Annotated in this window: 60 protein-coding genes and 2 pseudogenes (1 of these 62 only partly in view); 26 read left to right on the top strand and 36 right to left on the bottom strand. The window is 70.4% G+C overall.

The window, feature by feature from the left end:
* Both ABD143_RS18660 and ABD143_RS18655 read left to right on the top strand, forming a co-directional pair.
* On the top strand, positions 1 to 149 hold the end of the coding sequence (locus tag ABD143_RS18660; protein WP_343979627.1) for a hypothetical protein. 367 nt of this gene lie to the left of the window's left edge; the window shows 149 of its 516 coding nt (coding positions 368–516); its start codon lies beyond the left edge, outside the window; its stop codon occupies positions 147 to 149.
* Positions 150 to 800: 651 nt separating this feature from the next.
* A pseudogene (locus ABD143_RS18655) lies at positions 801 to 1436 on the top strand (alpha/beta fold hydrolase); the annotation flags it as partial.
* Between the two features lie 471 nt (positions 1437 to 1907).
* Here the strand turns inward: ABD143_RS18655 and ABD143_RS18650 are convergent.
* The 4 genes from ABD143_RS18650 to ABD143_RS18635 form a co-directional block, all read right to left on the bottom strand.
* Positions 1908 to 2108, bottom strand: a complete 201-nt coding sequence (locus ABD143_RS18650) for a transposase (protein ID WP_343979624.1) — start codon at positions 2106 to 2108, stop codon at positions 1908 to 1910.
* Positions 2109 to 2124: 16 nt separating this feature from the next.
* On the bottom strand, positions 2125 to 2736 hold the full coding sequence (locus ABD143_RS18645) for an IS110 family transposase (protein WP_343979622.1): 612 nt from the start codon (positions 2734 to 2736) through the stop codon (positions 2125 to 2127).
* A 577-nt stretch (positions 2737 to 3313) separates the two neighbouring features.
* Entirely contained in the window at positions 3314 to 3475 is a 162-nt protein-coding gene (locus ABD143_RS18640; RefSeq protein WP_343979620.1) for a hypothetical protein, read from the bottom strand.
* 165 nt (positions 3476 to 3640) lie between these two features.
* Positions 3641 to 4585, bottom strand: a complete 945-nt coding sequence (locus tag ABD143_RS18635; RefSeq protein ID WP_343979618.1) for a hypothetical protein — start codon at positions 4583 to 4585, stop codon at positions 3641 to 3643.
* Positions 4586 to 4738: 153 nt separating this feature from the next.
* On the opposite strand from ABD143_RS18635, the gene ABD143_RS18630 reads away from it, so the two are divergent.
* Positions 4739 to 4915 (top strand): hypothetical protein, encoded by a 177-nt coding sequence (locus ABD143_RS18630; protein ID WP_343979615.1) that lies wholly within the window; start codon positions 4739 to 4741, stop codon positions 4913 to 4915.
* A gap of 834 nt (positions 4916 to 5749) precedes the next feature.
* On the top strand, positions 5750 to 6250 hold the full coding sequence (locus tag ABD143_RS18625; RefSeq protein WP_343979612.1) for a DUF4185 domain-containing protein: 501 nt from the start codon (positions 5750 to 5752) through the stop codon (positions 6248 to 6250).
* A 259-nt stretch (positions 6251 to 6509) separates the two neighbouring features.
* Here the strand turns inward: ABD143_RS18625 and ABD143_RS18620 are convergent.
* A pseudogene (locus tag ABD143_RS18620) lies at positions 6510 to 6716 on the bottom strand (transposase); the annotation flags it as partial.
* A gap of 772 nt (positions 6717 to 7488) precedes the next feature.
* On the opposite strand from ABD143_RS18620, the gene ABD143_RS18615 reads away from it, so the two are divergent.
* Both ABD143_RS18615 and ABD143_RS18610 read left to right on the top strand, forming a co-directional pair.
* Positions 7489 to 9381, top strand: coding sequence for an ABC transporter ATP-binding protein (locus ABD143_RS18615; RefSeq protein ID WP_343979609.1), 1893 nt, complete (start codon positions 7489 to 7491; stop codon positions 9379 to 9381).
* Between the two features lie 506 nt (positions 9382 to 9887).
* On the top strand, positions 9888 to 10130 hold the full coding sequence (locus ABD143_RS18610) for a hypothetical protein (protein WP_343979606.1): 243 nt from the start codon (positions 9888 to 9890) through the stop codon (positions 10128 to 10130).
* A gap of 430 nt (positions 10131 to 10560) precedes the next feature.
* Here the strand turns inward: ABD143_RS18610 and ABD143_RS18605 are convergent, their stop codons facing one another.
* The 8 genes from ABD143_RS18605 to ABD143_RS18570 form a co-directional block, all read right to left on the bottom strand.
* Positions 10561 to 10755 carry a hypothetical protein gene (locus ABD143_RS18605; RefSeq protein WP_343979604.1) on the bottom strand — a complete coding sequence of 65 codons (195 nt, stop codon included), beginning with the start codon at positions 10753 to 10755 and terminating at the stop codon, positions 10561 to 10563.
* Between the two features lie 170 nt (positions 10756 to 10925).
* Positions 10926 to 11402 (bottom strand): Hsp20/alpha crystallin family protein, encoded by a 477-nt coding sequence (locus tag ABD143_RS18600; protein ID WP_343979601.1) that lies wholly within the window; start codon positions 11400 to 11402, stop codon positions 10926 to 10928.
* A 1082-nt stretch (positions 11403 to 12484) separates the two neighbouring features.
* Positions 12485 to 13351, bottom strand: coding sequence for a hypothetical protein (locus ABD143_RS18595; RefSeq protein ID WP_343979599.1), 867 nt, complete (start codon positions 13349 to 13351; stop codon positions 12485 to 12487).
* Between the two features lie 270 nt (positions 13352 to 13621).
* Positions 13622 to 14620, bottom strand: coding sequence for a hypothetical protein (locus ABD143_RS18590; protein ID WP_343979597.1), 999 nt, complete (start codon positions 14618 to 14620; stop codon positions 13622 to 13624).
* Positions 14621 to 14985: 365 nt separating this feature from the next.
* Entirely contained in the window at positions 14986 to 15840 is an 855-nt protein-coding gene (locus tag ABD143_RS18585; protein ID WP_343979595.1) for an SDR family oxidoreductase, read from the bottom strand.
* 100 nt (positions 15841 to 15940) lie between these two features.
* Complete coding sequence (locus ABD143_RS18580; protein ID WP_379659873.1) at positions 15941 to 16429, bottom strand: L-histidine N(alpha)-methyltransferase; 489 nt, start codon at positions 16427 to 16429, stop codon at positions 15941 to 15943.
* Positions 16430 to 16655: 226 nt separating this feature from the next.
* On the bottom strand, positions 16656 to 16925 hold the full coding sequence (locus ABD143_RS18575; RefSeq protein WP_343979593.1) for a hypothetical protein: 270 nt from the start codon (positions 16923 to 16925) through the stop codon (positions 16656 to 16658).
* 39 nt (positions 16926 to 16964) lie between these two features.
* Positions 16965 to 17090, bottom strand: coding sequence for a hypothetical protein (locus ABD143_RS18570; RefSeq protein ID WP_343979591.1), 126 nt, complete (start codon positions 17088 to 17090; stop codon positions 16965 to 16967).
* Positions 17091 to 17416: 326 nt separating this feature from the next.
* On the opposite strand from ABD143_RS18570, the gene ABD143_RS18565 reads away from it, so the two are divergent.
* The 3 genes from ABD143_RS18565 to ABD143_RS18555 all read left to right on the top strand — a co-directional run bounded on the left by ABD143_RS18565 (position 17417) and on the right by ABD143_RS18555 (position 18782).
* Positions 17417 to 18025: a hypothetical protein gene (locus ABD143_RS18565; RefSeq protein WP_343979589.1), complete on the top strand. Its 609-nt coding sequence runs from the start codon at positions 17417 to 17419 to the stop codon at positions 18023 to 18025.
* The gene (locus tag ABD143_RS18560; RefSeq protein WP_343979586.1) at positions 18022 to 18456 is read left to right on the top strand and encodes a hypothetical protein; all 435 of its coding nucleotides are present in this window, start codon (positions 18022 to 18024) and stop codon (positions 18454 to 18456) included. Before ABD143_RS18565 ends, ABD143_RS18560 begins: the two co-directional genes overlap by 4 nt.
* 170 nt (positions 18457 to 18626) lie before the next feature.
* Positions 18627 to 18782, top strand: coding sequence for a hypothetical protein (locus ABD143_RS18555; RefSeq protein WP_343979584.1), 156 nt, complete (start codon positions 18627 to 18629; stop codon positions 18780 to 18782).
* Positions 18783 to 18824: 42 nt separating this feature from the next.
* On the opposite strand, the gene ABD143_RS18550 is transcribed toward ABD143_RS18555, so the two are convergent.
* Genes ABD143_RS18550 through ABD143_RS18495 form a run of 12 tightly spaced genes read right to left on the bottom strand, consistent with a single transcriptional unit; the run spans position 18825 to position 31906 of the window.
* Positions 18825 to 19037: an enoyl-CoA hydratase-related protein gene (locus ABD143_RS18550; RefSeq protein ID WP_343979582.1), complete on the bottom strand. Its 213-nt coding sequence runs from the start codon at positions 19035 to 19037 to the stop codon at positions 18825 to 18827.
* A 33-nt stretch (positions 19038 to 19070) separates the two neighbouring features.
* The gene (locus tag ABD143_RS18545) at positions 19071 to 20870 is read right to left on the bottom strand and encodes an acetyl/propionyl/methylcrotonyl-CoA carboxylase subunit alpha (RefSeq protein ID WP_343979579.1); all 1800 of its coding nucleotides are present in this window, start codon (positions 20868 to 20870) and stop codon (positions 19071 to 19073) included.
* On the bottom strand, positions 20867 to 21787 hold the full coding sequence (locus ABD143_RS18540) for an LLM class flavin-dependent oxidoreductase (RefSeq protein WP_343979576.1): 921 nt from the start codon (positions 21785 to 21787) through the stop codon (positions 20867 to 20869). The genes ABD143_RS18545 and ABD143_RS18540 overlap by 4 nt, the downstream gene beginning before the upstream one ends.
* On the bottom strand, positions 21778 to 22623 hold the full coding sequence (locus tag ABD143_RS18535) for an HpcH/HpaI aldolase/citrate lyase family protein (protein ID WP_343979573.1): 846 nt from the start codon (positions 22621 to 22623) through the stop codon (positions 21778 to 21780). The genes ABD143_RS18540 and ABD143_RS18535 overlap by 10 nt, the downstream gene beginning before the upstream one ends.
* The gene (locus ABD143_RS18530) at positions 22620 to 23063 is read right to left on the bottom strand and encodes a MaoC/PaaZ C-terminal domain-containing protein (protein WP_343979570.1); all 444 of its coding nucleotides are present in this window, start codon (positions 23061 to 23063) and stop codon (positions 22620 to 22622) included. The genes ABD143_RS18535 and ABD143_RS18530 overlap by 4 nt, the downstream gene beginning before the upstream one ends.
* Positions 23060 to 24388, bottom strand: a complete 1329-nt coding sequence (locus ABD143_RS18525) for an MFS transporter (RefSeq protein ID WP_343979567.1) — start codon at positions 24386 to 24388, stop codon at positions 23060 to 23062. Before ABD143_RS18525 ends, ABD143_RS18530 begins: the two co-directional genes overlap by 4 nt.
* A complete protein-coding gene (locus ABD143_RS18520; RefSeq protein ID WP_343979564.1) occupies positions 24385 to 24888 on the bottom strand; it encodes a MaoC family dehydratase in 504 nt (167 codons plus the stop codon). The genes ABD143_RS18525 and ABD143_RS18520 overlap by 4 nt, the downstream gene beginning before the upstream one ends.
* Positions 24885 to 25697, bottom strand: a complete 813-nt coding sequence (locus ABD143_RS18515) for an enoyl-CoA hydratase/isomerase family protein (RefSeq protein ID WP_343979561.1) — start codon at positions 25695 to 25697, stop codon at positions 24885 to 24887. Before ABD143_RS18515 ends, ABD143_RS18520 begins: the two co-directional genes overlap by 4 nt.
* Positions 25694 to 27268 carry an AMP-binding protein gene (locus ABD143_RS18510; RefSeq protein ID WP_343979558.1) on the bottom strand — a complete coding sequence of 525 codons (1575 nt, stop codon included), beginning with the start codon at positions 27266 to 27268 and terminating at the stop codon, positions 25694 to 25696. The genes ABD143_RS18515 and ABD143_RS18510 overlap by 4 nt, the downstream gene beginning before the upstream one ends.
* A 9-nt stretch (positions 27269 to 27277) precedes the next feature.
* A complete protein-coding gene (locus ABD143_RS18505) occupies positions 27278 to 29203 on the bottom strand; it encodes an AMP-binding protein (RefSeq protein WP_343979556.1) in 1926 nt (641 codons plus the stop codon).
* 25 nt (positions 29204 to 29228) lie between these two features.
* The gene (locus ABD143_RS18500) at positions 29229 to 30770 is read right to left on the bottom strand and encodes an acyl-CoA carboxylase subunit beta (protein ID WP_343979554.1); all 1542 of its coding nucleotides are present in this window, start codon (positions 30768 to 30770) and stop codon (positions 29229 to 29231) included.
* A complete protein-coding gene (locus ABD143_RS18495) occupies positions 30767 to 31906 on the bottom strand; it encodes an acyl-CoA dehydrogenase family protein (protein ID WP_343979551.1) in 1140 nt (379 codons plus the stop codon). The genes ABD143_RS18500 and ABD143_RS18495 overlap by 4 nt, the downstream gene beginning before the upstream one ends.
* Before the next feature lie 134 nt (positions 31907 to 32040).
* Between ABD143_RS18495 and ABD143_RS18490 the strand changes: the two genes are divergently transcribed.
* A complete protein-coding gene (locus ABD143_RS18490) occupies positions 32041 to 32640 on the top strand; it encodes a TetR/AcrR family transcriptional regulator (protein WP_343979549.1) in 600 nt (199 codons plus the stop codon).
* A gap of 531 nt (positions 32641 to 33171) precedes the next feature.
* Here the strand turns inward: ABD143_RS18490 and ABD143_RS18485 are convergent.
* Positions 33172 to 33339: a hypothetical protein gene (locus tag ABD143_RS18485; RefSeq protein WP_343979546.1), complete on the bottom strand. Its 168-nt coding sequence runs from the start codon at positions 33337 to 33339 to the stop codon at positions 33172 to 33174.
* A gap of 214 nt (positions 33340 to 33553) precedes the next feature.
* On the opposite strand from ABD143_RS18485, the gene ABD143_RS18480 reads away from it, so the two are divergent.
* On the top strand, positions 33554 to 33820 hold the full coding sequence (locus tag ABD143_RS18480) for an SbtR family transcriptional regulator (protein WP_343979543.1): 267 nt from the start codon (positions 33554 to 33556) through the stop codon (positions 33818 to 33820).
* Positions 33821 to 34354: 534 nt separating this feature from the next.
* On the top strand, positions 34355 to 34807 hold the full coding sequence (locus ABD143_RS18475; RefSeq protein ID WP_343979540.1) for an Hsp20/alpha crystallin family protein: 453 nt from the start codon (positions 34355 to 34357) through the stop codon (positions 34805 to 34807).
* A 487-nt stretch (positions 34808 to 35294) separates the two neighbouring features.
* On the opposite strand, the gene ABD143_RS18470 is transcribed toward ABD143_RS18475, so the two are convergent.
* The 4 genes from ABD143_RS18470 to ABD143_RS38240 all read right to left on the bottom strand — a co-directional run bounded on the left by ABD143_RS18470 (position 35295) and on the right by ABD143_RS38240 (position 36900).
* Positions 35295 to 35582 carry an NAD(P)-binding domain-containing protein gene (locus ABD143_RS18470; RefSeq protein ID WP_343979537.1) on the bottom strand — a complete coding sequence of 96 codons (288 nt, stop codon included), beginning with the start codon at positions 35580 to 35582 and terminating at the stop codon, positions 35295 to 35297.
* Positions 35467 to 35868 (bottom strand): NAD(P)-binding domain-containing protein, encoded by a 402-nt coding sequence (locus tag ABD143_RS38245; RefSeq protein ID WP_379659872.1) that lies wholly within the window; start codon positions 35866 to 35868, stop codon positions 35467 to 35469. Before ABD143_RS38245 ends, ABD143_RS18470 begins: the two co-directional genes overlap by 116 nt.
* A gap of 98 nt (positions 35869 to 35966) precedes the next feature.
* Entirely contained in the window at positions 35967 to 36545 is a 579-nt protein-coding gene (locus tag ABD143_RS18460) for a DsbA family protein (RefSeq protein WP_343979531.1), read from the bottom strand.
* 151 nt (positions 36546 to 36696) lie between these two features.
* Complete coding sequence (locus ABD143_RS38240; protein ID WP_379659871.1) at positions 36697 to 36900, bottom strand: helix-turn-helix domain-containing protein; 204 nt, start codon at positions 36898 to 36900, stop codon at positions 36697 to 36699.
* Between the two features lie 187 nt (positions 36901 to 37087).
* Here ABD143_RS38240 and ABD143_RS18455 point away from each other — a divergent pair, with 187 nt between their 5' ends.
* Positions 37088 to 37429 carry an STAS domain-containing protein gene (locus ABD143_RS18455; RefSeq protein WP_343979527.1) on the top strand — a complete coding sequence of 114 codons (342 nt, stop codon included), beginning with the start codon at positions 37088 to 37090 and terminating at the stop codon, positions 37427 to 37429.
* A 10-nt stretch (positions 37430 to 37439) separates the two neighbouring features.
* On the opposite strand, the gene ABD143_RS18450 is transcribed toward ABD143_RS18455, so the two are convergent.
* Positions 37440 to 38324 carry an NmrA family NAD(P)-binding protein gene (locus ABD143_RS18450; protein ID WP_343979524.1) on the bottom strand — a complete coding sequence of 295 codons (885 nt, stop codon included), beginning with the start codon at positions 38322 to 38324 and terminating at the stop codon, positions 37440 to 37442.
* A 401-nt stretch (positions 38325 to 38725) separates the two neighbouring features.
* Between ABD143_RS18450 and ABD143_RS18445 the strand changes: the two genes are divergently transcribed.
* Genes ABD143_RS18445 through ABD143_RS18390 form a run of 12 tightly spaced genes read left to right on the top strand, consistent with a single transcriptional unit; the run spans position 38726 to position 49385 of the window.
* A complete protein-coding gene (locus ABD143_RS18445) occupies positions 38726 to 39211 on the top strand; it encodes an Hsp20/alpha crystallin family protein (RefSeq protein ID WP_343979521.1) in 486 nt (161 codons plus the stop codon).
* Positions 39212 to 39224: 13 nt separating this feature from the next.
* Positions 39225 to 39773: a general stress protein gene (locus ABD143_RS18440; RefSeq protein ID WP_343979518.1), complete on the top strand. Its 549-nt coding sequence runs from the start codon at positions 39225 to 39227 to the stop codon at positions 39771 to 39773.
* A 1-nt stretch (position 39774) separates the two neighbouring features.
* Positions 39775 to 41667, top strand: a complete 1893-nt coding sequence (gene dnaK / locus ABD143_RS18435; protein WP_343979515.1) for a molecular chaperone DnaK — start codon at positions 39775 to 39777, stop codon at positions 41665 to 41667.
* Positions 41668 to 41676: 9 nt separating this feature from the next.
* Positions 41677 to 42291: a nucleotide exchange factor GrpE gene (locus tag ABD143_RS18430; protein WP_343979512.1), complete on the top strand. Its 615-nt coding sequence runs from the start codon at positions 41677 to 41679 to the stop codon at positions 42289 to 42291.
* Between the two features lie 3 nt (positions 42292 to 42294).
* A complete protein-coding gene (locus ABD143_RS18425) occupies positions 42295 to 43293 on the top strand; it encodes a DnaJ C-terminal domain-containing protein (protein WP_343979510.1) in 999 nt (332 codons plus the stop codon).
* Complete coding sequence (locus ABD143_RS18420) at positions 43290 to 43679, top strand: chaperone modulator CbpM (protein WP_343979508.1); 390 nt, start codon at positions 43290 to 43292, stop codon at positions 43677 to 43679. Before ABD143_RS18425 ends, ABD143_RS18420 begins: the two co-directional genes overlap by 4 nt.
* Entirely contained in the window at positions 43670 to 46294 is a 2625-nt protein-coding gene (gene clpB / locus ABD143_RS18415) for an ATP-dependent chaperone ClpB (RefSeq protein ID WP_343979506.1), read from the top strand. The genes ABD143_RS18420 and clpB overlap by 10 nt, the downstream gene beginning before the upstream one ends.
* Positions 46291 to 46755 carry a thioredoxin gene (gene trxA, locus ABD143_RS18410; RefSeq protein ID WP_343979503.1) on the top strand — a complete coding sequence of 155 codons (465 nt, stop codon included), beginning with the start codon at positions 46291 to 46293 and terminating at the stop codon, positions 46753 to 46755. The genes clpB and trxA overlap by 4 nt, the downstream gene beginning before the upstream one ends.
* Positions 46752 to 46910 (top strand): hypothetical protein, encoded by a 159-nt coding sequence (locus ABD143_RS18405; RefSeq protein ID WP_343979500.1) that lies wholly within the window; start codon positions 46752 to 46754, stop codon positions 46908 to 46910. The genes trxA and ABD143_RS18405 overlap by 4 nt, the downstream gene beginning before the upstream one ends.
* Entirely contained in the window at positions 46907 to 47188 is a 282-nt protein-coding gene (locus ABD143_RS18400) for a UBP-type zinc finger domain-containing protein (protein WP_379659861.1), read from the top strand. The genes ABD143_RS18405 and ABD143_RS18400 overlap by 4 nt, the downstream gene beginning before the upstream one ends.
* Positions 47185 to 48900, top strand: coding sequence for an FAD-dependent oxidoreductase (locus ABD143_RS18395; protein ID WP_343979497.1), 1716 nt, complete (start codon positions 47185 to 47187; stop codon positions 48898 to 48900). The genes ABD143_RS18400 and ABD143_RS18395 overlap by 4 nt, the downstream gene beginning before the upstream one ends.
* Before the next feature lie 23 nt (positions 48901 to 48923).
* On the top strand, positions 48924 to 49385 hold the full coding sequence (locus tag ABD143_RS18390) for a DUF1931 family protein (RefSeq protein ID WP_343979494.1): 462 nt from the start codon (positions 48924 to 48926) through the stop codon (positions 49383 to 49385).
* On the opposite strand, the gene ABD143_RS18385 is transcribed toward ABD143_RS18390, so the two are convergent.
* From ABD143_RS18385 to ABD143_RS18370, 4 genes are all read right to left on the bottom strand, one after another.
* On the bottom strand, positions 49299 to 50342 hold the full coding sequence (locus ABD143_RS18385) for an MFS transporter (protein WP_343979491.1): 1044 nt from the start codon (positions 50340 to 50342) through the stop codon (positions 49299 to 49301). The genes ABD143_RS18390 and ABD143_RS18385 overlap by 87 nt on opposite strands.
* Positions 50267 to 51010, bottom strand: a complete 744-nt coding sequence (locus ABD143_RS18380; protein WP_343979488.1) for an MFS transporter — start codon at positions 51008 to 51010, stop codon at positions 50267 to 50269. The genes ABD143_RS18385 and ABD143_RS18380 overlap by 76 nt, the downstream gene beginning before the upstream one ends.
* Before the next feature lie 9 nt (positions 51011 to 51019).
* On the bottom strand, positions 51020 to 51916 hold the full coding sequence (locus ABD143_RS18375) for a SigB/SigF/SigG family RNA polymerase sigma factor (RefSeq protein ID WP_343979484.1): 897 nt from the start codon (positions 51914 to 51916) through the stop codon (positions 51020 to 51022).
* A 155-nt stretch (positions 51917 to 52071) separates the two neighbouring features.
* Positions 52072 to 52449 (bottom strand): DUF2267 domain-containing protein, encoded by a 378-nt coding sequence (locus ABD143_RS18370; protein ID WP_343979481.1) that lies wholly within the window; start codon positions 52447 to 52449, stop codon positions 52072 to 52074.
* A 1262-nt stretch (positions 52450 to 53711) separates the two neighbouring features.
* On the opposite strand from ABD143_RS18370, the gene ABD143_RS18365 reads away from it, so the two are divergent.
* Entirely contained in the window at positions 53712 to 54863 is a 1152-nt protein-coding gene (locus ABD143_RS18365; protein WP_343979478.1) for a glutathione-independent formaldehyde dehydrogenase, read from the top strand.
* A gap of 78 nt (positions 54864 to 54941) precedes the next feature.
* On the opposite strand, the gene ppk2 is transcribed toward ABD143_RS18365, so the two are convergent.
* A complete protein-coding gene (gene ppk2 / locus ABD143_RS18360; protein ID WP_343980287.1) occupies positions 54942 to 55835 on the bottom strand; it encodes a polyphosphate kinase 2 in 894 nt (297 codons plus the stop codon).
* Positions 55836 to 56169: the final 334 nt, after the last annotated feature.

The raw sequence follows: 56169 nt of genomic DNA, 5'->3' as shown, positions 1-56169 counted from the left end.
GTCTCAATACCGGCGGATCCGGTGACGTCACCGTCATCCTGACGCACCTCCGCAGACAGCTGGGTGCTCAGTGCCTGACCTACGGGGCGAGGGTCGCAGGGTCTCTCAACATAGCGCTACCGGGCCCCGATGGACCGGGTTCACCATGATGCGCTCGGCTGCCCATCACCCCAATGCCCAGTTCGTCACCTGGCAGAATCTGCGAACGGATCAAGATTCCCACCAAGCAGACACCGTCGGCTGACTGTGCGGCTGACAGCGGCCAGTCCAAACTGGTTCTGGCGCAGTTTGCGTGATCGCCGCGCGGCGCGCCACCGGGTCGTGGAGTGATATACCGGCGCCCGCAGCATCACCGCCTGCCCGGACCTGTGGGCGCCTCCTTGCGGGTGGCGCGGGTGGCGCCTCCGCGCGGAGCGCGCCGCTGGGCCCGGCGGCTACGACGATCCATGGACGGTGCTGCGCCGGCACACGGCGGCCCGCATCGGGCTGGGCCGGGCCAGCGACAGCGTGCCCACCACACGCCTTCTCGACGGCTTCCCACGATCGCGGTCCGCACTGCGGCCCCTGACCCGCACGACCTATCTGCAGCGACCGGATCTGGGTCGCTTCAACGTGCCCGCCCGGCGGGCTCGGCTACCGCGCAGCAGCCGCGAAGCTCGTCGCCCTGATGGCCGAGGCGCGCCTGCTGGGCAGTCGCCAGCACTGGGAGGACGCGGATGCTGGGAACTTCTCGCGGGATGTGTGCGTGCCGTGCTGGCGCAGTCGGACTTGAGGAGGGCTGAGGGAGCCGGGGGGCGGGCCGGACAGCCATGCCGAGCGGACCGGTCTCGGCGGAGACGATGGCGGACGACGCGGCAACAGTTCTCCGAGCTCTCGACATTCCCGCCGCCCACGTCGCAGGCTTCTCCGGGGGCAGCATCATCGCCCAGAAGCTTGCGCTGCGGCATCCCCAGCTCGTCCGCAGCCTCGTCCTGCAAAGTACGTGGTCGGTGATGGACCCCTACCTTCGCTCGTGGCTCCTTTTCGTCCGCTGGCTGGTCGAGGTCGCTCCGAGCGAGCGCGCGTTCCTCGAGGGGTTCTTCCTGGACATCTACACGGCGCGGGCGCACAACGACGGAACGGTCGGCCAGATCATCGAGGAGGTGCTGGACTTCCCGCACAAGCAGAGCACCGAGGACCTGCAGCGCTTCCTCGACGCCTTCGTTGATCACGACACGACCGACCGCCTCGCGGAGATGACCGTCCCAACCCTCGTCCTGGCCGGCGGCCGAGACGTGACCAGCCGCCCGGAGCTCGGCCGCGCCGTCGCGAAGCGGATCCCCGGCGCCCGGTTCGAGGTGATGGAAGAGGAGGCCCATCAGCCCTTCCAGGAGGTCCCGGACCAGTGGAACGCCGGGGTCGACGCCTTCTGGCAGGAAGTCGAGGCACTGGCCTGAAACCTTCGTCGGTGGAATCGGAGCACGGGTAAACCTCGCAGCCTTCCCTCGACATCGAGATCGCCGAGCAGGTCACCGGCCGGTCGTCACCTCCGAGATCGCGTCGCCATCTCGACGAACGGCCGCAGAGACTCGGCGTCCTGCAGCGCATCGAGGCTCACGGTGTGGGCGATTCTGGGATCGAACCAGTGACCTCTTCGGCGCCTCTCTGTGTCAACACCGGCTACTTCCCTTCGGTCGTCGGGGTTGGGCCGGCCGCGCTGGATTCTGTAGTCGCCCCCGGGTGTCCTCCCGAGCCCGCTGCCTGCGCATCGCGCAGCAGCGTTCGATAGACCACGACGGACAGCCGCCGCTTCAGACACCGCAACGCCTCCTTGTGGTTCTTCCCTGCTGCCCGTTTCCGCTGGTAGTAGGCGCGGCCAGCCGTGTCGTGACGGATTTGGGTGATTGCCATGACGTGCAGCGCGTAGTTCAGCTGCCGATCCCCCGCCGCGAGAGCCGATGCCGGACGACATCGCCCGAGGAGACGGCGATCGGCGCGGTGCCCGAGTACGACGCGAACGCCGCCGCCGAGCCGAACCGGTGAATCGACCCGACCCGGGCGAGGATCTTCCCGGCGAGCATCCCGCCAATGCCGAACAGCCGGGTCAGCGTCGTCCCGGACTTACGCACTGCGGCGGTGATCTGCTCACCCGTCGCGGCGGTCCGCTGATCGAGCCGGCGAACCTCCGCGATCAGGTCGGCCGCCAGCTGCCGCCGGGTGGCGCCTAGAACATCCCGCCCGGCGCAGCAGACCGGCGGCCTGGTCCGCGGTCAAGCCGGTCTGCGCGCCACCCGGGACCAGGTGCGCGAGCAGCGCATGCAACCGATTGAGCGTCTGGGTGCGTGTCTTGACCAGGTCGTCGCGGTGCTCGGTCAGCGCCCGCAGCGCGAGCGCAACCTCGTCGAACTGCACCGACACCAGCGCGGGAGCGGTCCAGGCGACCACCGCGACCGACAGCGCGTCGGCCTCGTCGGTCTTGCGGCCATGCCCGGTCGACAGCGTCCGCACCCGCGCGGCCAGCTTCGCCGGCACGTCCGCCACCGCCAGCCCATCGGCCAGCAGCCGCGTCGTCAGCGGCGCCCCCGATCCACTCGCGCCCTCGATCGCCCAGCTCGTCTCCTGCCAGTCCCGGGCGAACCGCCGCAGCTCGCGATAGCCCTCCCGGTTCGCCTCGACCCGGATCGAGCGCTGCAACCGCAACGACCCGTCCACCACGACCGCGGTCCACGACCGCTTGTGCGGATCAATCGCGATCACGACCGGACCGGCGCAACCAGCTCGACGCGACACCCAACCTCCTCGACGACGACCAACAAGGGGTTCGAGGAGACGGCACACCGACTTCGGGCGAAGCAGGCCTCTCTTCAGCCACTCACCTCGACGGCCATGGCCGGGACGCAGGCCGAAGAACAGTCAACCCGGGATGGGGCAACAGGTGCGAACCGAGCGACCCCGACCACCGCCTCGGCGATCATGGCTGCAGACCCGATCTCCTGCCAGCATTGAACAGGTCGGTGTGAACGCGGATTATCCGTCCGACGAAGTCTCGCCGCGGGCCGCCTGCGCTGGTCGCCGTGCTGCCTCGTGTCGTCCTGTGTGACGGCGTGTCGGGCGTCGTGATGCCTCCCTGCTGTTGCCTGCTGCCGTCACGGTCGCAGGTCTGCACCCGCTGCGGCGAACGCTCCGAACCACGAACCCTGCGAGACAAGATCCACAATTGGAAAGCAGCGACGATCAATCCTCCAGTTCCTTCTGGCTACCTGCCCAGAGGGGCCGCAGCGTCCCTCGTTGACCGGCGTTAACAGCGCATCCACTCCGGGTCTACTCCGCCACATCAGGGCAGCACGTAGCGGGTGCCACGGCGCTGTCCGGTGGTCACGAGCAGCCCCTCCTTGACCAGGTGCGTGGCCACGCCCCGCGCGCCGGTGGCGTCGAGCCCGGTGAGCTCGCGGATCTGCTCGTTGGACAACGGCCCGCTGACAGCCGCGGTCAGCACCGCATCTAGATGCGCAGGATCCTGCGTAGAGCTGGCACGCCGCTCACGGGGAGCCTGCGGACCGGCCGCACCCCGGCCGGCCGCGCGCGGCAGCGGAGCGACATCGACCCTGCCGGTCGGGCGCCAAGACGCGGGACTGGGGTTGCTGGGAATCTCGCCTCGATCTCAGTCGCATGGTCGGGGTTCGGTCGCATCCCGTTCCGGGTCGGGGCGGGGTCGGGACAGGATGATCTGAGCGACCCCGACGATGAGGACGGCGATGGTCAGCACCCGTTCGGCGGCGGGCAGTGGCCGGAAGTAGCCGTAGACCTGGGTGGCCACGGCGAACAGCTGGGCGCCGAGTGGCAGCACGATCGCGGGCCAACCGGTGATCTCCCGCGACGGACGGGGCGGCGACGGCAGCCGGGTGGCGCCGACCGCGAACGCGAGCGCGCCCGCGCTCCAGAGGAAGTCGTAGGGTCCGTCGTGGGCCACGACGTCGGCCGCGGTGAGGCTGTAGGCGGCGTCGGCGACGGTCAGGCAGACCAGCCCCACGCCCACCCACGGCCAGCTGCCCCCCAGACGCCAGGACAGCAGCGGGAGGCTGCCGAGGAGCGCGCCGAGCAACAGCACGTCGCCGAGGGGGTAGGCGACGGTGACGATCTGTCCCAGCAGATCGATCGGAGCGTTCGCCAGCACCGGCTCGATGAGCAGCAGCACGCCTGGGGCCGCCACGACGAGGACCAGGACAAAGCCGTCGAGCCACCGGTGCCACGGGACGTCGAGCACCCGGGCCCGGACCATGAGCACGAGGCCCGCCATGAACAGCGGATACGTGCTCAAGTAGAGCGCGTCGGTGGGGTTCGGGGAGGGCACGGCGCCACCGCCGGAGTACAGCGCACTCCAGGTGATCTCGGCGAGGGCGAACAGCAGCAGCGCCGCGGCGAAGCACCACCACGCCGCCCGGGACGGACCCGCACGCCGGCGACGCGCACCCCACGCGCAGATCGCACTCGAGGCCAGGATGAGCCCTGCGTGGAGCCAGTCGTCGACGACCGGCAGATCCAAGGGGTGGTCGCCGGCGGAGAGCTGGTGGACGGCCTCCACGACCAGCCCGATCAGCAGCACCACGGCAAGGACCCACCGCGGACCCGTCCCGCCGCTTCGCTCGCGGGGCCGCACGAGCCAGCGTGTGTGCGACACAGGTCCGCCTCCGATACCTGAGGGGTCTGGCTCTCCCCCGACCCAGGACCTTCCACGCGAGGTGCATTTACGGTGGCAGTCGTGTCGATCGCTGTGGATGAGCTGGCCAAGCAACTCTACGTCGACCCGGGCGACGTCGGCGTCATTCTCGCCACACTCGCGGACGAACCGATCGCGGACGCCGTCTCCAACGAGCTCTCTGGTGAGGTTCGGATGATCCGCGACGGATTCGGCTTCCGGACCAGGCCGCAGCTCTGAACCAAGCAGACTTGGACACGTGGCGCGAAGAGACCGGTCTGCAGAAGCCGGACGGCGATCGGCACGTCCCCGGCGTGCACGGCGGCAGGCCACAGGATGACACCGAGACTCCTTGACCCCCAGGCATATAACTCTGCCGCCCAGCCTGGCGTCCGAACTCAAAACGCCTGGTGGGACGTCCGCTGGAGTCCACGCCCGTCCGGCTTGTGCCCCCTCGGATGTCACTCAGTTTGTCGCTCAGCGGCGACCTCCCCCTCATTTGCACGAGGCTCTCGTCAGGGCTTGCCGAGGTTCGACGTCATGCCCCTCGGCTTTTCCGCTGGCCGTGCAGTTTCGCAGGCGGCATCGGCACCCGGCGTTCCAGAAGCGAGTCGGCGGGCCGCTGAGTAGCAGGGTCGGCCCTCCCCCTCCCCTTCGAACCACCATTGACGAACGGCTCTTCCGCGAACAAGCCACGCTCCAGCCACAGAATGACCACAAAAAGCGGCCTGCAGGCGACGGTGCACACACTCACAACGGTGTGCGCCCGTAGACGACGTGGAAGCTGCGAAAACTGGGCTCCTCGCCCGAAAGGCGCAGCTCGAGGATTCGGTCCTTCACGCCGACCACGGCCATCACTCGATGCAACCACAACCAGCAGCGCCGCTGCCCAGAACGGCCAGACACACGTCGCAATACCGCCGGGCGTGACCAGTCGACCCGCCACACCGCACAGCGCCAGCCAAGGACGGACGACGGCGTGGTCGATCGGATCGAGTTCCAGCTGCGACGTTCCACCACGGCCGGGCAGGATGGCGTGATGACGTTCCGGATGGACTCCCCCCGCGGGCCGACGTGACGGAGCGGCTCGCCACCAAGGTCGCCGATCTCACTGGACCCGGCACCACCGACCGCTTCGGCATCGGCGGCACAGACTTGGGCACGACCACGACGGCCCAGCACGGGCACCTGGTCTCGGTGTTCGGAGACACGTTCCGGCGGGCCGGCGGCGGCGGGCCGGGCTGGCGCGCGCCGGTCGTGCTGTTCGCCGCCCCGGCGAGCGTCCCGACCGGACTGTGCTGGACCGGCTCGGCCGGACGCGGCACGTACGCCCGCCAGGTGGTGCGGTACGTGCACCACGGCTGGCGCCGCTGGGGCAGGCGGCTGCGGCGGGTGGCAACCATCCTCCCCACTGACGTCCTCACCGTCGGCGACGACATGTACCTGCACGTCATGGTGTGCCGCGAGTTGGGCAACGTGCATTGGACGGGGGACGGCGGCCGCACCTGGCAGCCCACCGGCACGCGCTGGCGGGCGGACCTGCACAGCGGCCCACGCTCAGACACACCGCCGTGATGACCCCTCCTCCACGCCTGCGTCGACACCTCCACGATCGCGCTGTGGCTTGGCCACGGCGGAACGAAGGCGACCCAGATCTACCTGCACGCTAACCTCGCACTCAAGCAAGCAGCCCTCGCCCGGACCACACCGCCGGCAGTCGGACCAGCTCGATACCGCCCCGCCGACGACCTGCTCGCGCTCGGGTTTGCGGCCTTCCTGCAGCGCAACTGCTCGCGGACGACCGGGAGGATCTTCTCGGTGATCCTGGCCTGTTCCCACCGCACGAAGTACCAGTACACCGTCTGCCAGGGCGGGAAGTCCGCCCGGGAGATGCCGCCACGAGCACCCGGTCGGCACCACGTACAAGATCGCGTCCAGCACGGCGCGGCGCGCGGATGCTTCTCCGGCCGGCCACGGTCTTCACCTCCGGCAACAGCGGCTCGATCAGAGCCCACTGCTCGTCGCTGGTGTCCGAGGGGTACCGCCGCGTATGTCGAGCCACCCCCGCCACGGTTGATCATCGAGCCGGTCAGGTCACGCAGACACGCCGAATCTTCTCAAACGCGCTCTTACCTAGTCCAAATTTCGGACTGTGCCGCGCCCTATCTGTCCTATGTCCTATCTCGTCCTATGTCCCGCAGTGGATCTAGTACTCCAACGGCGGCTGCGGCGTGTCGTGTGATGCTGACGCCTTATCTGGGCGCGCATTCGGGCGACCCTTTTTTCCGGGGCCGGTGACTTGTGGACCATCCTTCGACCAAGTGGCGGCCAGGCGACGACCATAGCGACGCTAAGGATTTCGCGGACGACCGAAGAGTTCTACCACTACTCCACGAGCCACGCACCCTGATGGCCGACAGCGGTCCGCCGGTGAACCCTCGGGCCGGACGACTCCGCCCCGCTCTCCAGCATTGTTTGGGCTGTTTCTCTGTTTCGCCCGGGTCAAGTTGAGTCGACCCAGGGGAGCTGCGCTATCCGGGGCAACCCCCTCATGGCCCAGCGTTCGGAGAGACGGATGGATTCCGGATTAGGGGGCTAACACCGCATTGCTCTCCTGGGAGAAACTCGGGGACCCGCGATGACGCTGGAGTCGTCGGGGGCAACGAGAAAGAGGGAAGGTCCGACATATGAATCTGTTCGACTGGCTGGGGCGCAGCAACTCCCACGACCACGACCACCGCCACGGCGACCGCGACCGCGACCGTCATGACCGCCGTGACCGCGACCACCGGGGCCACAGGTACTAGCCAGCGGTGACTGATCCCGCGATGGAGCGCCCGGCCCGGCCTCCGGGCCGGGCGCGTCGCGGCGCCCAGGGCAAGTCGCCGGGTGCTGTATCCGGCGCGGTGCCGGCCCGGGGCGATGCTGGCGCGGAGGGCGTGGCCGAGGCGCCGATCGTGCGGCTGCGGCAGATCGTGCGCCGGTTCTGGCCCATGGCCCGCCGGTACCGGTGGTGGCTCGCGCTCACACTGGTCCTGGTCGCTATCTCCCCGGCGCTGACGACCGCGGAGATCTGGCTGTTCAAGATCGTCGTGGACGACGTGTTGACGCCCCACGACTACCGCCTGTTCCCGATGGTCGCGGCCGCGTTCGTCGGCTTCACCCTCGTCGGGGGCGCGCTCGACTTCGCCGATCGATATCTGTCCACCTGGATCGGCGAGCGCTTTGTGGTCGACCTGCGCACCCGCACCTTCGCGCACCTGCAGAATCTCTCGCTGAGCTTCTTCGAGCGACGCCAGCTCGGCGACATCCTGTCCCGGCTCACGGGCGACGTGTCGGCGGTGGAGAGGCTGATCCTCGCCGGCCCCGCGGACGTCGTCTCCTACGTGTTCCGGATCCTGCTGTTCGGCACGGCGCTGTTCGTCCTGGACTGGCGCCTCGCGGTGGCCTCGCTGGTGGGCGCACCCGTGTTCCTCGGCCTTGCCCGGTACTTCGCCGGGCGGCTCAAGCAGGCCGCGCGCGAGACACGGCGGCGGGACGGGGCGATCAGCTCCGTGGCCGAGGAGAGCCTCGCCAACACCGCGCTCGTGCAGGCCTACAACCAGCAGGACGCACAGTTCGAGCGGTTCCACCGGCAGAACCTGGGCAGCTTCGCCGCCCAGATGACCACCGCCCGGCTCCAAGGGATCTTCGCCCCGCTCGTCGACCTGGTCGAGGTCCTCGGCATCCTGGTGGTGGTGGCCCTCGGGGTGTGGGAGCTCGCCCAGAGCCGCATCACGCTCGGCGGGCTGCTGGTCTTCATGGCCTACCTGGCCCAGCTCAACAGCCCGATCCGCGGCCTGGGCAGGCTGACGAACTCCCTGTTCGCCGCCACCGCCGGCGCCGAGCGGATCCTCGAGCTCCTCGACCAGCGACCCACCGTTCCCGAGCCCGACGCGCCGATGCCTCTTCGGCGCAGCCGGGGCGATCTGCGGCTCGACGGCGTCACGTTCCGCTACCCCGGCGCGGAGGAGCCGGCGCTGGTCGAGGTCACCCTGGAGGTGGCTTCGGGAGAGGTCGTTGCGCTGGTCGGGGACAGCGGGGCCGGCAAGTCCACGCTCGGCAAGCTCGTCCTGCGCTTCTACGACCCCACCAGCGGGGCCGTACTGCTCGACGGACACGACCTGCGCGAGTACAGCCTCCCCGACCTGCGCCGCAACATCGCTGTCGTCCTGCAGGAGACCCTGGTGCTCGACGGCACGGTGCGAGACAACATCGCGTGGGGGCGGCCGGACGCGACCGACAGCGACATCCGGTGCGCGGTGCTCGCCGCGGACGCGGCGGAGTTCATCCAGGCCCTGCCCGACGGGTACGACACCCGGGTCGGCCAGCGTGGGCGGCTGCTGTCCGGCGGGCAGCGCCAGCGGCTGGCGATCGCCCGCGCGATGCTGCGCGACGCCCCGCTGCTCCTGCTCGACGAGCCCACCACCGGCCTCGACGCCGAGTCGGCCGAGCGGCTCCTGGGGCCCGTGCGGCGGCTCATCGGCGGCCGGAGCACGCTGATCATCTCGCATGATCTGTTGACCGCGGCGCGGGCGGACCGGATCGTCGTGCTCGCCGACGGCCGGGTCGCCGAAGTCGGCACCCACGCGCAGCTGCTGGCACTCAAGGGCCGCTATGCGCGGCTGCACCGCGGCGGCACGGCCCCCGTCAGGGAGCCGGCATGACCGTGGCCTCGCGTGCCGGCAGAGGGTTCCGGTCAGCTCCGCCATCTCGCCGCCCGTCCGCGGGCGACCCTTCATCAAGGCGGTGATTTGGCCTACCGCCCCCCAGTACCGCCTGGCCGCTCGCCGCGAGTTCGCGGGGTGTTCCGCCGACCCCTCGAAATGTCCCCGCCCTACTCACCCATCGGACCTGTGGGTGCCCTAAACGCGGCCACGACCGCGACCTGCAGGTTCGCCGCCCGATACTGTCGGCATGATCGCCTGGTGCCGCTCCGACTGACGTACCTGATCCTCTCCCGGCTCGTGGGCTGGATGGTGCTACTCGCCCGCTCCGCCGCGACCAAGGACATCGAGATCCTCGTACTGCGCCACCAACTCGCCGTACTGAACCGCCGCACCCCCCGACCCCAGATGTCCTGGGCCGACCGGGCACTGATCGCTGCCCTCAGCCGATGGCTACCCACCCATCGCCGAGTAGGCATGCTCGTCACACCAGCGACGATCCTGCGATGGCACCGACGACTCGTCATCCGCTGCTGGTCAACCACCCACCGCAGGCCCGGCCGGCCATCCGGACACACCTGCAGGTCTCGTGGTGCGAGCACCCGGCGCCACGCGACGTCGAAGAACCGATCATCCGCAAACTGCGCCCACCGCTCAACGTCGACCACGCATCAGGACCGACACTCGACCTCATCAAGGCAGCTAGGCAGCGCTACTACGCCAGCGCTGGTGCCCGCCCCACCGTCTGAGACGGCGCCATACCTACGCATTACGAGTATTTCCTTCATCGGGTGCACACCCAGTACATCCGTGCACGTCATCCGGTTCACAGTGCACAGGCCGGAACACGGTGCTCCTTCATTTGAGGCCACGTTGGAGGCCACGGGGGCGGCCGCGGCTACCCCGCGGCAGCGGCGGACCGGCCCCGCCAGCGGCGGATCCCTGATCAGGGTGTGCCCGTTCACGGGGAACGAGGCCGCACCTCGACCTCACCGCCGGGAGCGTGCTGGTCGAGGAGGACCAACTGCTGGCCGTGTCGGCCCGGCGCCCGTTCGCCCGTGGACCGTCCGTGTCATTCGCCGACCTCGCCCGCACCAAGGTCCTTCGCACGCCGCCGGCGATCTCCGACTACTGGGACCGCCAGGCGTGGCACCGGCCTTCCCCAGGGCCGGCTCGGCATCACCGCCACTCGAGAATCTTGCTCACGGCAACCCGGGCGTCCCAGTAACCGGTGTGTACGGTCACGGTGCGCGTGTTGACCCGCACCACCTCGCGCCACCCGTAGCGATCCCGAACGAAACGAACACCACGCAGCGACTCCGCGCTCGCCACCCGGGCCGGTGCCTGCCCGAGCCGGGCACGGATCGCGGCCACCTCGCGCTCCAGCGCCGCAACCCGATCACCTGGACCTGAGATTCCCCGGCGTCTCTTTCCGGCCACGACGTCTCGGGCGCGTCGGGTCCGCGGATCACGGCGGTAGCCGGCTCGGTCGAGCACAACGAGTGCCTGGAGAACGTCGTAGTGCGAATAGGACGGATCTCTGCTCAGCCCTTCCTAACGGTGACCTTCGTGGGCTCGCTCTCCGTGCGTTCCGGCAGCGGCACGCGGATCTCGAGGATGCCGTCCTTGTAAGTGGCCGTGATCTCGGACTCGGACACGCCCTCGGGTAGCGGGAGCGTGCGGCTCATGCTGCCGTAGCGCAGCTCGTGCCGCAGGTAACCCTTGTCCTCGATCTTCTCCTCGCTGCGCCGTTCGGCGTTGATCCGCAGGATCCCGTCGGAAACCGTGATGTCGACGTCCTTCTCCGGGTCGATGCCTGGTAGTTCGGCCCGGATTACCGCCATGCCGCCCTCGCGGAACTCGTCGACGCGGATCACGTCCTCTCCCGGCCAGCCGACACCGAGACCGAACGGAGCGCGCGGGGGAAGCATCCGCATCCACTCGTCAAAGAGGCGGTCCATCCGGTTGAACCGAGCTGGGCTCTCGACGGTGCCGCGCTTGCGTCGGATCAGCCTGTTCATCTCACATCACTCTCCGTCATGGGCGTCCTCGCCTTGCGTCGGACCGGCCACTCTGCTCGTGCCGTGGCGGTACGGGCAAGGCCCTGGGCCCGATCGGACCGACCCGCTCGTACTGCGGCACGGCTCCTGCCTCCCGGCGCCTCAGCCGCAGTCCCCCCGGGGCCGTCTCGCGCCGAAGGATCGTGCAGGTCGGCCCGTTTGGAGTGGCGTCGGCCAGCCTGACTCGCGCTACGCTGAACGGCCAATAACCAGGCGATGGTGCTGGCCGCTCTGCGCGGGGATCGCACCCACCGACGCGGCCTCGACGACTCCCCCCGCCAGCACGACGTCGATCGCCCGCACGCCACAGACGGTGACACCGCGTGACCGGTGGTCGGCGGATGCGAGGAGCCATCCCCATCAATTGCTCAAACCAGGACGGCAGCGGGAAGCATTAAGAGTCTGGCCAGGTTGCGGAAGCGGGGGGAGCTGACGGCGCAGATGGCGGTTCTTCGTGCGCAGGGAGAGTCCGATCGGCGGGATTTCTACCCGGGGGGCTGCGTGTGGGGGAGGTACTGCGCGTACTCGAAATGATGCTGGCTGGGGTTGTGGTCGCAGCGCACATGGTTGTGTTCTGGGCCGCGTACGAGTTCGTTCGCGAGGTCGTGTTGGAGAACGGCAGGCCGCCCCCCGTCTCTGAGGTGCACGTAATCCGGGCCGTTCCCCCTACGTCGTATTGGCGATCGATGCCGACGGCCGACGGTGGCGTCGCACCGGTCACCCGAGGCGGCAGTGGTGGCTCGTTCGCTGGCGGCGCCGGCAGTAACCACATCGAGCCTTGATCGCAGGGCGCCCCCTGTGATGCGGCTTGTGATGCGAAGCCGGGTCAGCAATGCGCCAGAGCACGTCGCCGTGGCCTCCTTCGCGGCCCCAAATGAGGTGACATGCTGTCTCGCGTTGTGCATGGTGACCGGCTGACGTGCACTGATGGGCCGTGTGTGCATGGCGTAGGCGACGACCATAATTCTCGTTGTTCGTGCCCGGTCGGAAGGGTCTCGTTCTCGAGGTCGCGGGCGAGGATGTCGTTGCTGGCCGGCCGGTGCTCAGGCCCTCAGCTCACCTGCGAGGACGTGCGAGGTCACCCGCGGGTCCTCGTGGTGGCGCAGCTCCGCGTAGGCGACGATCGCGACACCGACCGTGGCCAGCGTGAGCGGCACCGTCAGGATGTTGACGACCAGCTCGAAGGCGACGCTGTTCTGAGCCACGAACGCTCCGACGATCGCCTCGACCACAACGTTGTAGACGATGCCGACGAGCAGGAAGCTCACCACCCGCCCCGCCATCGGCCAGAACTTCTTGTTCGCCAGTTGGATCGACCGCCCGATCCCGCGGTGCTCGAACATGATCACACCGGTGAGCGCGGAGCCGAACACCACGAGCAGGTAGAGCCCCGGCACGATGAGCAGGATGAACCCGATCACCGTGAGGATGCCCGCGAGGAAGCCCCAGCCGAGCAGCGGCAGCGCCCTGCCCGCCCCGAACGACAGCGCCTCCCCTGCCCGCACCGGGCTGCCGACGGCCTCGCGCACGACGACGTGGACCGATGCACCCTGCGCCAGCAGGGACACCGCGACGATCACGAGCGCGGACACGAAGAGCCAGGCCAGCGCCCCGGGTTCGACGGCCTGCGGGGTTACGGCGCCCGTCCCGACGATCAGGCCGACGAGCGCCACGAGGACGAGGACCGGCGCGACGACAGCGAGCTGGATGATCAGCAGCGACTGCCAGCTCCGGGCGAGCACACCAGCGACCTTCGACCACCAGTCGCCGAACGATACCGCCACGAGCGGGTCGTCCAATGGCCCGTACCCGGCCGGACCGGGGTCGCCACCCGGTGGCGGGTAGCCCCCGGGCGGCTGCTGGCCGTACTCGCGCGGATCCTGCTCACCCGGCGGGGGGTAGCTCGACATGGCCCGGACCCTACGAGCTTGCGATGGAGATCATCCAGCCGTACCTGCTGGTCTTGTCCGATCCGAGACACGACGGCGATCCGGTGGCGGCGGTCAGCGCCTTTCCATCCTGCCGTGGGTCGCGTGACTCTCTACCCGGGTACCAGATGCAACCGACGTTCTACCGGTGCAGGGCGGGGATCTCCCGCAGTCCCGGGTCGTTGGTACGCAGCAGCCATGGCTGGGGCTCGTCCGGAGGCTTGTCGCGGTCCGCCTGCAGCACGCCGAACGTCAGCATGGGCAGCCCTGGCACACGCCGACGGCGACCACCTCGGACGCGTTGCCCCAGATCCAGATCGTGCCGGTGTCGGCGATGTTTGCGATCACGTCGAGGTGCGGCAGCGGGAACTGGATGAGGGCCGTGCCGCCGGGTAGCTGGAGCAGGCCCGCGACGACGTTGGTCGGCTCCCACGGGAACAACGTGATCGGCAGCGACGTCCACCCGGTCGCCGCTTTCGCGGCGGCTGCGGCCTTGGCGTAGTAGCGGCTGATCACCACGGCGAGCGGGATCGTCACCGCGGCGACGATCAGCAGCACACCGCCGACGACCAGCGCGAGCGGCGACAGCTGCCGTAGGCCGAGCATCAACACCACCGCGCCTACCACTCCCACCGCGGCCGGGTACACCCAGCAGTGGGCGCCCCGGCGGAGGCGCCGGAACGCACCCGCATCCGGCGAGTGGCCAGGCAGGTGCGGCTCGCGTTCCCGCGGTCGCGCCTCGCCCGTGTCAACCTTCACCGCGAACATCTGGCACAGCCCGGCGACCCGGATCAGGGCATGCCCCTTGTCGTCCGGACCGACGAGGAACAGCTCCTGGCGGTCCAGCAGCACGCTCGGAGCATCGGGCAGCGACCCGCGCAGCACCAGCGAGCGACCCTCCTCGAACACGATCACGCGGTCGAGGATCGTGGGCTTCTCGGCCGCCGCGACGGTCGCCGGGCAGCGGCGCCATGGCTGGCCGAGCAGCCGGCGCCGGTGCGGTCGACGCCCGGCCAGCAGAATGAACGGCCCGATAGAACCGAGCAGCCCCAGCAGTCCGAGCACTCCGACGGAGCTGACGTTCCCTGGCGTGACGGGCAGGACCACCGCGAGGCACACCGCGAGTGGCAGCAACACCGCGACAAAGGTCATCACCCGGGCCGTCGAGCGCGTCTCGGCCAGGATCAGCCCGGTCGACCAGTCCTGCTCCGCCGGGCCTTCGGTGCGCGGCTCCAGGTACAGACGTGACACCGCGGTCCGCTCCTCGCGCCGGTGACTCCTCGGCGAGAGGCTACCGCGAGCTGCCCTGCCGTCCGAGCGCCGTGACCAGAACGATTGCGCTTGTCCGGAGATCGCCCTGCTTTGCCATACCGACAGAAGGATAGGAGAACAGCACCGCACGGGCCGCGTCCGTCGTGCGTCCTGCGGACGACGGGGCCGTCGATCGCCCACCGCGGATCGATCTCGTCCGGGTCCGTGATCGGCGCGCCCGCGCAATCGTAGAAGCTCAGCCGCGGCCACGGCGCCGCCGGGAGCAGCCGGGCAATGCCGGATCGACCCGGACCAACCCTCGGGAATCTCGCCCATGTCCCCACCTACCCACGTGGAGCCGCACCTCAGCCGGGCATCGTCTCCCCGCCGATCGGGGCGAGCACCTCGCCCGTGTAGTAGCTCGAGAGCTGCCCCGCCGCGAAGAAGACGAAGGAGGGTGCAATCTCGTCGGGATCAGCTGCGCGGCCCATGGGCACCTGCTTCCCGAACGACTCGACCTTCCCCTCGGGCATGGTCGCCGGGATCAGCGGCGTCCACACCGGCCCGGGGGCGACGCAGTTGACGCGGATACCGCGCTCGACCAGCGCCTGAGCCAGCGAGTAGGTCAGCGCGTTGATCGCGCCCTTCGTTGCCGAATAGTCGATCAGGCTCGCGTTGCCGCGCAGGCCGTTCACCGAGCTGGTATTGATGATCGCGCTGCCCTCGCCCAGGTGGGGCAGAGCGGCCTTCGTCACCCGGAAGTAGCTGTGGATGTTGATGTCGAACGTGTGGATCCACTGCTCGTCGCTGATCTCCTCGGGAGATCCGACGGGCGTCTGCGTGGCCACGTTGTTGACCAGCACGTCGAGGCGGCCCAGCTCGCCAACCGTGCGCTCGACGATCTTGGCGCAGTGAGCGGCGTCGGCGAGGTCACCGCGCAGCAGCAGGGACCGCCTGCCCTCGGCCTCGACGAGCTTCGCAGTGTGCGCGGCGTCGGCATCCTCGTCCAGGTAGGCCAGGGCGACGTCGGCGCCCTCCTTGGCGAAGGCCGTGCAGACGGCGCGTCCGATGCCCGAGTCGCCGCCGGTCACGAGCGCGACCTTGCCCGCAAGCAGGTCGCGGCCGGTCCAGCCGCGCATCTCGTCGCGGGGTTCGGGCGCCATCGCGCCGGTCTCGCCGGGTGGGGTCTGCTGCTGCGGGGGCGGGGTCTCCTCGGGCATCTCACTCCTTGGTGGGTCGGGCACGAACCGCAACAAGTGACGGCGTGCCCGCAGCCGAGCGTCGCAAACACCGATGGCGTGCAACGGCGCCGCCAGCGACCTAATGCTGCGCCGCCAACTCGCCGTTTTGCGCCGCCACAACCCCCGGGCGCGAATGTCGTCGGCAGACCGCGCACTGATCACCGCCCTCGTGGGTCGACCGCCTGGCGGCCAGGTGGTGTCGGCCCGAGAACCGTCGCGCAGCGGTTACCGACGCGAATGCGGGACGGGGAGCGCCAGATCCGTAGGCGACCACGACGGGCTCGGCGCTCGCGTGCAGCCAGGCCAGCCCTGCCTCGTAGCGGCCCCGGATTCCCGTGACGCCCAGGCTCGGCAGCATGGCCGTCAACGCGGCCCCGCTGGTCTCCAGCATCGTGCGGCAGACGTCGATCGGGAGGTATGTCGTGCCCCGTCGCGCCGCGCAGGCCGCGAGCAGCAGACGGGTCTTCTTCGCACTGCCGCTGCCGAGCTCCGCGATCCGGCCGCAGTCGACGAGCTCGGACATCTCCGGGGCATGGCGTTCGGTCAGCCCACGCTCGACACCGGTCAGGTAGTAGGTGGGCAGCTCGGTGATCGCCTCGAACAGCTCGGATCACCGCTCGTCGTAGCCGAACCATGGCGGGATCCGCGGGATCGGCTCCCCTGACCAGCGCCGCCGCCAACGGCGCGAGCTGCTCCGGTCGCACCGCGGCGGCCAGCTCGTCCGCGTCGGCGGGTAGGTCCAGCCGGCGGGCGCCGTCGAGCGCCTTGCCGTCGACTGCAGGACGCAGCTCGGGCTACACCGCCTGGGCCTCCCGGCAGAAGATCTCCGCGCCGACCGGGCCCAGTCGCGGGAACCGCGTCAGCAGTGCGCGGACCTGGGCCGGGTCGCCGCCGGCGCGGTCCCGCAGCCGGCGCAGGTCGTCGCCGTACTCGCGCCCGACCAGCTCGGCACCGTCGCCCAACGCGGTGGCCGTGCTCTCGTCGTACCGCTTGTAGCGCGCCCGGCCGAGGGCGTCGACCCGCTCCTGCCAGGACGCCTCCCGCATCCGCCGCGGCGTCCCCATCCCGCTGCGCAAAGCTCGGCCGCGGCGACGACGGCGACGTCAGCCGAGATCCGGGTCCAGAGCAGGACCGGACAGCACGAGCGGCCGGTACAGGGGCGCCGGGGGGTCGGCGAGCCGAATGCCCGCGTCCTCGGCGTCCGTGCGTCCCGCGCGGTCGAGCAGCACCTCGATGGTGCGCCGGGCCGTCGCGCTCAGCTTGCCGTCCTCATGTGGCGTCGACTACCCGTGCCGGACAGCCGTCAATCGGCCTCGGACCGCTGCCGCTCGGACCTCGCCTCGGCGCCGCGCTCGTCGTCGACCCCAGTGTCGTTGCGTAGGCCGCGCCCACTCCAATCCCTGGTAACGGCCCCGGCTGCGGCAAAGCGTCGATCTTTCGAAGTTTGCCACCCACGGGGACCGGGAACACGTCCCATGTGGATTAACCGAGTGATCCATCTGTGAGGAGTACTACTGTGGACACCACCGTTCTCGTCCTGATCATTGTCGTCGTAGTGCTGCTCGCCGCAGTTGTCGCGTCCGGCGTCGCTCTGACCCGGCGCAAGCGCTCGGAGCGTCTGAAGGAGCAGTTCGGGCCGGAGTACGAACGCAGCGTCGCCGAGGCGGGCGACCGCAAATCCGCCGAGACCGACCTGCGGGAACGTCAGCATCGGCACAACAAGCTGGAGATCCGCGATCTGCGCCCACAGGAGCATGAGCGGTTCCAGGAATCCTGGAACTCGGTCCAAAGTGGCTTCGTCGACGACCCGAAGCGGGCGCTGCGCGACGCTGACGGGCTCGTCATCGAGGTGATGCGCGTTCGTGGTTACCCGGTCGAGGACTTCGACCGACGCGCCGAGGACATCTCCGTCGACCATTCCGATGTCGTGCGCCACTATCGCGAGGCGCGGACCGTTCACGACGCCACGGCCGACGGTTCGGTGGACACCGAACGACAGCGTCACGCCCTCACGTCATACCGCGCGTTGATCGACGCGCTGCTCGGCCCGAAGCCGACGCACCGGCCCGAGGGGACCTCGACGAACGGCCCGGACCGGGCATCCCGCAACGACACCGACCAGCGAGCCGGCAACAGCCGGCCCACCGAGGAGCACACGACATGACGACACCCGGCCACCACACCGACACCGACCTCGACCCGGCATCCACCTCCACTCGCGCCGGCTACGACGAGCCGGACCGCACCGACACCGGCCAGCAGAGCAGCCGCGCGACCGAGGCCCACCCCAATCCCGAACCGACCGCCGGCGACACCGGAACCGACACCCGCAAGCCCCTCGTCCCCCAGCAGCGGTCCGCTGCGTACACCGCGCGCTGGAACGATGTGAAGGGCGGCTTCGTCGATGAGCCACGGCAGGCCGTCGCCGCAGCCGACCAACTCGTGAGCGAACTGCTCGACGAGTTGCAGGAGCTGTTCCGAAGCCAGCGCCACGACATAGAGCAGGGTCTGGATGCCGATCAGACATCTACCGAGGACCTTCGGCTCGCTCTGGGCCGCTACCGCAGCTTCTTCGACCGACTGCTCTCGGTCTGACCGAAGCCGTTGACATCCGACACCAGATTTCAGGAAGAAAAGTCCGCGCGTCACATCGGAGACGCCTTCGCCGCTAGCACTTACTGCGGCCAGCGAGAACTCCGATCGATTGAATCATCGGCAGCCCGCCAGTCCGCGGGAAACCACCGTCGCACCTAGGAGTCATCAACGTGATTGTTCTCGGTCTGATCCTCCTCATCATCGGCTATCTGACCGGCTTGAGCTTGCTCTACACAGTGGGCGGGATCGTGCTGATCGTCGGCGTCGTCTTCCTCATCCTCGGCCAGGTCGGCCGCCCGGTCGGTGGTCGAAAAGCGTGGTTCTGACCACGCCTCCTGAACATCGATCCGCGGTCTCCCCGCCGATCGTCAATGAAAGGGACATCGTCGGACACCTGCGAACTGGCATATGGTTGTCGAGCCGACGTTGACGTGTGTGTCGGCGAACGCGGCGTCCTCGGCGATCACGACCTCGCTGAACAGCGCGATCGTGGCGCCGAGTCCGAGCGCGTAGCCGTGCACCGCCGCGACGATCGGCTGCTGTACGGCGACCATCGTGTCGAGCAGTGCCCGATCGCCCACCCGACCACCTGATGTCAGCCGCGACCGGCTCCGTCAGCTCGCGTCGACCACCTCGCAGAGAACGGTGCGATAGCCGACGGAGTCGCCCGGCGCGACGGCGAGCCCGGTCACGACGCCAGCGTGGTGGGCGATCACCCGGTTCTCCATCTTCATCGCCTCGAGCACGGCGATCAGGTCGCCCTCCTCGACGTACGCCCCGTCCTCGACGGCGACCTGCACGATCGTCCCCTGCATCGGCGCGGTGACGGCGTCGCCCGCAATCGTGGGCCCCGCGTCGCTGCGCAGCGCGGCCGCCTGCTCGCGGACGGAGGCCGCCAGCTCGCCGAGTGCCGCGAGCCCCGGGACTCGCACCGGTAGCACCCGCCGGCCGACCTGCACGCCGAGCTCGTTCGGGTCCCGGTGCGCTGTCAGGTCCGCCCAGGGGTCGATGTGGCCGTCGAAGTCGTTCTCGATCCAGCGGTTGTGCACACGGAAGCCGCGGCCGTCGCCCACGTAGTCCGGGTGCTCGACCACCTGCCGGTAGAACGGCAGCGGCGTCGGCACACCCTCGACGCGGGCCTCGGCGAGCGCCCGCCGCGCGCGCCGCAGCGTGTCGTCGCGGTCGGTGCCGCGCACGACGAGCTTGGCGAACATCGAATCGAACCTGCCGTCCACCGGATCGCCCGCCTCGACGCCCGAGTCGAGCCTGATCCCCGGCCCCGACGGCATCCCGAACGCGGTGACGGTGCCGGGGACGGGCTGAAACCCGCGCCCGGCGTCCTCGCTCGTGAGGCGGAACTCCACGGCGTGCCCCATGGCCACCGGGTCGGCGTCGCTCATCAGCTTCGCACCAGCCGCGATGCGGAACTGCTCGGCGACGAGGTCGACCCCCGTAGTCTCCTCCGTGACCGGGTGCTCGACCTGGAGCCGGGTGTTGACCTCCAGGAACGAGATCTGGCCGTCGTCGCCGACGAGGTATTCCACGGTGCCCGCGCCGATGTAGCCGGCGGCGCGGCATATCTCCTTGGCCGACTCGTGGATCACCTGCCGCTGCCGGTCGGTCAGGAACGGGGCCGGGGCCTCCTCCACGAGCTTCTGGTTGCGCCGCTGCAGCGAACAATCACGCGTGCCGACGACCACGACCGCGCCGTACTCGTCGGCGAGCACCTGCGCCTCGACGTGCCGGGCGCGGTCGAGGAACCGCTCGACGAAGCACTCGCCGCGGCCGAACGCGGCCGTCGCCTCCCGGGTGGCCGACGCGAACAGCTCGGGGATCGCGGCCGCGTCGCGCACGACCTTCAGCCCGCGCCCACCGCCGCCGTACGCGGCCTTGATCACGAGCGGCAGGCCGTGCGTGCGGGCGAACTCCTCGATCTCGGCGACGTCTCCGACGGGGTCCTCGGTGCCGGCGGCCAGCGGCGCCCCGACCGCGCGGGCGATCCGGCGTGCAGTCACCTTGTCACCCAGCTCGCGAATCGTCCGCGGCGACGGCCCGACCCACACCAGCCCGGCGTCCAGCACCGCCTGCGCGAAGTCGGCGTTCTCCGACAGGAACCCGTAGCCGGGGTGCACGGCGTCGGCCCGCGAGGCCAGGGCGGCCGCGACGACGGCACCCGTGTTCAGGTACGTCGAGGCGGCGTCCGCGCCGTCCAGGGCGACCACCTCGTCGGCCAGCCTCGTGTGCAGGGCGCCGCGGTCGGGCTCGGCGTGGATCGCCACGCTCCGCATGCCGGCGTCGCGGGCGGCGCGCACCACCCGGACGGCGATCTCGCCCCGGTTCGCGACCAGCACCTTCCGCAGCGGGTTCCTCGGTTCGTCGGACAGCACCGGCGGCTTCTTCCTTTTCGTCGTCACGCCGCGGCCAGAGCGGGCGCGACCTCGTGGATGAACATCTCCGCGGCGCGTTCGACCTCGTCGTCGGGGCATGCGGGTGCGAAGACCACGGTCTCGGCGCCCGCCGCGGCGTACTCGCCGATGCGGGCGGCGACCTGCGCGGGCGTGCCGGTCGGCACGTAGCGCTCGGCGAGCGCGGCGAAGTCCTGCTGGTAGATCCGGCCGAGGACGTCCAGCGCCGTTCGGTGCGCGCGACGGCCGTCGACGCCGACGCCCGCCCAGCAGAACAGCGCACCGCGCACGGCGTCGGGGGGCCGGCCGTGGGCCTGCGCCCCGGCCCGCACCTGGTCGAGTCCTGCCGCGAGCTGCTCGGGCGCGACCATGTAGGGCATCCAGACGTCGCCGAACCGGGCGGCGCGGCGCATCGCGGGCGGGCGCCTGCCCCCTACCCAGATGGGCGGGCGCGGGCGCTGCACGGGGAGCGGGTCGAGCCGCTGCCCGTCGACCTGCCAGAAGCGGCCGTCGTGGTGCACGCGCTCCCCGGCGAAGAGCCGCACGAGCAGCTCGAGCGACTCGTCGGTGCGCGCCCCACGCTCGGCCGGGTCGACGCCGCAGGCCCGCAGCTCGGCCGGGTACTCGCCGCCGATGCCGACGCCGAGCTCGAAGCGGCCGCCGCTGACCCCGTCGAGCGTGGCGGCCATCTTCGCGGCCAGCGGCGCCGGGTAGACGGGCAGCACGGTCGTTGCGCTCAGCACCCGGATCCGGCTCGTCGCGCCGGCCGCCGCCGCGAGCGCCACGAAGGCGTTGGGTGTGGGGCCGTGGAAGAACACGTGCTCGCCGCAGGCGAGGATGTCGTAACCGAGCTCCTCGGCCCTCCGGGCGAGCGGTACGACCCGGCCGGCGTCGAACTGCGGCGGCAGCATCAGGCCTACTCGCACGGACCCTCCTCGACCGCGCGCGCGAGCACACCCCGCGCGAGGCTGACGTGCACGGCGTCGACCATCTGCCCGTCGACCACCCCGACGCCCTGCTCGGCCGCCCGCAGCACCGCGCGAGCGTGCTTCACCTCGGCCGCCCGCGGTGTGAACACCGCGTGGGCGAGCTCGACCTGGATCGGGTGCAGGCAGATCTTGCCGCGGTAGCCGAGGTCGCGGCCCTGCTCGGCGTCCACGCGGAACGCTTCCGCGTCCCGCACCGCGACGACGGCCTGATCGAGCGCAGCCACTCCGGACAGGTGCGCGGCCAGCACCACTCGGCTGCGTGCGTACAGCACCTCGGTGCCCGCGGCGGTGCGGCGGCCACCGAGGTCGGCGATGTAGTCCTCGGCCCCGAAGTACGCCGCTTCGGGCCGCTCGGCCAGGAGCGTCCGGGCGTCGGCCACGCCGAGCGCGCTCTCCAACCCGACGACCACGCGGGCCCCGGCGGGCAGCGCCGCCCGCAGCGCATCCAGCTGTGGGGCTCGCTCGTACTTGGGCAGGACGACCCCGTCGAGGGCACCGGCGGCACACGCCTTCGCCGCAGCGTCGAGGTCGGCGTCGTGCCACGGCGTGCCCGGCGGGTTCACCCTCAGCAGCACCGTCCCCGCCCCCGGACGCGCCGCCCCGAGCGCGGCGAGGGCGGCCTCCCGCGCACCATCCTTCGCGTCCGGGGCGACGGCGTCCTCCAGGTCGACGACCACGGCGTCCGGACGCGAGCGCGCCACCTTCGCGAGCATCTCCGGCCGGCCGCCGGGCACGAAGAGCAGGCTGCGGGGCGGGATCATGCGGTCGCTCACGCCGCCCCTTCCCGCACCACGAGGCACTTCAGTGTGGCGACCACGAGGTCGGCGCCGTGCTGGTTCTGCACGACGAACCGGGAGGTCACGACGCCGGCGTCGGAGCCGCGCGGGTCGATTGCGAGCACCTCGGTCTCCACGTGCAGCGTGTCGCCGATGTGGGTCGGCCCCACGAAACGCAGCGTGTCGATCCCGTAGAACGCCTTCATCGCGTCCGGCCGCAGCTCCACCAGGCCCAGCGCCACCGAGATGACGAGCGCGCCGTGCGCGATGCGCTGCCCGAAGCGGGGGTCGGCCTCGGCGAACTGGACGTCGGTGTGGATCGGGTGCCAGTCGCCGGTGAACATCGCGAAGGTGACGATGTCGGTCTCGGTGATCGTGCGGGCGCGGCTGGTGTGCCGGTCGCCGACGGAGATCCGGTCCAGGTAGTCGGTGATCACGCCGTCGCCCGCTCCCGGTCCATATCCTCGCTGCCCCGAGTGATGTCCCGCTGCGACACCAGCGCCACGCACACCAGCGAGAGCAGCGACAGCACGGCCACGTAGCCGGCGACGGCCATCGAGGTGCCCGTGGCCGCGACGAGCGCGGTGGCGATCAGCGGGGCGACCGCGCCGCCCAGCAGCACGCCGAGCTGGAAGGACACCGTCGAGGCGCTGAACCGGACCGTCGCGTCGAACAGCTCGGTGATGAACGTGGCCTGCGGTCCGTAGGACACCGCGAAGACGATCGCGCCGACGACGTAGGCGAGCACGAGCAGCACGGGGTTGCCGCTGTCGACGGCCGCGAAGGTCGGGAAGATCCAGACGGTCATCGCGCCCAGCCCAGCCATGATCATGACCCGGCGTCCCCTGCGCTGCGCGAGCGCCCCGAACAACGGCATCGCGACGACCGCCACCACCGCCGAGACCAGCACCGCCACGAGCATCGCGTTGCCGCTCTGCGCCTGCGTGGACTTGGCGTAGGCCAGCGCGTAGGTGTTGACCACGTAGAAGTACGCGCCGGTGCTGATCATCGATCCGGTGGCCAGCACGATCTGGCGCGGGTAGCGGCGCACGGCCTCGAGCAGCGGGAGCCGCGCCGCCCGCCGGTTGCGCTTGACCTCCTGGAACACCGGGGTGTCGCCGATGGAGAAGCGGATGTAGATCCCGACGGCGACGAGCACGATGCTGATCAGGAACGGGACCCGCCAGCCCCAGGACAGGAAGCTTTCCTCAGGCAGCTGCGAGACCAGGACGAACGCCGTGGTGGCGAGGAACAGCCCGGCGGGAACGCCGACCTGCGGGAAGCTGCCGAAGAACCCGCGCCGCCCCGGGCCGGCGTGCTCGACGGCGGTCAGCACGGCACCGCCCCACTCCCCGCCGACGCCGAAGCCCTGCACCAGGCGCAGCAGCACCAGCAGGATCGGGGCGGCGACGCCGATCGAGTCGTAGGTCGGGAGCAGGCCCATGAGGAACGTGGCGATTCCCATCATGGACAGGGAGAGCACCAGCATCTGCTTGCGGCCCACCCGGTCGCCGAAGTGGCCGAGCACGATCCCGCCGAGCGGGCGGGCGAAGAAGCCGACGGCGAACGTGCTGAACGCGAGCAGGGTCGAGGCCACCGGGTCGTCGCCGGGGAAGAACAGCGGACCGAGAACGAGTGCAGCCGCCGAGCCGTACAGGATGAAGTCGTACCACTCGATCGTGGTGCCGATGAGCACCGAGGCCGCCACGCGGCGCATCGGAGGTGCGGACACCCGGGCCGTGCTGTCCTGGGCTGACGTCATGACTGCGCTCCCGTTGATCCGGTGGGCTTGCGGTGCATCAGTCCCGTGCGCCGGGCGCGGCAGACGAGCTCGCCGCGCTGGTTGTGGGCGCGGTGCTCGAACACGACGATCCCGGCGTCGGCGCGGGACCGTGACGCTCTGGCCTCGACGACCTCGGTCTCGACGCGGACCGTGTCGCCGGGGTAGACGGGCGCGGGGAACGTCACGTCGGTCAGCCCGAGCTGCGCGACGATCGTGCCGAGGGTCAGCTCTGGCACGGAGAGGCCCACGACCAGGGCGATCGTGAACATGCTGTTCACGAGGGGGCGCCCGAACTCGGTACCGGCCGCGTACTCGGCGTCGAGGTGCAGGGGCGCCGGGTTCATGGTCATCGTCGTGAAAAGCACGTTGTCGGTCTCGGTCACCGTGCGCCGGGTGACGTGCTGCACCACGGTGCCGACCTCGAGCTCCTCGAACCAGCGGCCGGACACCGCCCGGGGTCCGTCGTCGGTGCTCGTCATCGCGCCTCCAGGGGGTGGACGGTGGAGAAGTCGGGCGCCCGGCCGGCCCGGAACGCGGCGAGGCCCTCCGCCGCGGCGGGCGAAGTCATCAGGTGCTCGACGAGCGCGGCCCGCTCCGCCGCCAGCGCCTGCGGTGCCGGGAGGGTGGTCGAGTCGCGGTACATCCGCTTCATCCGGGCGAGCGCATCGCCGCTGTGGCGGGCCAGCCGGGCGACGAGCGCGTCGACCGCCGCGCCGAGGTCCGCGGCGGGCACGGCGTGGCTCGCGAGCCCCCACCGGGCGGCGGTGACGCCGTCGATCATCTCCGCGGTGAAGAGCAGGCGCCGTGCCTGGGCGGCCGGCAAGGCGCGCGGCAGGCGGACCGAGCCGCCCGCCCCCGGCAGCAGCCCGTACTCCAGGTGCCGGTCGCCGATCCGGGCGTCCTCGGCCACCACCGCGAGGTCACAGGCCAGAAGGATCTCGCAACCGCCGGCGAGCGCGTACTCGCCGACCACCGCGACCGAGACGAAGGGGGCGGCCTCGATCCGGTCGAGCACTGCCCCGATCGAGGCGATATAGGCGGTCACCGCGACCTCGTCGCCGAGCAGCGTCGTCAGGTGCGGCAGGTCCGCGCCCGCCGAGAGCGTCCCGCCCGCACCGCTGACCACGAGCACCGAGCAGCCCGCGTCCGTCGCGGCGTCGACCGCTGCGTCCAGCCCGTCGAGCACCGCCGGGCTCAGCGCGTTCTTCGCGCGGGGCCGGTCGATCAAGGCGCGCGCCACCGGGCCCTCGATGTCGACGACCACGTCGCCCACGCGTCGCTCCGTCACGAGCGCCGCACCGTGACGCCGGCCTTCTCGCGGTCCCACAGCTGCCCGAGCCGCTCGCGGGCCGCGACCGTGAGCTTGTACTTTTCGATCTTCTCGCTGGGCGTCTTCGGCAGCTCGTCGATCGTGTCGAGGTAGCGCGGCACCATGTAGTACGCCATGTGCTCGGCGCAGAACCCGATCAGCTCGGCGTAGTCGAGCTCGGCGCCGGGCGCCGCCACGACGTAGGCCATGACGTCGTCTTCGCCCAGCTCGGAGGGCACCGGCACCGCGGCCGCCTCGACGACGTCGGGGTGGCGGCACAGCACGGTCTCGACCTCGAACGCCGAGATGTTCTCGCCGCGGCGGCGGATGGCCTCCTTCTTGCGGTCGGCGAAGTAGAGGTAGCCCTCGGTGTCGAGGTGGCCGCGGTCGCCGGTGTGGAACCAGAGGTCGCAGGTGGCGGCCACGGTCGCGTCCGCCATCTCGTAGTAGCCGAGCATGATGTCGCCGCGCTCGTTCGGGCGGATGCAGATCTCGCCGACCTCACTCGGCGGCAGCGGGCGCCGGTGGTCGTCGACGATCTGGACGCTCATGTAGTCGCGGACTCGCCCCGCCGACGACGCCTTCTCGGGCGGGTCGTCCGGCCCGAACACGGTGACGGCGCTGTTCTCCGTCATCGCGTACACCGACGTCACGCCGATGCCGTAGCGCTCGAACCACCCCGCGGCGAGCTCGCGCGAGTTGGGCACCATCATCGCCGTACGCACCCGGTGCTCGCGGTCGCGCGGCGACCGGGGCTGCTGCCAGATGATGTTGGCCATCGCGCCCAGCGCGTTGAACACCGTGGCACCAGAGTCGCGGACCTCGTCCCAGAACCGGCGCGCCGAGAACCCCGGTGAGAGCGCGACGCATGCGTCGGCCCACAGCGCCGCGTAGACGGTGAACCACAGCGCATTCGCGTGGAAGACCGGCAGGCAGGTGTAGAGCACGTCCTCGGGCCCGTAGCCCGACAGCGACGCCATCCGCATCCCGACCCCGTGGCCCTGCGAGTGCGGGCACACCACACCCTTGGACGGGCCGGTCGTCCCGGACGTGTACATGATCAGGTGCGGGTCCGAGTGCCCGACCTCGGCCATCTCCGGCGGGTCGTGCGCGGGGAGGGTGGCGAACTCCGCGAGCCGATCGGGGCCGATCACCTCGCGCACCGCGGGCACCTTCGCCACGGCCGGGTCGACGCGCGCCCGGTAGGCGTCCTCCGCGACGAGCAGCACCGAGTCGGACTGGTCGAGCAGGTAGACCAGCAGGTCGCCCTTGGCCGCGGTGTTGAGTGGCACGGCGACCGCTCCGAGCTTTCCGAGCCCCCAGATCGCCCACAGCATCTCGGGGCGGTTGGGCAGCATCAGCGCCACGTGGTCACCTCGCTCGATCCCCGCCCGGCGGAACCCCTCGGCGTAGGAGTTCGTGACCGCGTGCGCATCGGCGTAGGTCCACCGCTCGCCGCGGAAGGTCAGGAACGGCCGCTCCCCCACCGTCGCGGCCTTGTCGGCGAGGATCCGGCCGATCGTCCGGTCCTCCAGCTCGTACTGGTGCACCCCGGCCCCTCAGGCCCGCACGACGGCCGCGACGACGTCGAGCGCGCCGGGGTCCTCCATCGCGCTGATGTCACCGGTCGGCTGTCCGTGCACCACGAGGTCGCGCAGCAGCCTGCGCATGGTCTTCCCGGTGCGCGTCTTGGGCATCGCCGACGTCACGTAGACCGCCTCGAGCCGGGCGTAGCCGCCCATCTCCGCGACGACGTGCCGGCCGATCTCGCCCGGCACCGAGCTGGGATCGGCGTCCGCGCGCAGCGTCACGAACGCGATCGGCACCGTTCCCTTCGTGTCGTCCGGGACGCCGACGACCGCCGCCTCGACCACGGCCGGGTGCGCGGTGACGACGGCCTCGATCTCCATGGTGGAGATGCGGTGCGCGGCCACGTTGATCACGTCGTCGGCCCGCCCAAGCACCCAGAGGTGACCGTCGGCGTCCAGCACGGCCTCATCGTGCGTGGCGTAACGGCCGGCGAACCGCGAGAAGTAGGTGGCGCGGTAACGCTCGTGGTCATCCCACACCGTGCGGGCGAGCGTCGGGAAGGGCGCGGTGAGCACCAGGTTGCCCTTCACGCCTGGCGGCACCGGCTGACCGTCGTCGTCGACGACCTCGAACGTGTGGCCGGGCACGGCGGTGCCGACGGAACCGGCCTTGAGCGCCTCCGCCCCGTAGACCGGATAGGTCCACGTCGACCCGGTCTCGGTCTGCCCGTAGGCGTTGACCACCGGGACGCCGAAGGTCGTCGTCGTCCATTCGAACGTGTCGCCGTCGAGCGGCTCGCCCTGCATCGTGACGAGCTTCAGCGCGGGCAGCGGGTGTTCGGCGGCCAAGTCGTCGCCGAACTTGCGCAGCATCCGGGCCAGGGTCGGGGCGGCGAGCACCTTCGTGACCCGGTGGCGTTCGCAGATCTCGTAGAACCGCGCGGTCGTCGGGGTGTCGAGCGCGCCCTCGAAGCAGGCGATCGTCATGCCGCAGGCGAGCCCGCCGACGACGGCCTGGATCGGGAAGGTCAGCCAGCCGACGTCAGCGGCCACCCAGTAGACGTCGCCGGGTTCGTACCCCGCCTGCCAGTGCGCGTTGGCCCAGGTCCCCAACAGGAACCCGCCGACGCTGTGCACGACCCCCTTGGGCTTCGACTCGGTGCCGCTGGTGAAGATCAGGAACGACGGCTCGTTCGGGTCGAGCGGCACGACGGGTGTGCCCGCGTTTCCCGCCTCCAGGACCTTCGCGTAGGCGTGCTCGCCCTCCTGCAGCGGCGCGCCGTCGCCGGTGCGATCGACGACGACGGTCGCGCGGACCGACGGGGCCCGGCCGCGCGCGGCACGCAACGTCGCCAGCAGCGGCACCGGCTTGCCGCGCCGGTAGCTCGCGTCGGCCACGACCACCACCGAGGCGCGCGCGGCCTGCAGGCGGGACGCCACGGCCTCCTCGCCGAAGCCGGAGAACAGCACGGTGTAGATCGCGCCGATGCGGTTGCAGGCGTGGATCGTGGTGAACGCCTCGACCAGGTTGGGCATGTAGATGCCGACGACGTCGCCCTTCTGCACGCCGAGCGCGAGCAGCCCCGCGGCCAGCCGCGAGACCTCCTCGGCGAGCTCGGCGTACGTCAGGGTGCGGGTGTCACCCGGCTCGCCCTCCCAGACGACGGCGGCCCGGCCGGCGGTCGCCGGGTCCTCGGCCCAGCGGTCCACGCAGTTGTCCGCGACATTGATGCGCCCGCCCTCGAAGTAGCGGAAGTCCTCGATGTCGCCGGTGCGCACGGTGTGCCACGGGCTGGACCAGCGCTGCTGGCGGGCGACCCACTCCCAGTAGGAGTCGGGATCGCCAAGGTCGCGGGCGGCTTTCAGAGCCGTGACGCGGTCCGGGACCGTCCACTCGGGTGGGAGCAGCCGCAGGGGGCTGTCGATCAGCTGAACGAGACTGTCGGTACCGGACAACGTCGTCCTCCTCTGCGGGTGGGACTTACACGGGGCTCACGAGGTGGTGGCGGCGGCCGGGTGACCGCGTCCACCGATCGGCGTCGACGAGACGCGCGATCAGTTCCGTGCGCAGCGCCGGCGGCTCGACGATCGCGTCGACGACGAGGTCGCTGCCCATCCGCAGCAGGTTGATGTCGGCCTGCTGCTCGGCGGTGCGTGCCGCGACGAAGGCCGCGCGCTCGTCCTCGTCGGCGATGGCCGCGATCTTGTTCGCGTAGACAGCGTTGACCGACGCCTCCGCCGACATCGGGCCGATCGTCGCCGTGGGCAGCGCGATCGTCGCCCGCGGTTCGAACCCCGGCGCGCACATCGCGTAGTAGCCGGCGGCGTAGGCCTTGCGGAGCACCACGGTGTACTTCGGGACGTCCGCCGACGCCATCGCCGCGATCATCTTCGCGCCATGGCGGATGATCCCCTGCCGTTCCACGTCGACGCCGACCATGAAGCCGGGCACGTCCTGCAGGAAGACCAGCGGGATGTTGAAGGCGTCGCAGAGCGAGATGAACCGGGCCGCCTTATCCGCCGAGTCCACGAAGATCGCCCCGCTGCGCACGCTCGGCTGGTTCGCGACGATCCCGACCACGCGGCCGTCCAGCCGGGCGAGACCGACCACCATCTCCTGCGCCCACCGCGCCTTGATCTCGAAGAACGAGCCCGCGTCGACGATGCCGTCGACCACGTCCCGCACGTCGTAGGAGACGTTGGGGTCGGTCGGCACCAGGTCGCCGAGCACCTGCTCCGGCTCCGCCGGCTCGCGGCGGGCGGGCGGCACGCGGAAATCATCGGGCAGGTAGGACAGCAGCAGACGGGCGGCGGCGACCGCCTCCCAGTCGGAGTCGAACACCTCGTCGCCGCAGCCGGAGACGGTGGCGTGCATCATCGCCCCGCCCATCTCCTCGAGTGTGGTGCGCTCCCCCGTCACCTTCTCCGCAACCCGCGGGCTCGCCAGGTACATCGAGGCGTTGCCCGCGACCATGCCGACCCAGTCGCAAAACGCTGGCATGTACGCCCCGCCCGCCGCCGAGGGCCCATGCAGGCAGCACAGCTGCGGCACCCGGCCCGACAGCTTGACCTGCAGGTTGAAGATCGCCGACGCCCCGCGCCTGCCGGGGAAGAACCCCATCTGGTCGGTGAGGCGACCCCCCGCGGAGTCGACCAGGTAGACCACCGGGAGCAGGTCTCGGTCGGCACGCTCCAGGATCCGAATCTGCTTCTCGCAGGTGAGCTCGCCCCACGACCCGGCCTTCACCGTGAAGTCGTGGGCGATCACCGCAACCGGCCTGCCCTCCACCCGGCCGACGCCGGTGATCACCCCGTCGGCGGGCAGGCCCGCGTCCGCGGCGGTGGCGAGCAGCCCGTCCTCGACGAACGTGCCGGGGTCGAACAGGATCGCGAGCCGGTCGCGCACGGGGAGCTTCGCCGGCCAGCGGGCCGGGTCGCCGCCACGGCGGGCGCGTTCCTGAGCCGCCGTGACCTCCTCCGGGCCCGGGGAGGCATCCACCTCGCCGGGCACCGTCGCCGTCACGAGCCCATCCCGCGGGTGAGGATCTCCAACTGGATCTCGTCGGTGCCGCCGCCGATGCGCAGGATTCGTGCGTCACGGTAGTGCCGGGCCACCGCCGACTCCTCGACGAAGCCCGCGCCGCCGAACAGCTGGACGGCGTCGTCGACGACCCGGTTGGCCGCGACCGCCGCGAAGTACTTGGCCCGCGCCACGGACGCCGCTGCCTCGGGGTGGCCGGCGTCGAGGCGAGCCGCCGCCTGGTAGGTCAGGAGCCGCGCCGCCTCCAGCTCGATCTCCATGGTGGCGATGCGGTGCCGGATCGTCTGCAGGTTGGCCAGCGGGGCACCGAACGCGCCGCGCTCCCGGACGTACGCCCTGGCCAGGTCGAGGCACTCGGCCGCGTGCCCGAGTCCCATACCGGCCAGCGCGATCCGTTCGAGCTGGAAGCCCTCCATGATCTGGTGGAATCCGCGGCCCTCCGCACCGAGCACGGCGTCTGCGGGGATCTCGACGCCGTCGAGCACCACCTCGCGCGTGTCGGACGAGTGCCAGCCCATCTTCGCCAGCGGCCGCCCGAACGACAGGCCGGGCGTGCCGCGTTCGACGAGGAAGAGCGTGATCCCCCCGTGCCGGGGCCCGCCCGAGCGGGCCGCGACGATCAGGACGTCGGCGAGCCCGGCGTTGGTGATGAACATCTTGCGGCCGTCGAGCACCCAGCCGTGCTCCGTGCGGCGCGCCGTGCTCGTGATGCCGGCGACGTCGGAGCCGGTGCCCGGTTCGGTCACCGCGATCGCGGCGACGGCCTCGCCCACGGCGAGCGGGGCGAGCCAGCGCCGCTGCTGCTCCGGGCTGCCGCTGCGGACGATGTGCGGGCCCGCCATGTACGCGCTGACCAGTGCGGTGACCGCGATGCCGCCGCTGGCACGGGAGAGCTCCTCCGCGAGCAGGGCCACGGCGAGTGCGTCGCCGTCGCCGCCGTCGTGCTCCGCAGGCGTGACGAGGCCGAGCAGGCCCGCCGCGCCGAGCCGCTTCCACAGCTCTGCCGGGAACGATCCGGCCGACTCGGCGCCCTCGACCAGCGGGCGGACCTCCCGGTCGGTGAACGCACGACACGTCGCGCGGAAGTCACGGTGCTCCTCGTCGAGCTCCCAGGTCATCAACACCTCCGAAAAAGTCGACCGACCGGGCGGTCGAACTTTAGGCTGCGGACCGTCCCGCCTGTCAACCCCCGCGCCGCGGCTACGGTTGGGGTGCGGGACGAATACGGTTGGGACGCGGATCGGAGGGCGGCATGACCGACACGACGTTGAGCCGCGCCGACAACCGACGGCTGCGCCTGCTCTCCACCTCGGCGGAGATCTTCAGCAGGCGGGGCTTCCGGGCCACCTCGATGAACGAGATCGCAGCCGCGGTCGGCCTGTCCAAGCCGACGCTGTACCACTACTTCCGGAGCAAGGAGGAGCTGCTCGTCCGGCTCTACTCCGACGTGCTCGACGAGAGCCTCGACGCTGCCAGGGCGACCGTTGCCGCGGCCGCCTCGCCGCTCGACGCGATCCGCGACCTCATCGCGTCCCGGGTCGCCTACACATGCCGCAACCAGGCGCTGCTGAAGGTCTGCTTCGAGGAGGAGCACGAGCTCCCCGCCGAGCTCGCCGAGGAGGTGCTGCGGCGCAGGCGCGCGTTCGAGGACTTCTTCACCGACGCCCTCACCGAGCACCTCGCCGCGCACCCGGGCCTACTGCCCGACGTGCCACCCAAGATCTACGTCAACATGTGCCTTGGTGCGGTCAACTGGTGCTACAAGTGGTACCGCCCGTCGGGCCCGGCTACCCCGGAGGAACTCGGCGACCAGATAGCCGCCACTTTGACGGCCGCGATCGACGTTCGCTGACCACCTGCAGGCGGCCGGTCGCCACAGGTTGCCCCCAGAAGATGGTGCTCACCGACGTCGGCCCGGTCGAGTTCGACGCGCCCCGAGACGGGGACGGCGACTTGGGAGCCGAAGATCGTGGCAAAGCGCCAGAAGCGGCGGCGTGGGTGGTCTCTACCTGTTGCTGGTGCGCGTGCTCGGCTTGTTCGTGCTCGCCACCCAGTCCCGCGGTCGCGGATAGTGCAGCCGTGGCGTCGCCGCCGGTAGAGACCCTGGATGCCGGCCTGGCGCATCAGTCGGGCGAACCGCTTGAGGTTGACGGCAGTCCGTGGCCGAGGGTTAACTCTGCGTGCACCAGGGGTGAGCCGTACGTTCCGCGGGACTCGATGTGAATCTGTCGAATCTGTATTAGTAGCAACTCGTTCTCCTGAATGCGCGGGGAATCGAGACGGCCGAGCCAGTCGTAGTAGCCCGATCTCGACACGTTGAGCACCCTGCAGGTCACCGCGACATTGATATTGTCGTCGGCAAGTTCACGGACCAGCGGGAATACTAGTTTGGGAGGACATTCTCGCGGGCGAAGTAGGCGGCGGCACGCTTGAGGATCTCAACCTCGAGTTCGACCCTACGCTTGTCCCGGCAGAGCTCGGCGAGCTCCTTCTTCTCCTTGCTCGTCAGCTGTGTCGCGCTACCGGACTCGTCGACCTCGGCCTGTGCCATCCAGTTCCGCAGGCATGACTCGGAAATACGCAGGTCTTTCGCCAACTCAGCGACGGGTTTGGTCCGCTCACGGGCTCAAATCACCGAGTGACTAAGCTCCGCAACCCCAGATGCCGGAGGCCGTCGAGATGCCACCCGCGGCTGAGATCCGGCAACTCGTCGACGTGCGGCTCCGCGAGCAGCCCTTGCCCCCCAGTACGGTTCCGGTGACGCGATGACCTGTGTCACCGACAACCTGCGAAATGTCACCGACACGAAAACCGAGAATCCGTGTCGCCTGCCGTTGACATCCGCTGCACAACCCGGTGCAGCTCAGCGCAGTACAGGTAGGTCCAGCGCCGTATGGCTCGACGTCGCCATTACCGATCTGCTGCAGCTCGTCCACGCGATCGCGATCGCGTCGAAGAACGGCCCCGAGCCGGCCGAGCAGGCCGGGCGGCTGCTGACGATCGTGGTCAACGGGCTGCGCCCCGGAACGTGAGGCTGCCCGTGCGACGATGGGGCGAAAGGGTCGGCCGAGACCGCGCAGGGGCAACTACTGCGCTCGGCCCTGACATCAACCCCTCGGCCGCGGCGCCCGGTCCCCGGTGCTCGGCGCCGCAGATCGAGGCCGCGTACGAGCGCCGCCAGCGCATTGGATCCAGGTGCCGGTGCTGGCGCGGCACCTCGAGCAGTTGTCGCCGACGCTTGAACAGCGCCTCCAGGCCGCCCCTCGTCGGTGAGGGCGGCGGCCGACACCTGGTGAGCGCACGGGGCCGCCCGGGCCGGTGGTCCCGACAGGTCGGCCCGTGGGGGCCCATCTCACGCCCCCGGGTCCAGGCTTGGGGAACGCCCCGTCTGAACAATCGTATCTGCGCGGTCGAACGGCGGAACGGCAACACTCATTGTCGGGTGGCCCGGCGAGGCATCGGTGGGCGGATCTCGGCGAGTGTCGATCTCGTCATGATCGGTGTGCAGGCAGACGGTAGCAGCGACTCGCCCGCGGTGAGCGAGCGCTGAATGGAGGAGGACACGGATGTCGTTGTTGAGGTTCGATCCGTTCGCGGGTTCTGACCGGCTGACGCAGCAGATGATGCGGGAGAGGCAGGAGCCCCGTCCCATTCCGATGTCGGCCGTCAGCAGGGGCGATCAAGTCGTCGTCTACTTCGACCTGCCGGGGGTCAACCCCGAGGACGTCGACATCACCATTGAGCGCAACATCGTCAAGGTCCGCGCGGAACGGCGTGCCGCCCGCCAGGAGGGCGACGAGGTGCTCGTCGATGAACGGCCCTACGGGATCTTCGCCCGGCAGGTGTTCCTCGCCGACAGCCTGGATTTGGACAAGATGAGCGCGGACTATGCCCGCGGCGAGCTGTGCCTCACCATCCCGGTCTCCGAGAAGGCCAAGCCCCGGCGGATCGAGCTCCACACCCGTGACGAGGATCCGCAGAACGTCAGGGCGAGCACCACCGAAGGTGGCGCAAGCTAGACGAGACGACTGGAGCATGCGGCGGCCGGGCGGAGACCGCGCCGCTGTCGCGATGCCGTACCTCGGCTCGGCGACAACGCTGATCTTCTCGCGATCAGCCGCGGCGCTCCGGTGTTCGGGTGTATCGCCCGTTCTCCGCATCACGCCGCCCGTTCATAAAACAACACTGCTGAGCAGAAACCAGCCGTACATGACGGAACAGTTGGCTCCGATCAACTTTGCCGCTTCGCGGGCACGGGCACTCCGGCCCCGCTCGCCACGACGGTCACTCGCGGTGAGCCAGCCGGCCGCCAGGTCCGCGAGGTCGCGACGCCACCGGGCTGACCGGCACGAGCTACTCCAAGCGGAGCTGCTCGGCGCCGCCGGTCGAGCCTGCACCCCCTGGGACGCATGAGTAGTCACCGGGCTCGACGGCAGGTCCCGCGAAGTCGGCGAGGTCGGAGAACAGCGCCAGCGTGGGTGCATGCGCCAAAACGGCAGGGGTGGATCAGCCCGACGGCGGCTCCTCGCCGGTATCGCCGAGCAGCTTCCAGCCCGAGGACCGCGACCAGCCGTTGCGTGCGTTGAGGCTGATGTTCAGATACGCCAGGTGCTCGAGGGAGCGGGCTGCCCGCAGGCCGCCGACGTCCAGCGGGCGGAAGCCCATCGCCGTCACCAGCTCAGCCACCACCGCCCTGGCCCCCGGGTCGGCGCCCGCGTAGAAGCCGTCCAGCCGGACACCGCTCACCACCGGGATGGTCAGCCGGTCGCCGAGCACAGTGTTGAACGCCTTCACGACGAGCGTGGGACTCCTGCAGCAGGATCGCGATCTCCTCCGCCAGCGACAACCGCGCTTCGAGGACCCCCGAGAGGTCGGGTTCCAGCGGGTTGGTCGGGTCGACGACGATCACTCCCTCGAGGTGGCGGCGGATCTCGTCGGTGACATCCGCGATCGCCCGTGCCGGAACGGCGAGCACCACCATCTCGACGCCCTCGACCGCCTCGACGGCGGTCACCGCCGGCCGCGCACCGACGTCCAGCGCTACCTTCGCCGCGTGCTCGGGGTGCCGGGCGGTGATCACCACCTCATGGCTTCACCCGACGGCGGCCTGCGCCAGCCCGCGGCCGACCGTCCCCGGCACCGATGATCGCCATCCGCATGCTCGACTCCCCGTGGTACTCACGCCAGCACGGCATCGACGGCTGCGAGGATCGGACCCGGGCGGGCCGCGACCGGGACGCCGTTGGCGAAGACGCTGGGCGTGCCCGCGACACCGCGCGCGATGGCCCGCTCCGTGACGTACGGCGGCCACGGCAGGTATCGGCCGGTGCGGATGGCCTCGGCGAAGGTGGGCTCGGTGATCCCGACGAGCCGGCCCAGCTCGACGAGCTGCCCGTCGGACAGGCCGGGGCCGCCCTCCGGCGGCTGGTTGACGAACAGCGTATGGGTGTACTCCGCGAACCGGCCGGCGTCAGCGGCCGCCGCTGAGGCGGCGCCGGCACGCGTGGAGTACGCGGTGTCGGAGACGGCATCCAGGAAGTTCATCGGGTGGTAGATCAGGCGGATGGCTCGCTCGGCCACCAGCCTGTCCAGCGTCGGCCTGCTCATCAGCTCGAACTGCTTGCAGAACGGGCACTGGAAGTCGATGTAGACATCCACGTCGACCTGTCCCGTCCCGACGACGACGCCGTCCCCGCTCGGCGTGCTGCCGCGCGGGACCGGGACCGGCGGGGTCACGGAGCCCGGATGCGCATCCATGCGTCGAAGGCTGCCGCCCGGTGTCTACGCGCGCCTCGGTCCGGCAGCGCGAGAATCGGCACCCGTGTTCGTCTCGCCAGGCCCGGCAGGGTCCCGAACGCGGCACGGACGTGCATTCTCACTCTGCTCTATCCGGGAAGCGGTGGCGTGATCATACGGAGGGGAGTTGCGAGTCGTCGCGACTCGGACGAGGGCTCGGGTGGCAGTGTGCATGTTGAGTCGGGTTTCCGCGGAGGTCGAGCCGGGTGAGCTCACCTATCCGGTAGGTGCGATAGGACACCGTACTGCGGTGTATTCCGAGGGCTTGTGCGCCGTCCTCGTCGAGGAACTCCGCGACCCGACCGGGCCCGCGCACCGAGATCCCGACCAGCCGGAGCCCGTCGCGGTGCACCGGACTGCGTCGAACCCGCCCTGTCAGGCCGGTGTCCACCGCGGGCCTCGTGGTGCACGGTCATCTCGATCGAAGGCGAGGCGACGGGCGTGCGGCGAGAGGAGTCGGATATTGAAGAGGAACGTGGTTCCACTCCGAGACAGTGCTCTGAATGAATGTCGAGCTTCCTGGGAGAAGACGACCTACCCGTGACAACGACCGTAGAGAACGAAACCCGGGGACGAACGTCGTTCACGTCCTCGGCGGGATCGACGCCTTCACGGGGGCGGATCTGGAACGGGCACTTCGTCGAGAGCTGGTGGACCGCCCGGTACGACTGATCGTGGACCTCTCCCTGGTCGACCTGCTGGGGTCGACCGGACTGGTGATTCTCCGTCGCATGCAGGACGACTGCCTTCTGCAGGGCGTCGAGTTGGCGCTGACGTGCGACGGGCGCAAGGAGTTGCTCGAACAACTCAAGATAATCGGGCTCGAGCGGTTGTTCCTCGCCTAGATCTGAGCCCTCAGAAGCGCGGCGCGGAAATTCCCGGCCATCGCCCGATGAACGCCCCGCGTTGCTCGTTCAGCCAGTGCTCCAGAGTGCGGGCATCCTCACCGGCCGTTGTGCGGACGGTGTCGGTGACCGTGTCGCAGCCTCCGCAGGAGATCCACTCGAAGAGCTCAAGCATGCCCTCGGCCTGCCACGGCAGAACGCCGTCGTCGAGCATCATCGACCGGGCCTCCTCGGCCGGGATGTCGGCGTAGTCGACCTGGCGGGCGAAGACGGCGGAGACCCGAGCGGCGACATCGGCGTAGTCGAGCGCCTCCGGCCCCGTGATCACCTGGATGTCCGGCGGGTCGCCGTCTGTGAGGGCCCGCGCGGCCACCGCCGCGACGTCGCTGACCGCCACGAACCCGACGCGGCCGCCTCCGGCCGGCGCGAGGATCAGACCCCGCTCCCGGATCGTGTCCGTCGCCGAGAGCAGGTTCTCCATGTACAGGTTCGGCGCCAGGTAGGTGACGGGGAGGCCGGTCCGCTCGAGATGCATGGCGATCTGACGGTGGCTGCGCATGAAGCGCACAGTGCAGTCCAACTCCTGGAATCCGTCGGCGGCGAGCTTGACGACGCGTGGCCGGTGCCCGGCAGTGACGAGGGCGTCCACGAACCCCACCTCCAGTTCGGCCTGCTCCTCGTGCGAGGGGCTCATGAGGAAGACGCGGTCGAACTCCCGCAGTACTTCCGCAGGGGGTGGATCGTCGAGCGTGGCCACCACGTGGTCCACCGAGGGCGGCAGGTCCAGGGCCTTCGCCTCGGCGCGGACCATGGCCGTCACGGCGACGCGCGCATCGTTCAACTCCTCGACCAGGCGCAGGCCCACCTGGCCCGTCGCCCCCGTCACCAGAATCATCAGCTCTCCGATACTCGGCGGTATTCGGTCCGGACGAACAATGCCGAGCCACCAGTTTATGCGACTGGACCCGAGGAGTCGAAGGGCAGCTGAACCGGTCAACCCGGCGGACCCGGGGTATGACCGGAAAAGCGTCCGGCCCCTCGGCATGGATTTCCACGGCGGCGATGCTGTGTCACCGGTTGCGGGGCGCCCGCCCCAGGTCGTCCTGCACACGGTCGCAGGCGATCGACAAGGGGTGAGCGGCGCCCCGGGACGGCGCAGGTCGCGGGGGGTTGATGGACCTGGTAGGCCGAGTACCCCGACCGAGGTTGCGTCCGGCGGACCGATGCCGCGTGCCAGCAGCGGTGCGACAGTTGGCGAAACTCGGTTGGCCCGACAGGAGGAACTCTGTGACTCTGATGCGATTCGATCCGTTCCTTGAATTGGAACGGCTGGCCGATCAGGCCCTTTCCGTCGGTGCCCGTGCAACACGCAGCATGCCCATGGCGGCGCTGCGTCGGGGCGACGAGTTCCTTGTTTTTCTGGATGTGCCCGGCGTCCATCCTGAAGACATCGACGTGACGGTCGAGCGCAATGTGGTCAGCGTGCGGGCCCGCCGCGCGCCCGCGCACCAGGAGGGCGACGAGGTCATCATCGACGAGCGGCCCTACGGCGAGTTCAGCCGCCAGCTGTTCCTCGGGGACAACCTCGATTCACACCGCATGTCCGGGGACACCCGTGACGGCGTGCTGACACTGAGGATCCCGGTCAGCGAGGCGAGCGAGCCGCGCCGGGTGCAGCTCGGTGCCGCCGACACGTCCGAGGGTGCGCCCCCACACGGCGCCGCCTCCAGCGCAACTACCGGGTCGGAGACCGCTTCGGCGGCCGACCGGACCACCGTCTGATCGGGAGGTTGTCATGATCGAGGAGCCGCGAGACACCGGAAAGCAGGCAGCCGGACCGCAGGGTCGGGCAGCCAGCAGCGCATGGTCCCCCGAGAGCCCGGCCGACCCGGAGCGGCGGCCCCGGCGGCCGATCGGATCGTTCACCAGGTACGAGGACGCCGAACGGGTCGTCGACCGTCTCTCCGATCTGGGGTTCCCGGTCGATCGGGTGGCGATCATCGGTCAGGACCTGCAGACGGTCGAGCAGGTCACCGGAAAGATGGACTACCCGCGGGCCGCGTGGCGCGGCGCGCTGAGCGGCGCTGTTCCCGGCGCACTGATCGGGTGGCTGTTCGGGATCTTCAGCTGGGTCAACCCGCTGATCGCGGGCCTGCTGCTGGCCGTGTACGGACTGATCATCGGCGCCGTCATCGGGGCGATCGTCGCAGTGATCATCTATGCGCTGCAGGGTGGCCGTCGCGATTTCGCCTCCGTGGTGATGATGCGCCCGCAACGGTTCGAGGTGGTCGTCGACGACGAGGTGGCCGACGAAGCGCTCCAACTAGTTGCGACGGGGGTCTGAAATGCCCCGCGCTGCTGGTATCGATCTCGGAACGACCAATTCGGTGATCGCGGCGTGGGAGGGCGGCGAGGCCGCCGTCATCCCCAACGCGGAGGGCTCGCGCACGACGCCCTCGGTGGTGGCGTTCACGGAGAACGGCGAGCGCCTGGTCGGCCAGCTCGCCCGCCGGCAGGCGATCCTCAACCCGAAGGGAACGATCTACTCCGTCAAGCGCTTCATCGGCCGGCGCTTCGAGGAGGTCGAGGAGGAGGCGCAGCAGGTCACCTACGACGTGGTGCCGGACGAGCACGGCAACGCGCGGATCAAGGTCCGCGACAAGCTGTACGCCCCGGAGGAGATCAGCGCGCTGATCCTGCGCAAGCTCGCCGACGACGCCGGGCGCCACCTCGGCGAGCGCGTGACCGAGGCCGTGATCACCGTGCCGGCGTACTTCAACGACGCCCAGCGGACCGCGACGCGGGACGCCGGGAAGATCGCGGGACTCGAGGTCCTTCGGATCATCAACGAGCCGACCGCGGCGGCGCTGGCCTACGGGCTGGACAAGCGCCAGCACGAGACGGTGCTGGTGTTCGACCTCGGGGGCGGCACGTTCGACGTCAGCATCCTCGATGTCGGCGACGGTGTGGTGGAGGTACGGGCCACCGCAGGTGACACGCACCTGGGCGGCGACGACTTCGACCGGCGCATCGTCGACCACCTGGCCGAGCAGTTCCAGAAGGACAACGGCATCGACCTGCGGAAGGACCCGCAGGCGTTGCAGCGGCTCTACGAGGCCGCGGAGAGGGCGAAGATCGAGCTGAGCTCGGTCACCCAGACCCAGGTCAACCTGCCCTTCGTCACCGCCGACGCGAACGGTCCCAAGCACCTCACGATGACGCTGATGCGCTCGACGTTCGAAGAGCTCACCCGCGATCTCGTGGAACGCACGATGGAGCCGGTCAAGCAAGCGATGGCGGACGCCAAGGTCGGGCCCGACGACATCGACGAGGTGATCCTCGTCGGCGGGTCCACCCGGATCCCGGCGGTACAGGCCCTGGTTCGCCGCCTCACCGGTGGCAAGGAACCGAACATGACCGTGAACCCCGACGAGGTCGTCGCGGTCGGTGCGGGAATCCAGGCTGGTGTGCTGAAGGGCGACGTGTCCGACGTCCTCCTGCTCGACGTCACCCCGCTGTCGCTGGGTGTGGAGACGCAGGGCGGCGTCATGACCCGGGTCGTGGATCGCAACACGACGATCCCGGTCCGGCGCAGCGAGACGTTCTCCACGGCTGCGGACAACCAGCCCGCCGTCGACGTGGTGGTGCTGCAGGGCGAGCGTGAGCGCGCGTCCGACAACCGGGTGCTGGGCCGGTTCCGGCTCCAGGACATCCGGCCGGCGCCGCGGGGTGAACCGCAGATCGAGGTCGTCTACGACATCGATGCGAACGGGATCCTCAACGTCACCGCTCGGGACAAGAACACCGGCGCCGAACAGGGCATCACGATCTCGGAGAGCACCAACCTGGACACCTCCGAGGTGGATCGGATGGTGCAGGAGGCCGAACGCAACCGGACCTCGGACCAGCAGCTGCGCCAGGAGGTCGACGCGCGCAACGAGCTCGACAGCGTCGCTTACCAGGTGCAGCGCCGTCTCGACGAGCTCGGCGACGCCGCGCCGTCGCACGAGCGGGCCCGCGCGGAGATGCTCGTGGCGGACGCCCGGCGGGCGGTGGAGGAACAGGCGCCGCTGGACCGGGCGCGCGAGCTGACCGCCGAGCTCCAGCAGGTGTTCGCCGGCCTGAGCGCGGTGTCGGCCGGAGCGGGCGGCCCCGGGGGCGCACAGGGTGGCGGCAGCGAGAGCGCCACAAGCGAGACCGACGACGACGTGATCGACGCCGAGTTCGACCGTAGCTGAGGCGCACTCATGACCGAACACGCACCGGACAGGACGCCCGGCCAGCCCGCCGCACGCGCCGTCACCGGCCAGGAAGGCACGGCAGCGCCGGAGGAGCGGACCGGGACGGATCGGGTCGCGGGATCAGCCACCCCGACCCGATCCCCGGAGGACCGGGCCGAGGACCGGCCGGAGGGCCGGCCCGGGCTGGACGCCGCCGAGCTGGAGGATCGCTGGCTTCGGGCCGTCGCAGACCTGGACAACCTGCGCAAGCGGTATGCCCGCGAGCTCGGGCGGGAACGGGAGGCCGAGCGTGAGCTCGTTGCCTCGGCGTTCCTGCCGGTGCTCGACACCATCGACCGGGCCCTCGAGCACGCCGGATCCGACCCGCGGTCGATCATCGAAGGCATCCGGACCCTGCGCGAGCAGGCCCTCGCCGTACTGGCCGGGCTCGGGTATCGCCGCGAGGACGAGACCGGGGTGCCGTTCGACCCGAGCCGCCACGAGGTGGTGGGTGTGGTCGAGCCCAACGGCGGTGGGGCTGCCCCGGGCTCGGTGGCCGAGGTCGTCAGGCCCGGCTACGGCGGCCCAGGCCGCCAGTTGCGGCCGGCATCGGTGACCGTGGCGCAGAGTCCGGGGGACTAGTTGATGGCCCGCGACTACTACGAGACGCTCGGGGTGTCCCGTGACGCGGGCCCCGAGGAGTTGCAGCAGGCGTTCCGGCGGCTGGCCAGGCAGAACCATCCCGATGTCAACAGGGACCCGGGCGCCGAGGAGCGGTTCAAGGAGGTCAACGAGGCCTACCAGGTGCTGTCCGACCCGGAGATGCGCAAGCGCTACGACCGTTTCGGCGAGGACTTCCGACAGGTCCCGGAGGACTGGGAGGAGCGCGTCGGTGCCGGCGCGGGCCGGTCACCCTTCGGCGGCGGAGGCGGCGGCGGTCGCAGCTACACCTGGTCGACAGGTGGCGGCGACGGTCCCGACTTCGGCGGCGGTTACGGCGGGGGCTTCGGGGGCGTCGACATCGAGGACCTCCTCGGCGGGATGTTCGGCGGCGGCCGAGGCCGGGGCCGTGGAGGCCCGGTGGCGGGCGCCGACCAGGAGGCGGAGCTTTCACTCACCGTGGAGGAGGCCTACCGCGGCGGCCGCAGGCAGATCACGCTCAACGGCCCGGACGGCCCGCGGACCTACACAGTGACGATCCCGCCCGGCGTCACCGATGGCAAGCGGATCAGGCTGTCCGGCGAGGGCGGTCGTGGGATGGGCGGCGGCCAGGCAGGCGACCTCTATCTCGTCGTTCGCCTGCTGCCGCACCCCCGGTTCCGGGTCGAGGGCAAGGACATCGTGGTCGACCTGCCGCTGGCGCCCTGGGAGGGCGCCCTCGGGGCCGACGTCCCGGTCTCGACCCCCGGCGGCGAGACCAAGGTGACCGTCCCGCCGGGAACGTCCACCGGCCGGCGGCTGCGGCTGCGCGGGGAGGGCATGCCCGACCCGCGCGGCAAGCCGGGTGACCTCTACGCCGAGGTCAAGATCATGGTGCCGTCCCGGCTCACCGACAGGGAGCGCGAGCTGTTCTCCGAGCTGGCCGCGGCGTCCACATTCGATCCGCGCCGCCCCGGTTCCGACGGGAGGAGGGGAAACCGATGACCGTGCAGTACCTGCCTGTCCGCAGCCGGCGGGCGCGGGCGTCGGAACGCGGCCGGATGCGCCAGGAGGAGTTTGCCAGGCGCGTCGGGCTGCACCCCGACCTCCTCCGGCGGTTCGTCGCGCTCGGCCTGGTGCCGGCCGTGCGCGATGCCGACGGGCGTCTGTGGTTCACCACGTCGCAGGTCGCAGCAGTCGCCCGGCTGCAGCGGCTGCGGGCCGCGCTGCCGCTCAACTACGCGGCGCTCGGCCTCGTCGTCGACCTGCTCGACCGCATCACCGAACTGGAGACCGAGCTGCGCATCCGCGGGCGCACCGAACCGCTGCGCCCGCCGGCCGGCCCCGAACCCACCGACAGCGACCAGACGCGGAGCGCGCAATGGACCTGAACCGCCTGACCCAGATGTCCCAGCAGGCACTGTCGGCCGCGCAGGATCTCGCGACGCGGGCCGGCCACACCGAGGTCGACGGCGAGCACCTGCTGCTCGCGCTGCTCGACCAGACCGACGGGCTGGTACCCCGGCTGCTCGCCGCCATGGGCGTCGACGAGCGGGCCCTGCGCTCGGATCTGGAGCCCGAGCTCTCCCGCAAGCCGCGGACCACCGGTCCGGCCACCCAGCCGGGGCAGGTCACGGTCACCCAGCGGCTGGCCCGGGTGCTCGAGGCCGCCGAGCGCGAGGCCCGCCGGATGAAGGACGAGTACGTTTCGGTCGAGCACCTGCTCGTCGCGCTCGTCGAGGAGGGTTCCGCGACCGGGGCGGGGCGGGTGCTCGCCAAGCACGGCGTCACCCGCGACGCGTTCCTCTCCGCGCTGACCAGGGTGCGCGGCAACCAGCGCGTCACCTCGGCCACGCCCGAGGGAACGTACGAGGCGCTCGTGAAGTACGGCATCGACCTCGTAGAGTCGGCGCGTTCGGGCCGGCTGGACCCGGTGATCGGCCGGGACGCCGAGATCCGCCGCGTGGTGCAGATCCTGTCGCGCAAGACGAAGAACAACCCGGTGCTCATCGGTGACCCCGGCGTCGGCAAGACCGCGATCGTCGAGGGCCTGGCCCAGCGCATCGTGAACGGCGACGTGCCGGAGGGGCTGCGCGACCGGACGATCTTCGCCCTGGACATGGGCCTGCTCGTGGCCGGGGCTAAGTACCGCGGCGAGTTCGAGGAGCGGCTGCAGGCCGTGCTGGCGGAGGTCAAGGGGGCCGAGGGCCGGATCCTGCTGTTCATCGACGAGCTGCACAACGTGGTGGGGGCCGGCGCCGCGGAAGGCGCGATGGACGCCGGCAACATGCTCAAGCCGATGCTCGCTCGCGGCGAGCTGCACATGATCGGCGCGACGACGGTGCAGGAGTACCGCAAGCGCATCGAGTCCGACGCCGCGCTGGAGCGCCGCTTCCAGCCGGTCTACGTCGACGAGCCGAGCGTCGAGGACACGGTGTCGATCCTGCGCGGGCTGCGCGAGCGGCTCGAGGTCTTCCACGGCGTCCGGATCCTGGACGGGGCCCTGATCGCTGCGGCGACGCTGAGCCATCGCTATCTCACCGACCGGTTCCTGCCCGACAAGGCCATCGACCTCGTGGACGAGGCCTGCGCCCGGCTGCGCACCGAGATCGACTCCATGCCCGCCGAGCTCGACGAGATCACGCGCAAGGTGATGCGGCTGGAGATCGAGGAGGCCGCGCTCTCGAAGGAGGAGGACCCGGCGTCGATCGCCCGGCTCGACCAGCTCCGCCGCGAGCTGGCCGACCTGCGCAGCGAGGCCGACGCCATGCGCGCGCAGTGGGACGCGGAGCGCCAGGCAATCAGGCGGGTGCAGGAGCTGCGGGCGGAGCTCGAGCAGGTGCGCCGCGAGATCGAGGAGGCGGAGCGGTCCTACGACCTCAACCGGGCGGCCGAGCTGCGCTACGGCAGGCTCGCCGAGCTGGAACGCAAGCTGGAGGCGGAGGAGCAGCGGCTCTCCGAGAAGCAAGGCGAGCACTCGCTTCTGCGCGAGGTGGTCACGGCCGAGGAGATCGCCGAGATCGTCTCGGTGTGGACCGGGATTCCGGTGTCCCGGCTGACCGAGGGGGAGCGGGAGAAGCTGCTGCGCCTCGATGAGGTGCTGCACCAGCGCGTCGTCGGTCAGGACGAGGCGGTGCAGGCCGTCGCGGACGCGATCATCCGGGCCCGTTCCGGGGTCAAGGACCCCCGCCGGCCGACCGGTTCGTTCATCTTCCTGGGCCCGACCGGGGTCGGGAAGACGGAGCTGGCCAAGGCGCTGGCCGAGGCGCTGTTCGACTCCGAGGACAACATGGTCCGGATCGACATGAGCGAGTACCAGGAGCGGCACACGGTGTCGCGGCTGGTCGGTGCTCCGCCGGGGTATGTCGGCTACGAGGAGGGCGGGCAGCTCACCGAGGCCGTGCGGCGGCGGCCGTACGCCGTGGTGCTCTTCGACGAGATCGAGAAGGCGCACGCGGACGTGTTCAACACGTTGCTGCAGGTGCTCGACGACGGCCGGCTCACCGATGCGCAGGGCCGCACCGTCAACTTCCGCAACACGGTGATCATCATGACGTCGAACATCGGGTCCCAGTACCTGCTCGACGGTGTCACCCCGGACGGCCAGCTCAAGCCCGAGGCCCGGGAGCTCGTGCTGGCCGAGCTGCGGAGCCACTTCCGGCCCGAGTTCCTCAACAGGGTCGACGACACGGTGCTGTTCACCCCGCTAACCCTGGGCGAGATCGAGCACATCGTCGAGTTGATGCTCGGCGAGCTGCGCAACCGGCTCGCGGATCGCAACATCACGCTCGAGGTCGGTGAGGAGGCCCGCCGCTTCATTGCGCGCGCGGGCTACGACCCGGTCTACGGTGCCCGGCCGCTGCGCCGGTTCATCGCCCGCGAGGTGGAGACCCGCATCGCCCGCGCGTTGCTGCGTGAGGGGCTGACCGAGGGCTCGACGCTGCGGGTCGACGTCGAGGGCGATCAGATCGTCATCACCCATCACGTGGTGGGGGCGCAGACATGAGCGCCCCGGCGAAGCCGCGAACGAGTGTTGTGACCTGCCCGAACTGCGGGCGGCGCAACCGGGTGCCCGCCGCGGCCGCGGGCGTGCCGAAATGCGGGAACTGCCACAACCTCCTGCCGTGGATCGCCGACGCGGGCGACGACGACTTCGCCGAAGTCGCGGAGCGGTCCCCGGTCCCGGTGGTGGTGGACCTCTGGGCGACGTGGTGCGGGCCCTGCCGGATGGTGAGCCCCGCCCTGGAGCAGCTGGCCACCGAACGGGCCGGCGACATCAAGCTGGTGAAGGTCGAGATCGACGCCGCGCCCCGGCTGGCGCAGCGCTTCGAGGTGCGCGCCGTGCCGACGTTGCTGGTGATGCGCGACGGGGAGGTGGTCGCCCGCCAGGCCGGCGCCGCGCCGGTGCCGGCGTTACGCAACTGGCTCGACCAGGCGCTGAAACCGAACCAGGACGGCACGTCATGAGACTGCGCGATCGCCTCTGGCAGCTGCCGCTGCGGCTGCCGACCGACGCCTACATCCTCGACGCCGGGGTCTCCAAGTGGGACGTCGACGACGGGAGCCTCGGGATCGGGCTGGCGCTGCTGTTCGGGCGGGCGTCGGACGGAGGCTCGCGGTGACCGCTGACTGGGCCCCCGTCGGTCCCGACCCGCATCTGGCCTTCGTTCGCGACGACGTCGTGCCGCGCACTCCGGAGGGATGCGAGGACTGTCTGCGGATCGGATCGCCGTGGGTGCATCTGCGGCTGTGCCTGACTTGCGGGCACGTGGGATGCTGCGACTCGTCGCCGAACCGGCACGCCCGCGCGCATGCCGCCCTTGTGGGCCACCCGATCGTCCGGTCGTTCGAACCGGGCGAGAACTGGCGATGGTGCTACGTCGACGAGGCGTTGGCATGATGGCCCCTACCGCCCGAACCGGCAGCCACGGAGTCGAGGAGCTGCTCGCGAACGTGCCGCCCGACGAGACACCCGACCTCTCCGGGGGCTACCCCCGGCTCGAGGAGTCGCGGATCCGGTCCCTGGAGACACTGGGCGAACGCCGGCCCACGTCGCGCGGCGAGGTGCTCATCGCCGAGGGCGAGCCGGAGACCATCTTCTACGTGGTCCTCTCCGGCCGCGTCGCGGTGGTCGAGGCGTTCGGATGCCCCGATCAGCGGGTGGCCCGCGTGCACGGATCAGGGCGTTTCCTCGGCGAGCTCGGTGTGCTGACCGGGCAGGTCGCGTTCTTCACCACTGTCGTCGTCGACCCGGGGGAGGTGCTCGCGATCCCGGCCGACCGCCTCCGCGCGTATGCGGAGGCCGACCCCGCCTTCGGCGACGAGGTGCTGCGTGCCTACCTGATCCGGCGCTCGCTGGCCCTCGGTGAGGGGATCGGGTTCCGGATCGTCGGGTCCCGGTACTCTGCCGGCACGCGGAACCTGCGCGAGTTCGCCGCCCGCAACCGCCTCCCGCATCGGTTCGTCGACCTCGAGACCGATCCGTCGGCCGAGCGGCTGCTCCGCGAACTGGGGGTGGGCCCCGAGGACACGCCGGTCGTGCTGTACCAGAACCGGCTGCTGCGCAACCCGTCCATCGCCGAGCTGGCTGCGATGTTCTCGCTGCGGGAGCTCGACGCGAAGGAGGAGGTCTGCGACCTGGTGATCGTCGGCGCCGGACCCGCGGGGCTCGCGGCCGCGGTCTACGGGGCGTCGGAGGGGCTCGACACCGGGGTACTCGAGGCCGTCGCCGCGGGCGGGCAGGCCGCCCGGACGTCGCGGATCGAGAACTACCTCGGCTTCCCCGCCGGGATCTCCGGGGGCGAGCTCGCGGAGCGCGCGGCGCTGCAGGCCGAGAAGTTCGGTGCCAGGCGGACCGTGCCGGCGGAGGTCGTAGGCCTGGAGCAGCGCGACGGCGAGTACGCGCTGCGGCTCGCCGACGGCGGTGAGGTGCTCGGGCGCTCCGTCATCGTCGCGACCGGGGTGCGGGTCCGGAGGCTTCCGGTCCCTCGGATGGAGGAGTTCGAGGACACCTGCGTCTACTACGCGGCCACCCCGATCGAGGCCCAGCAGTGCGTCGGTGACCCGGTGGTGGTCGTCGGTGGCGGCAACTCGGCGGGACAGGCGGCCGTGTTCCTCGCCGACCATGCCGGTGAGGTCCATCTGGTGGTCCGGGAGCCCCGGCTCGACGAGCAGATGTCCCGCTACCTGGCCGACCGGATCATCCGTGATCCGCGCATCCAGGTGCACCTGCACACCGAGGTCCGGGAGCTTCAGGGCGAGAACGGCAGGCTCGGGGCCGTGGTCGTCGAGGACACCGCGACCGGGGAGCGGCAGCGCCTGCCCGCTCGCGACCTCATGGTGTTCATCGGCGGTGACCCGTGCACGTCGTGGCTCCCGGAGTCGGTGGCCCTCGACTCGGGTGGCTACATCCTGACCGGATCGGCCGCGGGCCGTGCGCGGGCCGCGGAGGAGACCGACGGACGCGACCCGTTGTTCCTCGAGACCACCCTGCCCGGCGTGTTCGCGGCGGGGGACGTCCGGAGCGGATCCATCAAGCGGGTGGCCTCGTCGGTGGGCGAGGGCGCCATGGCGGTGCGCCTGGTGCACGAGCACCTGGCGACGACACAGTGACAGATGGGCTCGGAGGAGAAGGCATGACCGACGTGACCGGCGTGACCGGGATACCGGAGTTCAAGCGGTTCTTCCGCTCGGCGGGGCGCGTCGACGTCGACAAGGACGATCTGCGGCGATTCCGCACGTTCGTCGACCAGAAGATCGACGACATCGCGATCGCCGGCCGCAACTCCGCCAGCTGGAACGGCCGGGACATCATCGCCCCGCAGGACCTGCCGATCACGAAGGGCCTGCAGGAGCGGATGCGCGAGTTCGACAAGCTCGACGAGGCCGACGAGATCCGGCAGCTGCTGCGGGGCGTGGTGCGCCGGCCCCCCGCCGACGTGACGTTCAGCGAGGAGACCGAGGACATGCTCCCCGAGGTCTTCGGGGGAATCAGCATCGCGCTGGCCCGGTCATTCCGGATCGTCGACCCCGATGTCACGAACCCGTCGACCCGGCACTGGGAGCGCGGGTTCGACCTGTTCCAGATGCTGCTCTAGGAGATCACCGTCGACTGGCCGCGGCCGTCGGCACCGACCAGTCGCGCTCCGGACGGCAACCCGTTGACGCTGACGCCGTCGGGGGGTTGCCGGACGCGGTGCCCATCGCACTGCAGTGGTCGCCTCCGCTCGACCGTGTGAACGACACCGTCCTCCTTCCGACCTCGACGTGGACGGGCTCCGCAACCCGCTACCGAAGCTGTGCTGCCGGGACGAGTTGACGGACCCGACCTGGTGCCGCCGGGACGGTACGCGCGGGCGCGCGCGGCGCAGGATCACGAGAACCGACGGGTGCTCCGGCCGGCCCACCTTCCGTCGGATCACTGCATCGCTGTTCGAGGCGGAGGACAACCCGTGAACGAATCCCAGGAGGTCGTCGTGGGTTGAGGTGCCGTCGTCGGACGCGACGCCCCATCCGGTGGGCGTCCGCAGGATCCGATGCGACCACGCGACGCACGTTCGGCTGCCCGCCGAGGCGGCCGGGTACGCGGCCGGGTACACCGTCGCGGTCCCGTTGAACGGGGCGGTCGAGGTCACGTACCGGACGGGCACGCTCGGCGCCGACTCGGGCCGGGCGGTCGTGTTCCGGCCCGAGACCGACATTACCGTGACCCACCCGATTCCGGTGACCACCATCGCGACTGCGACGAGCGGTACCGCACGCGTCGCACCAGTGACGAGCACGGCCGCGGCATACGCCAGCGTCGACGCGGCGACAACGACGCCAGGACCGACGCGCGTGCGAACCATGGGTACCACCAGCGCCCCGAGTACGGCCCCGACTCCGGCTCCCCCGAGCAGCAGTCCGTAGCCGCCCACGCCCAGCTGCAGCGGGCCCCTGGCGACGACCGGCAGGAGCGCCCAGACCGCGCTGCCGAAGATCATGAACAGCGCGGTCTGGGCGAGCACCGCGCGCAGCAGCGGTGCGTGCCGGACGTACCGGCCGCCTGTCCGCACCGCCGTGAACAACCGCTCGGCGCCCAGCGCGAGAGGTGCGACCTCACACGACGCCATGCGGCGAGAACGGCCAGCACGCCGATGAACGATGCGGCGTTGAGCGCGAACGCGGCCTCCGGGCCCGCGGCCGCGATGAGCAGCCCGCCCAGCGCCGGCCCGACGGCCCGCGCGAGGTTGCCGTTGGCCCCGTTGAGAAGCGCAGCCGCCTCGATGTTCCGGCGGCCGACGAGCTCGGGCTGTACAGCCTGAAACGACGGCACCGACAGCGCCTGCCCAACGCCCAGTGCCGCGGTCATCCCGAGAAGCAGCCCGGGACTGACGGTGCCGAGAGCAGTGAACGCTGCGAGGCAGCCGGCTGCGAGAGCCATGACGAACTGGCCGGTGAACAGCAGAACCCGCCGGTCGACGATGTCGCCGAGCGCCCCGGCGGGCACGACGAGCAGGAACACCGGCAGCGTCATCGCGGTCTGGACGAGCGCCACGGCGAGCCCGCTCTGAATCAGGTCGCCCATCAACCACTGCGCGGCGACGAGCTGCGCCCAGGTTCCGATGTTCGCGACGAACTGCGCCACCCACAATGCACGGAACACGCGGTGCCGTAGCGGCGCCCCGACGGGCAACGCGGCCGTGGGTCGGGCCGGTAGGTCTGCCGGACCGGTGGCAGTCATGCTCGAAGCTCAGGCGTCGACGGTCATGGCGCGGCGCAGCCTGGCCAGGGTCGCGGTCAGCAGGCGCGACACGTGCATCTGGGAAATGCCGACCTCACGGGCGATCTGGCTCTGGGTCATGTCCCCGAAGAACCGCATGAGGACGATCCGGCGTTCCCGCTCGGACAACGCGTCGATCAGCGGGATGAGCGACTCCCGGTTCTCAACGAGCGCGACGCCCGGGTCGAGGCTGCCCATCGCGGCGGCGAAGCGGGGCGCCCTACTGGTCTTGGCTCCGTTGCCGGCCGGTTCGTCCAGGGACATGCAGCGATATGCATTCCTCACCTGGAGGCCGTCGACGACATCGGTGACCGGGACGTCGAGGCGGTCGGCGATCTCCGTGGACGACGGGGCCCGGCCGAGTTCCTGGCTCAGCGCGGCGACGGCAGCGGGGATGGCGACGTGCAGCTCCTTGAGCCGCCGTGGCACCCGGACCATCCACAGCCGGTCGCGGAACCAGCGCAGAACCTCGCCGTTGATCGTCGGAACCGCGAAGGTCAGGAACGCGTGGCCCAGGTCGGGGTTGAAGCGGTCGACTGCATGGATCAGGCCGACCGTAGCCACCTGCTCCAGGTCCTGGAGGAGCTCGCGCCGGTGGGCGTAGCGCTGGGCGATGTGTTTGGCCACGGGCAGGTGCTCGATGATCAGCTGCTCACGCAGTTCGGCGCTGCGGCGATCCCCTGCGGGCAGCCGGGCGAGCTCGGCGAACAGCGGGGTGAGATGCGCGTACTGGTTGGTGCGCCGGCGCTCAGGCGCGGGTGATCGTCGTTCCGGGAGGCCGGGCTCCGGTTCCTGGTGCCCCGTCGGCTCGAGATCGGGTTCCCTCGGACGTGTGTCCGGGGGCGCGCAGAGGTATGTGGCGGTCATCCGGGTGATCCCCTCTCCTCGTTGCTCCACCTGGTGACGAGCATTTCTGGCCGGTGGGCCGCACACCTCGGCATAAGCGGCCGGCCAACCGTGAGAACGGGGTTATCGCGACCCACGCGCAGCGCCTTCTGCTGCCCGTGGGCGATGCCGGCCGACTAGGTCGCCGCGTCCACGAGTTCGGCGAACTCCCGGCCCAGCTGGGCCAGGACGTCGTCGAACTCGCCGGGGTCGACCGCGTCCCGGATCGTGGCGAGCACGGCGGTCACGCCCGCGCCGGCGTCCGCCTCGCTGATCCCGGTCCATCGCGCGACGCGTCGCGCGAAATCGTCGGCGCCGAAGCGTTGCGCCTCCTCCTGCGGCGGGATGAGGTCCGGCTGAAGCTCTTTCGGCATCTGAGCCTTGAGGTCCTCGGCTTCGCCGCCGCTGATTCGTTCTGCCAGCACCCGCAGGGTGGCGTGGGTCAAGGCCTCGGCCTCATCGCGCGGCAGCCCGGCGCGTCGCCCTACGGCGTTGATGAACTCCTTGTACTGCACAGGTCCTCCTGGCCCGCAGTGGTATCTCAAGATTCGGCCCACGACCTGGGAACGGGCACCGGCCTGGCCCTACCAACTCGACGGAAGAGGCATGACACGACGGGTCGGATCAGGTTCTGCGACCCAGGTGCAGGGGCTGCTGCGGGGGCGCGTTCCGCGGTTTCCGGCGCAGTCGCCCGTCGAAATGGGCGTGGGTGCCATCGGGCGAGGTTCCCGATTTGACGTTCCGATGCGTCGAGCCGACGGCGACCTGGTCGTCCGCTCCAGATCACCCGAGGATCAGCCCCGTGGAGTCACCGCCACGACAACCATCCGCATACCGGTATCGGAGGCGTACGCCTTCTGGCATATCTAGCCGAGAACCCGGACCCGCCGGTACGGATCGGTCGTGGACGGCTGCGTCAGCTGCTGGGCGAGCACCGGGTGTCGTTCCCAGCGGACCCGAACCTGGAAGGAGTCCACCGACCCGGACAAGGACGCCAAGCTGGATCGGATCGAGGAGGTGACCAGCCGGTTCCCGCACCTCTGTTTCGCGTTCTACCAGTTCGGGCCGCTCTCGATCCGGCCGTGTCACGGCAGCCCCTGGGCGCCCGAGTCGCGCCCGACCCGGCTGCCGACGACCTATACCCGCACGCACGGGATCCGCACTTCCACGGCTGCTGCAGCCTCGGAGTTGACCAGCTGTGGGTGTCCTCCGGCGCCGCAAGGGCGACGACCACACCCTCGCCGCGCTCAAGTCCATCCGGGCTGCTCGACCGGACGGCGCCCCCATCCACGTGATCATGGACAACCTGGCGGCGAACAAGACCCCCTGCGATCCGGGCGTGGGCGGCGCGCAACAAGGTCGAATTGTGCTTCACCCCGACCAACGCCTCCCGGGCCAACCCGATCGAGGCCCAGTTCGGGTCGTTGCGCACCTTCGTCATGGGCGCCTCGAACCATCCCAACCACACCGTTCTGGCCCGCGAGCAGCCGCCGCATGATCAAACACGACGAACGTAGGTGGTCAGCGCACTAGCGGGATCGATCGCCAGGCGGCGCGATCACCGTCCGGTTCCGCACGTTCGCTGCGGTCCTGATGGCGAATGCGCTGATCAACCGCACGGATCGGCTGCGCGTCGGCCGCCCACGCGGGCAGGTTGCGGTCCCGGGCTTCGTCCTCTCGGGCCGATGCGCCAGCCCTTCCGTAATGCGCACGATCGCCTCAACCGCAATGTGAGCCGATTAGGCCGTGACGTGACCCGGAAGGACGGAACTCCCGAATGAAGGCAGTCGTGTACCGCAGCCCGCGAGACGTCCGAGTGGAGCAGGTGCCGGACCCGAGGATCGAGAAACCGACCGACGCGATCGTGCGCATCACGAGCACGAACATCTGCGGTTCGGACCTGCACATGTACGAGGGCCGGACCAGCTTCGAACCGGGGCGGGTGTTCGGCCACGAGAACCTCGGCGAGGTCGTCGAGGTCGGCGACGCCGTTGAGAAGATCAAGGTCGGCGACATGGTCTCCGCGCCCTTCAACGTGAGCTGCGGGCATTGCCGCAACTGCGAGCGCCAGCTGACCAACTACTGCCTTACCGCCAACACGCCCGGCATCGCCGGGGCCGCGTACGGGTTCGCCGACATGGGCCCCTGGCAGGGCGGTCAGGCCGAGTACCTGCGCGTGCCGTGGGCCGACTTCGACGCCCTGCGGCTTCCCGAGGACGCCCGCGACCGGGAGAACGACTACGTGATGCTGTCCGACATCTTCCCGACCGGCTGGCACTCGACCGAGATGGCCGGGCTCTACCCCGGCGACACCGTGGTGATCTACGGCGCCGGCCCCGTCGGGCTGATGGCCGCGCTCTCGGCCACCCTGAAGAGCGCATCGCGGGTGTGGATCGTGGACCGGCATCCCGACCGGCTCCGGCTCGCTGAGGAGATCGGCGCCATCCCGATCGACGACTCCAAGGTCGACCCCGTCCAGTTCGTGCTGGACCAGACGAACGGATGGGGAGCCGACTGCGGGTGCGAATGCGTCGGATACCAGGCGCACGATCCAATGGGCCAGGAGCACAACAACGACACGCTCGACAAACTTGTCCGCTCGGTGAAGTTCACCGGCCGGATCGGCACGGTCGGCGTCTACGTCCCGCAGGACCCGAAGGCCCCGGACGAGTTCGAGAAGCAGGGCAAGGTCCCGTTCGACTTCGGGCTGCACTGGTTCAAAGGCCAGGCGCAGGGGGCCGGCCAGTGCCCGGTGAAGCGGTACAACCGCAACCTGCGCAGCCTCATCCACGAGAACAAGTGCACGCCATCCTGGATCGTGTCCCACGAGTTGCCACTCGAACGCGCCCCGGAAGCGTACAAGGCCTTCGACGCTCGCGAGAACGGCTGGACGAAGGTCGTCCTCAAGCCGCAGATGTCGGCGAGCTGACCCGTCGCACGACGAAGGGGCCGCACGACGAAGGCCCTCCGCGCCGCCTCTCCGCGGCCGGAGGGCCTTCTCCGGGGATCAATGCTGATCGTGACCCAGCGTGAGCGGGGGGAACCGGTGGGGCCGCTCGTCGGCCTCGAACAGAGCCATGGCGGACCCCACGATGCGCGGGTCCGGCCTCCCCACGACCTCCGCGTCCTTCTCCGGGTAGTCGAAATGGCTCAGCACGTAGCGCATGGCCTCGAGCCGGGCGCGCTTCTTGTCGTTGCCCTTGATCACGGTCCAAGGCGCGTCCGCGGTGTCGGTGTAGAAGAGCATCGCCTCCTTCGCCTCGGTGTACTCGTCCCATCTGTCGAGCGAGGCGAGGTCGGTCGGGCTGAGCTTCCACTGCCGGACGGGGTCGATCTGGCGGATGATGAACCGGGTCCGCTGCTCGCCTCGCGACACCGAGAACCAGAGCTTGATCAGATGGATGTGGCTGCGGACGAGCATGCGCTCCAGCTCGGGCACCTCGCGCAGGAACTCCATGTAGTCCCGCGGATCGGTGAAGCCCATGACCCGTTCGACGCCTGCCCGGTTGTACCAGCTGCGGTCGAACAGAACGATCTCCCCGCCCGCGGGGAGGTGGGCGATGTAGCGCTGGAAGTACCACTCCGTCGCCTCGCGTTCGGAGGGTTTGGCCAGCGCCACGACCCGGGCCCCGCGCGGGTTCAGATGCTCCATGAACCGCTTGATCGTGCTGCCCTTGCCCGCGGCGTCGCGGCCCTCGAACAGGATGACGATCTTCTGCCCGGTGTCCTTCACCCAGTACTGCAGCTTGAGCAGCTCGATCTGCAGGGGCCGCTTGAACCTGTCGTAGGTGGCCCGGGACATCCGCTCGTCGTACGGGTAACCCTCCCGCCACGTCTCGAGCGGCTCGCCGTCCGGACCGATGAGCACCGGGTCGTCGTCGGCGTCGTCGATCACCCGCATGTCGTCGATGTGCTCGAACACGTCCAGGCGGTCGCGGCCGCGCGGACCCCGGGTGCTGGCGCGGCCGACGCCGGACGTCGTCGTGCCAGCCGCGTCGTCGTCCGCCGTGTTCTTGCCGCCTCGGCCCATCACGTCCTCCTCCGAGGGGTCGGCTGCAGACGTCGAGGTACCCGGGCGGCGGCGCGCTCCCCTCCCTTGAAGTGCTCATAGCAGGCGTCTAGGAGTGCTTGGTTATGTCGTGTCTGTTGGGGTCGGGCGTCGAGTCGGGATGGGCTGCAGGCAGGTGCGGCAGGCGCCGGTCCAGACGCTGAGCAGGGTCTGGAGTTCGCGGAGT

Origin of the sequence: Pseudonocardia aurantiaca (assembly GCF_039526725.1) — a bacterium.
Taxonomy (GTDB): domain Bacteria; phylum Actinomycetota; class Actinomycetes; order Mycobacteriales; family Pseudonocardiaceae; genus Pseudonocardia; species Pseudonocardia aurantiaca.
Note: the sequence above shows the minus strand (reverse complement) of the source record. Positions and strands in the feature narration are given on the sequence as shown.

Bases quoted from the DNA above. Each gene is read 5' to 3' on its own strand.
- trxA (WP_343979503.1), top strand. From the start codon at position 46,291: ATGAGCGCCCCGGCGAAGCCGCGAACGAGTGTTGTGACCTGCCCGAAC.
- ABD143_RS18445 (WP_343979521.1), top strand. From the start codon at position 38,726: ATGCGATTCGATCCGTTCCTTGAATTGGAACGGCTGGCCGATCAGGCC.
- ABD143_RS18390 (WP_343979494.1), top strand. From the start codon at position 48,924: ATGACCGACGTGACCGGCGTGACCGGGATACCGGAGTTCAAGCGGTTC.
- ABD143_RS18365 (WP_343979478.1), top strand. From the start codon at position 53,712: ATGAAGGCAGTCGTGTACCGCAGCCCGCGAGACGTCCGAGTGGAGCAG.
- ABD143_RS18395 (WP_343979497.1), top strand. From the start codon at position 47,185: ATGATGGCCCCTACCGCCCGAACCGGCAGCCACGGAGTCGAGGAGCTG.
- clpB (WP_343979506.1), top strand. From the start codon at position 43,670: ATGGACCTGAACCGCCTGACCCAGATGTCCCAGCAGGCACTGTCGGCC.
- ABD143_RS18425 (WP_343979510.1), top strand. From the start codon at position 42,295: ATGGCCCGCGACTACTACGAGACGCTCGGGGTGTCCCGTGACGCGGGC.
- ABD143_RS18475 (WP_343979540.1), top strand. From the start codon at position 34,355: ATGTCGTTGTTGAGGTTCGATCCGTTCGCGGGTTCTGACCGGCTGACG.
- ABD143_RS18610 (WP_343979606.1), top strand. From the start codon at position 9,888: ATGGCACCGACGACTCGTCATCCGCTGCTGGTCAACCACCCACCGCAG.
- ABD143_RS18585 (WP_343979595.1), bottom strand. From the start codon at position 15,840: ATGCCCGAGGAGACCCCGCCCCCGCAGCAGCAGACCCCACCCGGCGAG.
- ABD143_RS18430 (WP_343979512.1), top strand. From the start codon at position 41,677: ATGACCGAACACGCACCGGACAGGACGCCCGGCCAGCCCGCCGCACGC.
- ABD143_RS18375 (WP_343979484.1), bottom strand. From the start codon at position 51,916: ATGACCGCCACATACCTCTGCGCGCCCCCGGACACACGTCCGAGGGAA.
- ABD143_RS18460 (WP_343979531.1), bottom strand. From the start codon at position 36,545: ATGGATGCGCATCCGGGCTCCGTGACCCCGCCGGTCCCGGTCCCGCGC.
- ppk2 (WP_343980287.1), bottom strand. From the start codon at position 55,835: ATGCGGGTGATCGACGACGCCGACGACGACCCGGTGCTCATCGGTCCG.
- ABD143_RS18420 (WP_343979508.1), top strand. From the start codon at position 43,290: ATGACCGTGCAGTACCTGCCTGTCCGCAGCCGGCGGGCGCGGGCGTCG.
- ABD143_RS18495 (WP_343979551.1), bottom strand. From the start codon at position 31,906: ATGACCTGGGAGCTCGACGAGGAGCACCGTGACTTCCGCGCGACGTGT.
- ABD143_RS18595 (WP_343979599.1), bottom strand. From the start codon at position 13,351: ATGTCGAGCTACCCCCCGCCGGGTGAGCAGGATCCGCGCGAGTACGGC.
- ABD143_RS18405 (WP_343979500.1), top strand. From the start codon at position 46,752: ATGAGACTGCGCGATCGCCTCTGGCAGCTGCCGCTGCGGCTGCCGACC.
- ABD143_RS18575 (WP_343979593.1), bottom strand. From the start codon at position 16,925: ATGGGGACGCCGCGGCGGATGCGGGAGGCGTCCTGGCAGGAGCGGGTC.
- ABD143_RS18600 (WP_343979601.1), bottom strand. From the start codon at position 11,402: ATGAACAGGCTGATCCGACGCAAGCGCGGCACCGTCGAGAGCCCAGCT.
- ABD143_RS18490 (WP_343979549.1), top strand. From the start codon at position 32,041: ATGACCGACACGACGTTGAGCCGCGCCGACAACCGACGGCTGCGCCTG.
- ABD143_RS18480 (WP_343979543.1), top strand. From the start codon at position 33,554: ATGACCTGTGTCACCGACAACCTGCGAAATGTCACCGACACGAAAACC.
- ABD143_RS18380 (WP_343979488.1), bottom strand. From the start codon at position 51,010: ATGACTGCCACCGGTCCGGCAGACCTACCGGCCCGACCCACGGCCGCG.
- ABD143_RS18440 (WP_343979518.1), top strand. From the start codon at position 39,225: ATGATCGAGGAGCCGCGAGACACCGGAAAGCAGGCAGCCGGACCGCAG.
- ABD143_RS18520 (WP_343979564.1), bottom strand. From the start codon at position 24,888: ATGACGAGCACCGACGACGGACCCCGGGCGGTGTCCGGCCGCTGGTTC.
- ABD143_RS18525 (WP_343979567.1), bottom strand. From the start codon at position 24,388: ATGACGTCAGCCCAGGACAGCACGGCCCGGGTGTCCGCACCTCCGATG.
- ABD143_RS18450 (WP_343979524.1), bottom strand. From the start codon at position 38,324: ATGATTCTGGTGACGGGGGCGACGGGCCAGGTGGGCCTGCGCCTGGTC.
- ABD143_RS18560 (WP_343979586.1), top strand. From the start codon at position 18,022: ATGACGACACCCGGCCACCACACCGACACCGACCTCGACCCGGCATCC.
- dnaK (WP_343979515.1), top strand. From the start codon at position 39,775: ATGCCCCGCGCTGCTGGTATCGATCTCGGAACGACCAATTCGGTGATC.
- ABD143_RS18455 (WP_343979527.1), top strand. From the start codon at position 37,088: ATGAATGTCGAGCTTCCTGGGAGAAGACGACCTACCCGTGACAACGAC.
- ABD143_RS18485 (WP_343979546.1), bottom strand. From the start codon at position 33,339: ATGGCACAGGCCGAGGTCGACGAGTCCGGTAGCGCGACACAGCTGACG.